Origin of the sequence: Maribacter sp. ACAM166, assembly GCF_005771495.1 — a bacterium.
Classification (GTDB): Bacteria; Bacteroidota; Bacteroidia; order Flavobacteriales; family Flavobacteriaceae; genus Maribacter.
Genome location: NZ_VAUW01000037.1, coordinates 1 through 44027, shown reverse-complemented (window position 1 = coordinate 44027; position 44027 = coordinate 1). Strand labels below are relative to the sequence as shown.

Below are 44027 nucleotides of genomic sequence, written 5' to 3'. Positions count from 1 at the left end.
GATACTTGTACCCAGATTTCTCACATCCTTTTGTGTGACCACATTTCATATATTTAAAACCATCGTGCCATTTTATTTTCGCTAAATATGCCTTACAGGCATCATCATTTGGCAATTCTTTTACAAAGCTCAATATATTCTGTCCTTCAAATACTTTCATAAACGTTGTTTCTATTGACAACAAGATACAGAACTTAAATGACTAACTCAAAAAATTGATATTGAATGATCTGAAAATCAGGTACTTGAAGACCATATTGCTGAAGAAAAAATTGACCAAATTAATCGATTTCTAATTGAATATCATCATCGAGTTAATGGTGTAAAATCATGTTTTTTTGACTTTATCAAATACTTTGAGGATAATAACTATGAATATAACATTAAAACTGATTTTACACGAATAGGAGACTTTCAAGATGTTGTTCTTGATATCTACAAAGATAAAAATATAGCTAACAATATCTTTAGCGAATAGCTATTCTGCACGATGCTATGACCCCATACATTGAAACTTAGCCTTTATTTAAAAAAACATAACTAATCAAAAAACAATTGGAATTATTGGTAGTTTAGGCTTCATAGGTAGTCATTCTACAAATAAATTTTAGTAAGGCGGTCAAAGCACTTTCTAAAGTTAAAAAAAGTAACAGTAGGTATGCTACCGATGCTGTGGCAGATGAATAGTATCAAATAGGCGCACAAGCTATAGGGTGCCTCATATGAAAAGTATCATTGTAGGGTAAATTGCTTTATCTTACCATTACCAAAACAAACGTATGAACATCACCTCTTTTACAAAACACTTAGATTTTAATGAAGGTAAAATCATCACTAAAGTGCTATTGGAAACCTCATTTTCAAAAGAAATACGCATTCTATTAAAACAGGGGCAAGTCATGAAAGAACATAAAGCGCCTTTTCCTATTATTGTGCATTTAATACAGGGGGAAATCGATTTTGGTGTTCAAGGTGGCGTTCATGGGCTAAAGCAAGGAGATATCCTTACCTTAGACAGCAATATACCTCATGATTTAACCGCAAAAGAAGACAGTATTGTACGATTGACCCTTTCAAAACTGGACACCGCTGAGCGCGTAGAAAACGTTGTTACCAATTCATAAACAAACACGATAGCCCAAATAGCTACAGTCATTAATGCGTAGTCTATGTGGTACGTTACCCAAGATTCAAACGAACCGAAAAAATAAGCAAACACACTAAATGCACGAAGTATGAAGAAGGAAAAGGAAGAATACCTCCTGTTAAAAAGAGAGTTGGAATTCCAAAAAGTAGAAATTGAAACCCTACGGGCAGAACTTTTACTTTCAAAAGAAGAAAATACAGTTGAAAATAATAAAAAGAAACAACGGGTAGATGAATTGATTGTAACAAAAAAAGAACTTGCCCTTCAAAATGCGGAAAAACGAAAACGTGCCGAAGCGCTAATCGTTGCAAACGACGAACTGGATTTTCAGAAAGATGAAAAACAAAAACGTGCCCATGAATTATTGAGTGCTAACAATGAACTGGCCGTTCAATACCATAAAAAACAAAAACGTGCCCACGAGTTATTGAGCACCAAGAAAGAACTTTTGCTTCATAAAAAAAAGAACAAAAAATGGATTGATGAGCTCCTCATTACAAACCAAGAACTTGCCCTAAAACAGCATCAGAAGCAAGACCAAGATGACGAGTTAGTGATTTTACACAAAGAACTTGCCTTGCAATATGATGAAAAAAGAATATTAGCATCTGAACTAACCATGGCCTACGCTGACCTCATAAAAACCGAGGAATCATTACGAAAGCATATCGAAGGATTGGAGTATATGATATTTATGATTTCCCATAGGGTAAGGCAACCTATCGCACAGATTTTGGGCATCTCTAACCTGCTGGACGAATCCATAGATTATTCAACGGACGAATTGAAAAAGATTGTTGGGTTTTTAAAACCTTCGGCAATTAACTTGGATAATCTCACCAAGGAATTCACCGACCTTATGAATAAAATTTCAACACAGAAAACAGGGTATGGTCCCACCCAAATAGTTGACCCTACACCTACCCAGCACATCCCTAAAAATAGGAAATGAAGAATATCACATCTAGAGAAGATATCAGCGTACTAGTACACACCTTTTACGGTAAAATACGGCAAGATTCGTTGCTAGGCCCAATTTTCAATGGTCATATCACAGACGAGCAATGGCCTGCACACCTCAGTAAGCTTACTGATTTTTGGGAATCTAACCTTTTTGGTCTTCGCACCTTTAGAGGGAGTCCTTCTGCCAAACACGTCAATGTTGATAAGAACCTTAATCACACCATAGAACAGACCCATTTTGCGAAATGGCTACAACTTTGGTTTGAAACAATTGACGAACTATACGAAGGTGAATTGGCAACCAAAGCAAAGGATATGGCCCGCAGAATGTCTACAGGACAATATATTCACATCTGGCAGAACCGCCCAGAGGAATATAAGAAAGGATAGCCGCTACCTAAGCACGAACGAAAAGAGGCTATTAAACAATGCAAAATACAATACCTAATCACCAAAGTCGCACTGCTACTCACGGTAGTACTTATCAGTTTGTGTTCCAAGAACATAAGAATTTCATCCCTTTTTCTGCAGACAGCATGATAATATGAATTGCAGAATTAGAAATCGACACCGCCACCTTGATACATACTTGGCTCTCTTAAAAGAAGCGTCAGAAGCTTCGGTACGGTTAGAACTTGGCTTGGGTAATTTGCATTTACCCAATGTTTGAAAAAGAACAGCCTACTTAGATAAAATTAGTAGAAATATATGCGGATAAAGAGGCGTATGAATCGCACCTTCAACCCCACATTTTATAAAATATAAACAAATAGGACTACCATGGTCAACTCATTAAATAAGATAGAAATGAAGGTTATTCATTCATTAAACATGCCCGAACTATTTCAAAAATTGAGTTTTAATTAAAAGAAATCCCCTAAAAAAGTACTGTGAATAATCTCGCCCTATCTATTTTTTTGATTATGAAAGTAAAGAGATTCAAAACCTAATTGCAGAGATTAAGAAGCCCTCTCTTTCTAAAAAACAAATAAAAAAACAGCTTTATTTAAATGTTCGTGATTCATCGAGGTATAGTTTCTAAAAAGAGACGTACAGGGCTAGTTAAATTACAAATAGAATATAAGGCTATTGTATTTATTTCCTGCCTACGAGCTATTGGCATCTCTGCAATAATTCACTTGGCTAAAGTCAAAAATCAGATCGGTGCAGAACTCCTGATTGAATAATTCGAGACCAACGAACTTACCAATCATGGAATGGTAGATGCCTACATCAACACTACATGGTTAAAACTTTCTCCTGCCTTCAATACTTCAATGTGTACCATGTTCACCATTGCGCCTTTAGATTTTTACGGAGAAAATGATTCCGTTTTTCAGGAATACAACAAAAAAGGGAACCTGTTCATGGAATATCTTGAAGATTATGGCTGTTTTGAAGATGTGCCTATTGAATTTATGGTAAAAATGAACGAGAACATTACACTCCTATTTTTGATGCCGTTCCAAACCAAACGGAGTTCGAATTATAGGTTTTAGTAACTATCAATTGCTAAATACTATATAAACCTTGCTTGGCACTGCCCAAATTCCGTACCTTGAGTATCGGCAATTTAAAATCAAATTAGTATGGAACGCATCACCAATCCAGATTCTGGCAGTCAACGCAGAATGGGTAATAATTATGTCATTTCTCAAAAAGAAATTGAGCAGTTTCATGAACTCGGTTACATTGTACTTAATGATGTGTTGACAGAAAAAGAGATGCAGTTTCTAGACCCTTGGTTCGACCATTTTGTAACAGGCGAGGAAGCTGAGGCCATGAAAAAAGACTTTTGTGATATGTCACAACCCTATGGCACCCCTATGGAAGAGTTTCAATTGGTAAACGCAATGTTGCCCGGCACCTACCGTAAAGAATTAGCGAATAATATCTACCATGAAATCACCCAACATATTGCCAACCAGTTATACCAAGTGGGTACATCGGCCATGGATTATGAGCAGTTTTTAGCTAAAAAACCAAGTAAAAAAGGAGCTGAATTCGCCATGCACCAAGATTTAGGCTATTGGCCTAAAACTAAAAACACCTGGACCGCCACATTCTCTCTCGCCCTCACAGATTCTGACCTTATCAACGGCTGTTTACAGGTACTACCGGGAACCAACACAGAGCCCGAACTACGTAAACATTTTCCAAAATCATATGGCAGCACTAAAAAGGATGCCGGAGTATCTAGAGATGAAAGTCACACATTGGTCATTGAAGAACGCCCAGATGATAAGATTGTGTACCTGCCCGTTAAAAGAGGCAGTATCACGATACATGACGAACGTATTGTACATGGCTCTGCAGGGAACGAATCTAAAGAATGGCGTAAAACTTATGTTGCCGCTTATAGAGATGTCGAAACCATTGCAAAAGAACGTGCTATTGGCTTTACCCATTCCCATAATGATATAGTGGATTGGGATCGTATTATTAAGTAAATGATTTGTTTATTCAATACGTTCAATACACACACATTTAAATTCTATATTCCTTGAAAAAATACCTCTTGTTTTTATGCTGTCTACTCTGTACTATCTTCCTTTTCAGTCAAGAACCCATGGAATGGAATCCATATTACAAATTACAACTAAGTGACTACCAATCGCCAGAATCAGAAATTAGACAAGAGCTTACCTCCTATTCCATTTATTCGGGCTCTAAAATTGATTTTAGTTTTAACATGAGCGCGGTGTCTTTTATGTTCACTAAGAATTTCAACAGTAAAATTAAGGCAGTTTTTCAGAAAAACTTGGCGGTATTGATTGCGCCAGACACGCTTACCGCAAACCAATTGGTTCGATTTGGACGCTATGATTTTGATTTGGTCGAACTATACTCCAGAAAAATACGAAAGAAGATTTATAATGAAAAAGGTGCCTTTACCGATGCTAAATTTTTTCAACCTATTTTCAATGCGCTTCAGGAAGAGATGAATACAGTGAGTGCCCAAGTTTTTAAGGCCACAGATATTGGCAAAAACTCGGTACTATTGCAACAGGAACATGATAAGGTGTTGCAACAAATAAATGCCTTGTCCGATTTTTGTGCGAACTGTAAACCTTCTAAGTCAAGAGAGTAGGCACTACTAATACTTGCTGTCAGAGCTGTGTTTTTTACATTTTGATTCGCAACTTCCAGTAACTTTACGAGGTGGTCGCTGAGCCTACCAAGAAGGAAAGTATCAAGAACCTTACATGTTCCAATCCTGTTCTCGATACATTTTCTTGTAGAAAACACTCGAACTGACAATCCTTACCTACCAGACAAAACACCTATTCTTCAATTATTTCATTGAAAAATATAGTGTACTTCGGCAAAGCTCAGCAGAACAATCGAGAACCTTGCATGTTCCAATCCTGTTCTCAATACATTTTCTTGCAGAAAACACTCGAACTAATAATTCGTTCATCATCTAATCTGGTTCGCAATTTCTAAGTACCAATTCAGTTACCAAAATATACAATTGGGTCATTTTGATTTCTAAGACCTACAGCAAATTAACATCTTTGGGGCAACACAAAACCAACCGACCATGGAAAATACGATTAAAATATTCATCTACATACATGCCTTTTTTGGCGGTGTTGGGCTTATCACCGGCATCGGCAGTATCGTAGTAAAAAAAGGCAATTTAAACCATAAACGATTAGGTAAATGGTTTTCATGGTCGATGATCATAAGCTCGGCCATATCTTTAGTGGTAGCGAGAATGCCCAACCATATCAACACCTTTTTATTTTTAATTGGTATTTTCACTATTTATATGGTGTTGGCAGGCAATAGGGCATTGACCTTTAAATCGGTCAAAAAAACAGAAGCGAACCTTATTGATAAGCTAGTTTCGGGTACAATGGCGATAAGCGCCTTGCTCATGATCGGGTTTGGAGTCAACGGACTATTACATTCCCAATCCCAAAGTATCCTGTTCTTATTTTTTGGGCTTTTCGGCATATTCTTGCCGTACGGCGACTATAAATTGTTTACCAAAACTTTGAAAAACAGAAAACTATGGCTCATTAACCACTTGAGTAGAATGCTAGGAGCCTTAATCGCCTCGATAACTGCGTTCTTAGTCGCGGGTATGAAATACGACAATCTATTAGCATGGATGATTCCAACTGTATTAGGAACAGTCTATATCATCTACTGGATTAAAAAAGTAAAAGGAAAAATCAAGCCGAGAACAGCTCAATAAAAAACGAACTTATTTCTTCAAATCCATTTTCTCTGCAAAATAATCACAGAAATCTTTCATTGTAGCGGTCATTTTATCATCTTGTGTGGCCTTTAAAAAAGATTCAGATAAAGAAACCAATGTTTGATGAAAAAAGGTTTTCATTTCATCAACAGGCATATCCTTGGTCCAAAGGTCAATTTTTAATGATTCTTGGTTCTTACTGTCCCACACGGATAACAACATCGCTTTTGCCTCCTCATTGTCGATACCTCCATCTTGAGCAGACCAGTTCAACGTTTCAGGAATTCTATTTTCATCCAATCCTACGCGCAATGTAATTTCTGATGTATGTAAATCTGCCATTTAATTTCTAGGTTTGTAATTTGATTTCTTAAATATTTCTTCCGCAGGCATGGTCAATACCTGTTTTAGGGTCACGGTATTATTTTTCATAAACGACCGAACAATTTGCCAACCCACATATCTGCCCAATCTACCTGGTGATTCATTGTCAAGCTCCAATCCGAATTTTGAAAAAGGTGCGGGCTCCAAGAATCTTTGATTCAATTTATTATCCGTGCTATATAAATATTCGTTTTCAATGAAATTACGCCATATCGGTTCTTCATTCGCAATAGCCCAATCCATATCCACTTTGGAAAATCCGATTCTTTTACGGGCCTCTACATTCGGCATCAATTTGTCTTTTACATACAATTCTTTGCCAAAATAAATCATTCGTGCTAAAAACGTTCTGTCTCTTGGGCGTGGCACCACTTGCTTGGCAAAGGCACTTGCCACATCACTAACCAAATAATTACGATCTAGAGTTTGTGCTATATAGCGTTGAAAACCGCCGTAATATTTATGTTCAGAACCCAAGTAATTGTCAAGACTTACAAATAGCAAGCTATCGGTTAGAATAATTCTGTTGTTATAATCCACATCATTGGTTACGGTAATGATATTTGGTGCCGTATATTCTGGGAAATAATAGGCAACATGTTTGAACAGTTGTATTAACCCTTCTTCCTCAACTTCAAAACTACGGAAGGCATTCCCCACTTCTTGAAATAATTCAATTTGAAGTGAATCTTCCATTTTAGCAATCCAAACACTATCGGGCGCCGGAAAAAGATAAGGATACACCTTACGCAGAGCCGGTAAGCCTTCTTCCCCTGCCGATGCAAATTCACGATCAAAACGCGAAATTCTTAGGTCAATCGGTATAGCGGCTATTTCCTCTTCTACCTTTTCACTAGTATTACAGCTAAAAAATATCAAGAAAACTGATAATAGTATAAAAATAGGTTTGACCCTGCTAAGTATTTTACAATACATTTTATTATTCACGGTGTTCAACTTATTTTTAAGGCAAAGTTAATTTATTTAAATAAATAATCGGAGCGGTATGCAAACTGAAAAGGTAATTGACCACATTGTTGATTGGTTAAAGGATTATGCCACGAATGCCAAACAAAAAGGTTTTGTCATTGGTATATCGGGTGGTATTGACTCTGCGGTCACTTCTACCCTATGTGCAAAAGCAGGATTAGACCTATTATGCTTAGAAATGCCAATTCACCAGGCACCCAATCAATCTGATCGTGCATCAAGACATATTGAATGGTTACAGAATAATTTCAAGAACGTTACTAGACGTCAAATAAACCTAACTCCTGTATTTGATAACCTTGTAGCTGCATTCCCAACGGTAGAAAAGGAAGAAGAGCGTTTTATGTCTTTGGCGAATACCAGAGCTAGACTTCGCATGACCAGCCTGTATTATTTTGCAGCGCTAGAACGTTACCTCGTTGCTGGCACCGGTAATAAAGTAGAGGATTTTGGTGTTGGTTTTTATACTAAATATGGTGATGGAGGTGTAGACCTAAGTCCCATAGCAGATTTGATGAAAACCGAAGTATATGAAATCGCAATACAATTAGGCATCAATGATGAAGTTATAAAGGCAGCGCCTACCGACGGACTTTGGGGTGATGACAGAACCGATGAAGACCAAATTGGCGCATCATACCCTGAGTTGGAATGGGCCATGAATTTGAAAGATGAAGGTTGTGTTATAGGGGATTTCGAGGGAAGACAAAAAGAGGTGTTTTCCATCTTCGTAAAGCTAAACACAATGAACCAACATAAGATGTTACCGATACCTGTTTGTGAAATTCCCAAAGACCTTAAATAACAACTCAACTAATAATCAGGCAATTAAGTCGAAAACAAATTGAAAAATAATTCAATAGCTTAAAAAAGTGCATTTTTGATTTCTAATTTAAAATTTTAAGTCTTACATTGCATGTGGTCTTTTTAGACAATGGTAGGTTTTTAAAATCTATAAAAATCCAACGTTCTATGATTAAAGTTTTAATAGCTGATAACCACCCTATAATAAGATTGGGAGTTAGAAAGGTTCTAGAATCTGTAGAGGGTTTTGAACTGATAGATGAGGTGGCTACCACCGAAGAACTTTTCGAAAAACTTAAAGACACAACGCCCGATGTTGTGATGCTAGAAATGGATATTCCAGAAATAAACGGAATAGCAGCATTACGAAAAATAAAAAAAGAATACGCAGACGTTAAAGTACTCATGTACAGTGGTCAATCTGAAGATGTATATGCTTTAAGTGCCATTAGAGCTGGTGCATTCGGTTATTTATCCAAATCATCAGGACTAGAATATGTTACAGCGGCCGTAACTAAAGTAAGTGAAGGGAGCATGTTCATTACCAATGAATTGGCACAACGTCTTGCTTTTGATGAAGGAACGAAGAAACCAAGAAGATTCTTTAGAAAATTGTCTACTAGAGAAATAGAAGTATTAAAGCTTTTAGCTAGTGGCAAACGAAATAAGGAAGTTGCTATAGGGTTAAATCTTAACGAAAAAACGGTAAGTACTTATAAAGCACGTTTAATGAAAAAATTGAATGTTGATAATATGGTAGATTTATTACAACAAGCTAAAGCGCTTGAATTATACTAAATTGTTACAACTGTCAAAAAATAAAAAATACCCGCCAATGGTGGGTATTTTTTATTTAAATCTTTTTTTATAGTCTAAGACAATACTCTATTCAGTTTTTGATTCAAAAGCTTGTTCAATTGAATATAGTTCATAATTTCTTCTATAGCTTCATGATTATCTGTAGATAAATCTTCCGTAGTTTGCTGTAAAGCACCCATCCTTTTTTTAATTAGAAAACAACGCAACGTCAAAATGGTCTCACTTACCAACTGTGATATACCTATTTCCTTTTTCTTCGGATAGATTTCCTTACTTTCCCAATTATGTAGCATGTACCGTTCCTCTTCCATCAATATAGAAGAAATCTGATTTGCCATTTCTTGGTCAAGACCATTCACAAATGTAGTTATAGAAAATTCTTTTTCTTCGTTCAGTGCCTCTATCAACTTATAATACATTTTTCGAAAATCGTCATTGGCCAGTTCAATCTCATCTTCTTGAAGGTCTAAATAAATTTTCTCATACACTTTAATTTCAGATGACTCAGGTTCCAATATCAAATCGCCCGCTTCATTTTCTTTCAGTACAAGATCTTCAAATTGTTCCTTTTGATCTCCGTAGAGCATTAATGATTCAATGATCTTTCGTTCCAACATATATTGCACATCAACTTTTTCAGGCTCGCTTTCAGTACGCACCACCTCAAAAGCCTTCTGCTCCTCTTGTTGTACTTTTCTTACATCTGATGCGCCCTTTTTATCTATCTGCGCTAAGGTGTTGAACAAAACAGCCTCAGATACATTCATAATCTTAGCACACTCTTGTATATAAATTTCCTTTTGTATTCGATCCGGAATCTTAGCGATACTGTTTACAATATCCCGTACCGTATCTGCCCTTTTAATAGGATCGTTAGATGCTTCTTCTACTAATAAGGATGCTTTAAACTGAATAAAATCTTTAGCGTTTTCCGCTAAATAGGAAACTATATCTTCTAATTCATTGTTCTTGGCAAAACTGTCTGGATCCTCACCTTGGGGGAACGTACAGACGCGAACGTTCATACCTTGTTCCAAGATTAAATCTATACCTCGTAACGAAGCCCTTAATCCGGCAGCATCCCCATCGAACAAAACAGTAATGTTTTTCGTCAATCGGTTAACTAGTCGAATCTGTTCTGGGGTCAAGGCCGTACCACTCGACGAAACTACATTATGAATACCTCTTTGATACAACTGAATAACATCGGTATAACCTTCAACCAAATAACAATTATCCTCTTTGGCTATAGCCTGTTTGGCATGGTAGATTCCGTAAAGCACTTTACTCTTATGGTAAATATCGCTTTCTGGCGAGTTGAGGTATTTGGCCGCTTTTTTATCATTGGTTAAAATACGCCCTCCGAAACCTAACACCCTTCCGCTCAAAGAATGGATTGGGAACATCACCCGACCTTTAAAACGATCAAATTTTCTTGGACTATTCGGATTATTAGCATCTTCCTTAACAATGGTAAGTCCCGTTTTTTCTAAATAATCCAATTTATACCCTTTGTCCAGCGCAGCTGTTGTAAAACCGTCCCATTGATCCAAACAATACCCTAATTCAAATTTATTAATGGTATCAGAAGTGAAACCACGTTCCTTAAAATAACTTAGACCGATAGCCTTACCCAACTCCGTATTCCAAAGCATTTCCTTAAAATGGGTTTGGGCGAATTCAGACACCAAATACATGCTTTCACGCTCATTGGCTTGTTCTTTATCTTCGTTAGACTGCTCTGTTTCCTCTACTTCAATCGTGTATTTTTTGGCCAGGTATTTTATAGCCTCAGGATAAGTAAAGTGCTCATGTTCCATTAAGAATGCCACGACATTACCGCCTTTTCCACTACTAAAATCTTTCCAAATTTGCTTTACAGGAGATACCATAAAACTAGGTGAACGCTCATCGGTAAACGGACTCAACCCCTTAAAATTGGAACCTGATTTCTTTAACTGCACGAAATCACCGATTACCTCTTCTAATCGAGTAGTTTCATAAACTTGATCAATAGTGTTTTTTGAAATCATTTAGGTATCCCTCAACCCCTCCTAAGGAGGGAAGTTTTATTTGTTGTCAATAAAAGTTAAATATATTAAAATTAATGCGGTTGATATGTTAAGAGAAGGCTAGAATCGCTATTTAATAACTTCGAACAAGGCTCATTTTATTTACTTAAATTAGGGTTTCAAATGTATCAATACTATATGATTCTTTTCTTTGGAACTCGACCCGGAAAGCAGGAAAGTAAGCAACTTATTCATAGTTCGTGTACTTATTGCCATCAACAAGGAACGTTAATGGCAGTAACTCAGCGTAACTATGTACATTTCTTTTGGATAAAGTTTTTCAAAATTTCTACCATAACAACTGTGCAATGCATGCACTGTAAACGTGCGTTTTACGAAAACGAGTTCACAAGTGAAATAAAAAGTGCTGTAAAAAATAAATAAACGTTGTGACACTTATGTTTCTGGATAAATCAGTTCCCGATTAAGATAACTGATTTTCTTCAGGTGAGACAGGTATTGGCCTATTTACCCCCTATAATGAAAAGAGGCCCAATTATGGACCTCTTTTCATTATAGGGACATTTAATTGATTTCATTCACTGCTATGGCATATTTGGTTCTTCTCCTGAAGTATTAAAATTCGATACTAAAACTGAAAAATCTTCAAGTCCAATGGAATTATCACCATTAAAATCTGACCTAGCATCGTAACCAGTTTCTCCCAAGTCCAACCCAAAGACCGAAACCAATATGGAGAAGTCCTCTAAACCTATCGTATTGTCTTCATTTGCATCGCCCATTAATAATTCTCCAATAGTGACCGCATTAGCACCTGCCTCCAAAGTCACAGTTTGTAAAACTTGTAAGGAATTTGGATACTTAACCGCTAATTGATAGGTCCCTGGGACAATAGTATTAACTGTTCCATCAATTGTCATAGTACCTGCTGCATCAGCGGTCGCCGTTACGTCATAAACCGCTGTTGTTGAACCAACATCATATAATTTAACGCTATAATCCCCGCTATGATTCGTTCTGGATTGCAAGGTTGCGGATATGTTGATATCTGCAGTTGTTCCTGCACAAGGCGGATCAACTTTTAATACCAGCACATTAGATGTTCTGCTCACTTGTTGATCAACGGCATAAGGTGTATTTGACACCACAGCAACAATATAATTCAGTCCTCCGTTAGGAGTACCTGTTGCTCCAACAGTTTCCAGTAGTGTTACCGGTATCTGCACAGTTCCTCCAGACCCAATAACACCAGTATACAGTGCTTTTGCCATGGCTTCGTTGGCATAATAGGTTTCATCAGGCACATTAAATGGTGGCTCCCCTGATTGAATATACAAACGACTGTCCATTACAAGTAATGAAACATTAGCACCAGGTGTTCCGCTCACCTCAATTGTTTGAGTGGGCGTTTCCACACATGACGGTGATACCGGAATACCTACCACCGCAATTGAAGGCGTTGCCAAGGCATTTGGGGCTACTACAGCCTGTCCGCCACCAAGACTTCCATCCTCGTATATTGTAGATACCAAGGTTGAGCCATCACTAAAGGTTATTGTAATTGTCGCCCCGATTAACTCAAAACCAGATACGGAACCTGCACCGCCCGCTCCCGGGACATCCTTAATACTATTTGGATCAATATCTACCGTAAAATCAAACTTTTCGGTAGGGTCAAAATCGGTAAAACTCATTCCCATGATATCATAGCCTCCATTTCGCGGTCCGGAAAACGGATTCACACAAGGGTTAGCCGGGCTTATAAAACCAACAGCTGCACCGCCATTATTAGCAGTAAGACAACTTGCAGTAGCATCTCCACCTGTTCCAACCGGGTCAAAAACATTATCTGGCAAAATACCCGTACTAATATCTATATTTATTCCTGTTATTTGAACATTACCGGTAGAGTTATTGGTGAGCTGAAGGCTACTCCCGCCATACGTACTCGCCCCGAGTGGGCCACCAGGGGTGATTTCAAGAAGCGCTGAAGGGTTACCGGATGCAGGCATATCTACCACATTCCAAATAAAATCAACTTGTGAGCTTAAAGAAGGTGCACACGCATCTGCAGCGGTTACGGTAACATTATAAGGGCTGTTATCTGCTGCTCCTGGAAATCCTCCAGTTTCTTGTTGAGATTCAGGAAAACCATCTAAATCTGTACCAGTGTAATTAGGCCCATCTACCTTATACATTGCAATTCTGTCAATGGCATGACCCGAAGACCTTTCCGAAATCTCCATTGTATAGGTTCCCGGATTAACGAACCAAACATAAATATTGTGAACATCATTGTCACTAGTGAATGCTTCCCATTGGTAAACTTCAGATTGCCCTCCAGCTAAATACGTTTTAAAATACCCGTTACTACCCGATCCATTAGGTGTAGTCCCGCTAGTTATTCTGGAACTCCCAATTGGAAAAACAATTTCGGATTGCGGCCCTTGTAAATTGGTGATGATTTGTGCTTCTGTTCCCAGAGCTCCTGCTGAATTATCCGTTCCAAAAAACCAAACATCGTTATTATTTGCAAAACGTAACCAACTATCATTCTCATCAGCGGAAGTGGGACCGCTATAAAAACTATTCCAAATCAAACGATAAACACCTGTAGTAGTTATGTTAATCTCATAAGGTATTGTTCCACCCTTTTGCTGACCAAGACTATTGGTCCCGCCAAGAATTCCTGTTTCGCCGTCAAGATTAGTTATTGACCAGTTTGGTACTAAATTGCCGGATTCCGCCTCTATTATTACAATGCCATCTTCTTCAATAAAAGCACCTTCAGTTCCTGTACCTGTTCCTTGTAATATGGTACCGGTAATTAGTCCCGTAGTTGGATCTATATTTAAAGTAGGAGGCAATCCTGTTGCCGAAAACGTAATATCCCCACATTCATCCAAATCGTCATCAGAGGCAATTACTTGCAAGCCAACCACATCCCCTTCTATACTCTGTTGTATCCCGGGATTGATTACAAGAGGCGGTGAATTCGTTGTTGATATCGTACCTCCCAAAATTTCAATAGCTTTTATATTAGGGTTTTCGATACCTTGTAAAAAATCAATATCTAAATTACCATCAGCCACAGTTACATTAAATGTTTCTACTCCGGCCGTATTCCAACCATAAGTTGCTGTTTGATCAAAATCATCCAGTACAAGATTTCCTTCAATTTCTACATCAAACAAACGAATTCCGTTGGTTTGTGCTCCTGTCCAGACTTCGGCAAAAATTAAATTTACCGTATAATCGCCGTTAGGAACAGTGAAATTCCATTGCATATTGTCCGGATTTGCAACATTACTGTAACGCTCTGTTGCAAATACGTTATCAGGGTAACCCGTATTATTAGTGCCTGTAAAATTTGCAACCCCAAAAGTAATATCAGCTGCCGGCGAAACAAGATTTATATACGTTGATGGCGTACCGGTGTTGGCAGTGCCATTGGCGGTTACCACAGCTTGATCTTCAGTCCAATCAGGATTCGGCCCGTCCGTTGCGGTCACTAGAGCTCCTCCGGTATTGATACGAAATAAAACATCCGCTACACCCGCACCGGATATCAGGGAAACCACTGAGGTTGAACCATCGTCATAAGTCAATGTAAGGGATGCAGATTCTCCTTCGGCCGCCCCTGTATGATTTACTACAATATTTGTAGTTTCTCCAGGACCAATCAGTAAAAATGATGCATCGGTTACAATCGTAAAGGCTGCCGCATTGGCACCAGTCAATTGAGCATCTGTTATAATAATCCCTACATTTCCGCCCGTATTAGAAACAGGAACATTTAAGCCACCTCCGGTTGGAACCGATTCAGATGCCGAAACCACTAGCTGGCTGGCTGTAAGCACTGCTCCTGTCGGATTATCGCTTCCGTAGAATTCCATATTTTTCATTTTTCCACCGCCTCCTTTGGAATTGGAGCCAGCAACCACATGAATTCCATCTCCGGAAACAATTGCCTGTGTTCCGTGGCGTTCTGTAATTAAACTTACTTTTGTTGTCCAGTTTCCTGTTGAGGGGTTATATGCCTGGGTTGTATTTACAGCATCGTTTATTACAGTCCCATCTAACTCATTTTCAATTTCACCACCAATGAGATACAATTCATTTTGCAGAACGGCAACCGAAGCTGCAGCCCTTGGTCTAAAGTCTGTTGTCACAGGCAAAGTAGACCAGTTACCCGAAGTAAAGTTATAAACATCTACCTCAGCAATAAGTGGTTGAAATACACCTCCCGTACCACCGGAAAGCCTTCCGCCGGCGACATATAAATTATCTCCAATAACGGCAGCATGGAAATGATCTCTTGCCCTGGGAGCATCCGTTAACGTAGTCCATACCCCGGTTACAGGATCAAATTCATCAAACCATGTTCCGTAACCCCCATCGTGGCCATCATTGTTTCCAGCTATGATATAAAACTTATCATTATAAACTACTAAACCTGCAGATCCTCTTTTTCTTGCTGTAGGTATTTCAGGGCCCTTAATCCAAACATCCTCCACCGGGTTATAGGCATAAACATTATCCGCCGGAACTTCATTAGGAAAAGTATTGGTTTTAAAAGCACCAATGACCCAAATCAATCCTTTGTGTTCCAGTGCCTGGAAATGGTTAAACTCCTGAGGAGCAGAATTGGATATTGTGCTCCAAGTCTTAGCCTGGTAATTATAAACATCCAGACTGGTTGAATTTTCTCTTCCGCCAAACAAATAGAATTTATCCCCGGCCTGTACAAAAGAACATTCATGCCTTGCTGTATAAGCTTCATCATCAGTTTGATTGGTCCAAAGGTCTCCAATTGTTCCTGTAGTAACTGTCCAGATGAAATTAAATGTAATTTGATCGGTAGAATCAGCATCGGAATCATCTGCTGTTACTGTCACTTCATAAGGACTGGCCACATTAGCGTCTGGACTTATGGTACCATATATATTGCCATTGGTTGGTTCAATAAATACGCCTGGAGGCAACCCTGTTGCAGAATATTGAATATTACCATCTCCTCCCTGCACTACGGCTACTAGGGAACCATCTAACGCCTCGCCTGCGCTGTTGGTTTGATTAGATACTGTAGTATCCCATGTAATTGGATTTCCGCCTCCACCTGTCTGATTTAGAATGGCGATTGCAGACACTTTTGCATTATTGGTAACTGTGGTAAATACAATATTTAATATCCCATCAGTAACAGTTACCGGAAATAATTTGACTACAGCGTTTCCAGGCCCAACGTCAGCAAAAATGTCATAATTGGTCAATTCTTCGGCTCCGCCTTCAATATTAACATTAAATACACGACTTCCAACACCACCTGCAGAACCACCTCCCGATAAACCAAAATAGACTTCAGCAAAATGTAGTTCTATTGTATAATCGCCGTTGGCAACAGCCAAATCATAACTGAAATCTCCAAATCGTTCTGTTTGGTAAAGTAAATCATCTGTTGTATTACCAATCGCCTGAGCAGTATTTGCGTAAAGACCTCCACCAGTAAAATAATTATCGGCTTCCCAAACATCGCTATTGCCATCCGTATAATTAGACCCATTTGAATTTACCCGAAATAAAGCAACTGCCTCTTCGAGTACTTCTACATTAAAAATTTGTTCAATAAATAAATTATTACCATCGGTAGCACGAACAGTAATAGCACTTGTTTCGGCTGTTGAAGGAAAGGTAATATCGAGCGTATTTCCGGTTACACTTGCACCAATAGCGGGATTTGAGTTGTTCTCCACACTGTAAGTTAAACCAGCGTTACCTCCGTCATCACTAAAATAATTATCCAGATTAAAAGTAGTAGGTGTAGCACCAATAATTACACTTAGATCAGGTATTTGTTGTTGAATTGTGGGCTGGCTACCTTGAACATAAAGGTAATCCCAGCTACCTTCCAGTTCTACACCTGGCGTATATGAGCTACCTATGAAACCAACGGTCAATATGCTACCAGTATTCTGAATTGCGTTAAGGACAGCGCCTTGAGCTGTAATTGTGCCTAATTCTTGAAAAGGAGTAGCACCATCAAAAGAATATAATAAAGATACTTGTCCTGTAACTGAGTTAACGGCAAAGCGCATGACCACATCATTGGACGGACGGTTTCCGGTCGGAATTGTTAAACTAAGAGCTGTACCACTTTGTGGTGAATCACCAATCTCCTGAATAGCTTCCAAACCATTTTGAGTGATCACAAATTTAATAAAGTTACTTTGTGTACCGTCTCCAATAAATAGACCTAGTTCACCAAGGGCTGGGGCACTGGACCCGTAAAGTTGCAATGGGTCGTCGAAATTAAACAAACGACCCTCCACAAGAAATGCAGAAGTACTTTGATCTACATTTACCCCATACTGAAATGCTTTTTCCTGATCATTAGCACTTCCGTCTGCCGTTCCCGAAGTCATTTGTATAGTCATAGCCCCCACTGCACCCCCAAGAATATCATTAGGGTTCGGACCTGCATCTACCACGTCCAGCCAATTAAGCCAGTTCGGGTTGGCATCCCCATTATTCATAAGACCGGTAAACCCAAGACCTAGATATCCTTTAAATGAGAAATCCGATAATAGTTCATTTATTACAGGCAGGTCAAACGCATCACTACCGCTATCAGTAGGGTCACCTAATTGTAAAGGGTCTACTGAGTCAGGAATACCATCATTATCGTCATCCGTATCATTCAAATCAGAAACCAAAGTACCGCCTGCTGCTTTGTCAAAATCACTTGGTTGATCTCCACCATTACATATATCCGAACCGCTTTCAATTTCATCCTTGTTAGTATAGCCGTCACCATCATTATCTGCATTTTCATCATACCCAGTTTCCCCAGGCAGGATGCAAATCACAAAATCCTGAGGTTCCAATACCCTGATATTGTTATCATAAGAAGCAATCCAAATGGTACCTGGGAAAAAATCCGAATCACTATTACAGGTAATACCAAGTACATTGTTACCTAGGTTAGTAGCAAAATTTTGAGTCAATGTATTGAGCGTATTGTTAGCATTGAGTTGCACCCTCCAGATGCTCCCTCCTTTTCCAGCTATTAAATCCCCCTGCATAGCACCTCCAAAGTTAGAAGCCGTGTATTCATCTATACCATTAGTATTATTACCCCAGGTTGTAATATTCACATCATCAGGACCATCAGGATTAGAGCCACTAGGTGAACGCCAGTCGCCTTCAACCGCATTTGAAGATTGAACAGGTGGCCAGTCAGCGGGTAATCCTAAATTAGGATTTGTAGTGGAACCAGGGGTAGAGCCATCAGGATCGTATTTTTGTGTCCTGAAAATCGCTCCTGTTGTATTATTTATTGAAGGATTTGTGTATAAACCCGCACCGGAAGGATTGGCCCGTATAGGTGTAGGATGGCCTCCATAAAAACTACCAAAAACATAATTCTGTATATCATCGGTGACAATGGTTAAGTGATCTTTGTTATCCACTTGCTCCCCATCTGCGGTTGGCGAACTACTACCGGGCTCACCAGAAAGATAGTTATTGGTAACTAATGAATTACTACTACCATCAAGTAAGCCTTCGTTTTCAGGTAAACCTCCCCATCCACCATTGGCTCCGTTATCTGTAACAAAAACCTTACCGTCCTGTGTAACGACAAGATCGTAGCTATTCCTGTATCCTGGAGAAAAAATTTGAATAGGACCTCCTGGCACAATCTTTGCTTGATTTAAACCGTCGTTCCCACCAAAAGGATCATTAACGTCAATCCCAGTATAACCCATAGCATTAGGATCAATTGGTCCAAGATTATTTCTTGTAGGATCATCAACGGTTGGGAGATCATATATATAATTTCTAACACCATCATTGTCAATTGGCATTGTTTCCAGCATGGTCAGGTTAACCGACAAAATGGCGGCAGAAAGTGCATATTCAGTTGTCCAAGCGAAATTATCTGAAGGTGATCCAGCATTGGCATGACCGCCTTGAGAAACAATAAGATAATCAGAACCGTTTATTGTGACAAACTCAAGACCGTTAGTGGCGTGATTTTCCTCGGAACGCGGTAACCCCCTAACAATATCTACTGCGTCCCAGGTAGAACCATTCCATGTTATTCTGGTAATTACACCGGAATTTGTATCCAAATTCTGGTCTCCACTTGGGCCCCCAACACGAGCATCACTAGAGGTCGCATAAATTATTGGATTTGTAGGCGTACCTGCAACCGTAATACCGGTAGCTTCACGAGTATTCCCTCCGTTTGAAGTACCATCATCGTTGTGATTAGGAATATCTTTTACTAATGTTAGTTCCTCACTTGCAGTAACCACGTAGTTATCCACACCATTTCGCTGAATTGCAAAAATATCTATAAGCCCTCCATTCTGAATAACATAGAGTCTTCCATCAGGCCCAAACATCAAAGATGTTCCTTGGCTTACGTTACTACCGCTTAGGTTAAGATTACTAGTGCTAAAGGATTGCGCACTCATTTGCGCTGTTAACAACAGCAAGCATATAAATGTTAGTAAACTTTTCCGTTTAACTTGTGAATCACGATACCGGATTCCTGCTTTCTGGACATTAACTTCCATCCTATTATTATTTAAAAAATAGTTTTTCATTTCCTATAAATTTTCTTAAACTAGTTAATATCGATCTATTAACATTTGTTGTTGATATTGTATCCCCTTGCTATCCACGGTCTTTATAAAATAGGTTCCAATGGGAAGGTCATATACATTAAAGTCAATAGTTCTACTATCAAGACCAAAGGGTTCCTTAATTGTCTTAATAAGCCTTCCAGTAACATCAAAAATTAAAATCTCTTCTATAAGAATGTGTTCTTCAAAAGACATGGTAACCTGTTCATGGGCCGGATTCGGAGCTATACTCATCTCATTCACTAGTGTCTTAGCCACTACAGGTGACTGATTGACAGGCGGGCCGTCAATTATAGAGAAATTAATAATCTGGGGTGGTCCTAAATTTGGATCAGCAACAAGGGTATAATTTCCTACTGGAAATGGTTTTCCCAGGATATCCACACCTATATCTCCAAATAATGAATGAGGAGCCGGGCCTTCATATCTATTTTCGTTGATAGGGCCGGTCAAAGTAAACTGGACACCAGCCGGATTGAGGCTTGTATTAAAAATAATACCCAATGGCGTATTCCCAATAGTGGCCTTATTAATCTGTAAGCCATCCGTCAAAGCAAATAGTACAGTATCATCCGTGGCATCGAGCACTAGTAAGGCCGCATTACTGGTTTCCGTAGTAACGGTTATACTTCGGGTTGCCGAGTTGGAACATCCATTTGTGTCTGTATAGCTATAAGTTATTGCATACGTACCAACCCCAATAACCGGGTTAAATGCAGTACCGGTTACCCCAGTACCTGAATATGTTCCCCCTGCAGGTGACCCGCCGGTTAATGTGAATGCAGGAGCTGTATTCAACACACTTGCAAATGGTGTTAACGTTACAGCCGGCAGCGGCGGACCAGTTAAAGTAAAGGTCAACGTTTTGGAACAACCATTGACATCCCTAACAATAACACTATGCGGACCTACAAGTAAATTGTTGGCCGTAGCAGTGGTTTCTCCATTATCCCACTGATAAGTGAATGGGGAAACACCGCCCAAAGGAACAGCAGTAGCACTTCCAACGCCTAAACATGTGGATGGGTTAGTAATACCGGATAAGCTGGCATTAAAACTTGCACATACAGGGTCTTTATCTGTAAGTTCAAAGTTTACTGTTAACGCAATACCAGGCGTTCCCCCAAGACTACTGCCCGAATATGGGTTTGCGGTTAAATTATAATTACCAATTACAAAGGCCTGCGCCGCATAGTTACCAGAACTATCTCCATATAAGGCATAGGGTGCGAAATTTTCGGTTGCGGTTTTAGCTAGTGTACCTGTAAGCTGCATCCGAACACTCTTTACATCTGAAGTGCTATTTGCCCTAATATTCAGATTTAAAGTCGGTAATGTTGTAACATCAATTATCATCCCGTTGGTAATCGTCATGATATCCTGCTCATTATCTGCATTTACCAAGGTAAAACTCGTCACGGAAAGTACCGTTGGAACAGCTTCCACTATCAAAGTAATTGGAATACTGGCATTGGTATATCCGCTAACCGGACCTGCGGTTAGTGTTGCGTTGTGCGTACCGGGTGTTAATCCCGTGGCATCCAAATTCACTTCATAAGAAGTTCCCTGATCGGCAGCACTTGTGGTCGATACCCAGGTCGCCGTATTACTTGTTACATTATCGATAATAGACATTGCAGCTGGTGTTGGTATGGTACTTGCATCATCTGAATCCACCACATAATTTACCATAGCAGTTTGTCCTTGAAAAAGATTCACTGATATAGCGGAAGGTGCGATAGTCAAGGAAGCAAGTGTCGCTGGCACTATGATTACATTAAATGTACACGGGACTGAATTCAAATCGATATCTGTCGCGGTAAGTGTTACAGGAACGGTTCCGGATACATTAGTACCAGGAGCTGGTGATTGTGTAATCATAACACTAGAATCACAATTGTCACTTACCACAGCTAATCCAGTAAAATCTGGCAGTATTGCATTCCCGGCAAGGTCTCCCTGTACCGTTCCATCAACGGGACAAGTAATTTCCGGAGCTTCCAAATCATTAACCGTTACATCAAAACTACATGTTGCTGTTAGGCCTGCAGCATCTGTTGCTGTTACGCTAACCGTTGTGGTTCCTACATCAAACATAGAACCACTAGCCACAGAATAGCTAATCGTTACCCCGGGCAGATTGTCCGTAGCAATTGCATTGAAGGTGACTAACGCGCCACAAACTCCGGCATCATTAGCTACTATTATATCATCAGGACATGATGTAATTACCGGGTCTTCCGTATCCGGAGCCACACTAATAGTAACCGTCCATTCTTTTGTAGTATCATCCTCTGCAGTTACTGTATACGTTTGAGGCGTTGTGAAATCCCTCGGTGTACCTGAACTAGGGCTTATTTCCGCAGCATTGGAAATTACAATTGTTGGCGCCAGAGCGGTAACAAGAGTTCCTGTGCTTACCGTTAACGCTATAGTACCTGTGCCTGAATTAATACTCTCATTACTAACCTGTTCTGTGATATCAAAACCAAGGATCTCTTTCCCACTGGAAACAGGAGCTGTAATGATTACTTGTTGCTGGCATGTTCCTTCCAGATTATTGTTGTCCGTTACGGTCCAAAGAACCGTAGTAATCCCCAATGGGTATGGATCAGTGAGTAGAAGACCGTCACTACGCGAACCTACAACTGTTTTTACTCCACAAGCATCACTAGCCGTAGGAGGAGTCAACATAACCACCTGATAACTAGCACTTGTGATAAATATATCTGTAGCACAAGCCACTACAGGAGGTGTGCCATCAATGACTGTCACTGTTGTGGTACAAGTAGCTACGTTGCCATTCGTATCGGTAATAGTCAAGGTAACCGTATTATCCCCCACATCATTACAATCGAAGTCGCTGGTACTCAAAAACAAATCTACAATTCCAGCGGCATCATCGGAGCCGTTATCGATATCTGCCGGGGTAATGGTAGCCTGCCCGTTAGAATCCAACTCAACATTAATGTTTTGACATATTGCAGTAGGCGCCACATTATCCTCTACCGTAACCACAGCGGTACACGTTGAGGAGTTACCACTGGAATCCGTGACCGTTAGTATCACCGTATTAAGACCAACATCGCTGGTATCAAAATCACTAATATCTATATCTGTATTGACGATAGCTACATTGTCAGTAGACCCGCCATCAACATCGGCTGTCGTTAAGCTTCCAGTACCATTGGCATCTAGTTGCAGCGTAAAATCAGTACAAACAGCTGTCGGGGTCAAATTATCTTCTATAGTCACATTCGCCGTACAAGTAGCAGTGTTATTATTTATATCTGTTACCGTAAGAGTAACAAGATTGGTGCCCAAATCTGCTACTGTAAAACTATTTACATCAATAGCCAGACTTGCGATACCATCATTGTCAGAAGAACCACCATCTACATCAGCTGCGGTAATTGATGCATTTCCAGTCGCATCAAGTTCTACAGTAATATTCTGACAAAGTGCTATTGGATCTGTAGTGTCTGGCAGGGTAACTGTAAAGTTGACTATTGCCTGAGCTGGTGGATTTGTGAATTCATTATGAAATTGGTCTGCTACACGAATAATGAGCGTATTGACTCCTTCCTGAATCCCATTTCCAAGACCATTCTTGGAAAGTGCTCCACTGGTCTCATCAAACACAAAGTTAGTGTCATCTATCTTCCAAGGTGCAGATGGCGCTGTGGAAATCCGCGTTTCTGTATCTATAGCATTTATATTCGGTGGATTAATATAAACATGAAAATGCTCTGCATTACCAAATAAGACACCCAATGGATTTGCCGTAACATTTACTGTTAATGAATTTAAGACTTCACTTTCAGTAGGTGCGGCAAAAGTGACTTCAGGCGCCGATACGTTTACTGTAAAAGTATCTGATCCAGGAAGACCCTCAGAATCTGTTACGCTGGCCGTTACTATTGTGCTGCCAGGTCTAACAAAGCTCGCATCAACAACTGCCCCTATAGTACCAGAACTAAAAACAGTCTCGTTATCATCTGAAGACCAATTTATAGTGGCAGAGATGTCGCCATCCTTAGCGTCAATAGCCTCTCCTATGAAGCTAACATTTGTTCCCCTGCTTACATTTATGTTCGCAGGACCTGTAATCGCTACAGTTGGAGGGGTATTCGGTGGTGCAACCGAAACACACAGTCCATTAAGTTTCGGATTATCAGCAGTACTGGTAATTACAATATCAAGAAAGGCATCAGTAACGGTTGTAGAAAATGTTAAGGTAGCAGCTGTAAATTTGCCATAGTCTTCAAATAAATCAAGACCAGTCAATACTTCTATTCCTTCTATAGTGATATTTAAGACTCGCGCATCATTAGCATTCGCAAATAATTCCGCCATATATAGATCTACTGTAAAATCTCCATTTCCTGTTGGAATATTGTATTGTAATCCTCCGGCAGCAGCGGTCCAATGTTCAGACTGAAATAAATCTTCCTCTCCACTTCCGGAAGTTGTACCAATAATGGCCTGACCGGCAGGGGTGTTATAAAAATTTTCCTCTGCTGGGGTAACATACTGATCTGCAATAAAGGATTTTCCAAAAGCTGTAATAGGCCCCTGATCACCAGAATTGATACATAGCGGTAAACTTAACGGGGCACCTATGATCCAGTTAAATTCACTAGTACTTGTATCATCTTCATCATCAGTTGCTGTGATAACAACTGCATAAGGGCTATTTGTTTCTGCCCCTACATCGATAGTTCCGTTAATAGCCCCGGTATTCAGGTCTATACTTAAGCCCGATGGTAAAGTGCCATTGTCCGAGAAGGTAACAGAATCGCCTCCATCGGGGTCATTTGCTGCTACAGCGAGACCTATTGGCGTATCACCTTCCAGGTTATTCTGATCTGTAATTTCTGCGGTGAAAACAGGGCTGGCGTTTAGCGTAAAGTTAAAATCTCTAATATTGGCACCTCCATTAAAATCAAAACGCAAGGTTTGCACACCCGCATTGGTGAAATTTACTTGAGTCTTATAAGAAACATATGTCTGCCAGCCTGTTTTGAGGACACTTATGGATCCTATGGGTACAAAACCTCCGCCGTTTTCCTCTGAAAAAGTAATCACAGTAGTTCCATTGCTTCCTTTACCGGAAAATAATTCAAGATCGTAGACCCCTGCGTTAGGGACGTTAATAACATATTCCACAAAATCTCCATTGTCTATGTAGCCAGCGTTTTCAGATGCATTTACCTCAATTGCGACTGTAAACTGTGGCGCTGGTGGTGGAGTGGCAGCCGCATATTTATACCAAGGTAATGGGCTGCTAAAAGTTTTTCCCAAGATTTGATTAGGAATATCTTGGGCTATATTTATATCAAAGGAGGTTGTCACAGATTGGTTGACGCCATCATCTGCAGTAACTAATGCAGAATATGACCTTCCATCTGTTAGACCAGTTGGCCAATTTAAAGTATAACTACCTGATCCTACTGGATTTTCGGTAAAAGTATAACCAGAAACTGTACCTCCTGAAGTGTAAGGATCTGTATTAGCACTGTGAACAACACTTTTATCATAAATTTCAATAGATGCGAAAGTATCTGTATCGTCATTTACTTGAATATTTAAATCAAGTGTTGTGCCTTCTGCAATTTTGGCATCATCAATATCAACTATAGTAGGGGAATCATTCCCTGGCACCGGATTAATAACCAAAGTAAACTCTTCCGTAACCGGAGAATTGGTGCCATCAGAAATGATGGCATTGATGGTATATGTATTGGCATCCGTAGCTAATGGTGTTCCCTGAATTTGATTTGTGGCTGGGTCATAAGATAAAGAAGCAGGCAAACCATTGAATACGACACTTAGCACATCACTCTCAGGATCTACGATGTTTAAAGGGTCTGCAACGGCTACCAAAGCATCATAAGTTAGGTCACCTATAGCGGTTACAGGATGCAGGTTGGCGCTGGTTACTGCAGTAACACACAAACCGGATAATTTACCATTATCAACAGCTGCCGGGCCAATTCCTACTTGGAGCGAACCATCCGTAACGTTTACATAATAGGTACGTGTAATAGCAGTTTGAAATGTAGAAATTCCGTCTTTTATTGGATCAACCATCTCGTACTCATCCAAAATAACATTGCCTTCCAATAAAACATCAAAAATACGTTTGTTAGTTTCCGTATGAAATACCTCAGTAAAATAGAGGTTCACCTGATAAAAGCCATTAGTTACAGGTATATCATAGGTATATGGGGAAGTACCATTTGCACCTATTTTACCACCATAAATCTCTTTCTGAAAAAGCAAAGTTTCGTCACCGGCTATAGCATTTGTTATGGGTCCAGTATACCCGTCATATAGTAAACCATTAGTACGAGCAAATCCAAGTCCGGTTGGAGGCGTAGTTGCAGAATCCCCTACAAAATTTCTACCGAAAGCTGTAAGGTCACCCGATCCGGATGCGATACATAATTGAAAAGGATCTGTTGCGATTTCACTAAAACTAACACTAATGTCTGCGCCTTCAGTTACGTTCATAAGTGTATAAGAAGCAGTTGGAACAGGAAGAACAGGAATGCCATCAACCAAAACCTCGGCTACTTCATAACCTGTATCTGGAGTGATTGCAAAAAATTGGCTTCCTCCCTCATTTACCGTGGCGTTAAATGGATCTATGGTTCCATTAGGGCCTGCTGTTGCTGTGACAGTATAACTAGTAACAGTTGGAGTATCCACGGTCCAAGCAAAATTTTGTGAGTTGCTCAAAATGGGTATTCCGTCGTCAGTGGCAGTGACCGCAACGTCATAAACTCCTGTATTAAGAGAACCTGCTGTTGCCGCTCCGACCTCGATTGTTCCAGAAATCAATCCATTTGAATCAATAACAAGTCCAGCGGGCAGGTTAGTAGCTTGATAGATTACGGTATTTCCATCAGGATCAGTCGCGCTCGCATCAAGCGTAACAATATCCTGTTCAATATTTATTTGGTCGCTTATATTATTGTCAAAAACCGGGGGTTCGTTAACGATACCCACGTTGATTACAGCACCCGTTGCGGAATCAAGAATTACCGTACCAGGATTAACACCACTTGTAATTTTAGATGGATTAACACCATTAAAATCGACAGCACTATTGCCATTGGCAATCGCTTGGACCTCAATGATAAGAAAGTTAAATGTTCCATCGAAAGGGACAACACCAAAATTTGGAATCCCTGCCGCGAAATCGATGGTCCCATTTATATTGTCAAACGATGGAGCAATTAACAGATTATCAAAAGGAGCCGTTTTTGTAATGCTGTTGACCTGAAGGATGTTTTCATCAAAAGTCATATGAACTTCACCTCCATTTGCTGCCTCACTAGTTGTTATGACAACAGTAAGGTTAAATACCTCACTTAGAGTTGCTGTTTTCGTCGCAGGAGTAACAGTAAAAGTAGCCTGTGCCAAAATAGAACCTGTAAAGCCCATGAACATACAAAGTACCAACAAGGAAAGAGTTCTCTTACCAGGTACATATATACGCGATTCCGGCAGGATATCTGACTGTTTGCCAGGATTAACAAATGAGATTAAGTCCTTTACATTGCGAAGAACGCCTGTCAACGAACGTATTGCCTTGGTACTGTAGTTGGTTGTGAAAATCTGCATAGTGTGGGATGTTGGTGTAACTATTATTATTTTTTTGGTATTTAAAATATTCATGCTACCTAGTGGAAAAGTTTCCTTTTTTCCTAGGTGAACCAAAACTAATATGTAGAAGTGAAAATATAAGTTTAACCCACAGTTTATTGAACACGTGAGACGCATTAGAAGACAATTCTTAATGTTACTTAAAGTAATTTTCAATCATATAAACTCAGTTTGGTTACAACCATAACTAAGCAAATATTCATAGGGATTTGGGCAAAACCGCTATTGAAAAAATAAAAAACAATGGAGGGGGAAACTTATAATATTTATATTTTGAAACTAACCTGTAGGAAGATTATAACAAAAATATCATACCATTCTTACTTATTTGTATTCCGTTTTATAAAACATTTTAAATGTTCAAATTAAAACCGACAAACTACAAATAGCTGCTACTAATTTCGATAAAGTGCATATTTATTCGGTTAACTTACTAGTTTTCACTACCCAAATCCAGGTTAAGTTTTTAAGGTATTCTTATTTTTTAAGATAATTTCATACCATCTTTATGTTGAACTTTATCCTCCTTTTCTTTTATTCTGAATAGTATCCATAATAACCTTTTCGTCACCAAGTTCAATTATCGTATTAATATAAATTCCACTTAACCCCTAAAACGAACCACCCAACTATGCCCTCTCTTCTCCAAGAGTAAGGAACAATAATCATTCTGGCGGCAATACTTTTCAATGTCCTTACTATTTTCGTATAACGGTATATAGGACAACTCTAAATCAAAAAATATACAAGGTTTTTATTAGTTCCTATTTCCGAAAATTGTATTTTATTACTGTATTAGATATCCAAAATTATACAACATAATGTCTTATCTACTATTAAAATAGCACCAATTGACGATACTTGGTGGAACAAACTAAATGATAAAGAAAAAACGAAATCTTGTGGCCTTTCTAAAGGAGGCTACTTCAGCTCACGCCCAAGATTGTTATTTTTGTTATCGAACCAAGCATCGATGAATTTAGCATCTTAAAATAATAAAAGGACCTATTACGTCGGGAATTTTAATACTAATCCGAGCGGCGGCGTAATCTCTTGAGCCGAATTATCTTGTTGTTCTCGATGCCGATTTGTGAAAGTTGAGCCTACTTTTTTAAGTCTCTTTTTTTTTTGATTATTTCAGATATTATAAATCGAACCGAAGGCCCAACGAAACATTACGCTGTGCTACCAAAGCATCTTTAAATATTGGGTTTAAATCATACTTCACATACAGTAAAACCCCATCTACACCTGCATACGCACTTAAACCATAAACCAAATCATTGGTGTTATAGCCGCGTTTTAATTTATCCTTGACATGGTCACCATTACGGTCATATTTCAATTTTTGACGGGTTCCCATATTGAAACCGGCATAGCCACCCAACCCTATTCTAAATTGATTTCGCAAAGAATAACGCATGGTCTCTTCGGTAGTCTTCAAGGTCGATGACCCAAATTCAAAATGCATTGGAAACACGAGGTTATCCATTCGGAATTTTGATTTGTCGAGGTCAAACTCAAATTCCTGAAGTTCTGTTTGTCTGTCATCAAGGGCAACAAAGTATTGATTATTCTTAGGTTTTAAACCATTGAATTGGAATGAGAAACCATAATTGAACCTCAGAAAATTTGAATTTTTAAATACACGCGTTCGCCATTGCCATCCCATTTCAAAAAATCGACTACCTCCTATTTTATAAGGTGAATCATTTAAAGATTGCCCTTCGACAATAGCATTATTCAAGCCAATAGCCAGAACAAAATCTGAATACGTTCTAAGGTCATAGCGTATTTCATCTTTCCAATTTTTGGATTTGAATAAAAAAGCGGGCTTACCATTTATGTCTACTCCAAGACGAATACCCTTACTTGTAATGGTATCGAGGTCCATCAAAACAAGCGTTTTACCTTCGTTACGTTCCACTAAATTTATTTGGTTATCGACAATAGCAATTCTATTCTCTATATTAAGTGCTCTTTTTTCGGCAGCTTGCTTTTTAAACCGAGTGGCTTCTTCTTCTGTAATACTGCCGTTTTCTAGCCGCTCATTAATATTTTCAACTTCGTACTTTAAAGCTTCCTTCTCCTGTTGTGTAATATTTACTTTTTGCTCTTTTAATAGTTCTACTTTTTTTTCATATCCCTCTTGACCTGATATATTATGAATCATAAAAAGTGTAACTAAGGCTACTACATGCAATGTAATTGTTCTCATTTTGATTTTGATTTTTGGTGCTTCGACTTCGCTCAGCACCAGTTGATGAATAAAACTCCAGTCCCTGTCCCCATAGTATTGTATAGCGATTTTGGATTAAACGATTTATAAATGATTAATTATTGCGGTCGGCTACAGCTGTCCGCACTTTGATAAAACCGGCTTTTAAAGAATTGAATATTTGGTCTCGGAACGATTGATCAAGTTCATCCTCAACCGCTGTCAACAAAGCCATAGCATCGACAGATTTTTTGGTAGTAAAAACTTTATTTCGTAAGATTTCATCTTGTGCACGCTTCAACAATGAATCTACTTCGGCATCGCTCACTGAATTATATTGTTCTAGAATATCTATTTTAGCTACTATTTCAGCCACCTTATTATTAATGATATTCTCCGGTATCCCTAATTTCTTCGCAGTGCTTTTAGAGGCCAATTCGGCTACAGCTGCCACTTCTATTTGATTTTGAAATCTAATTTTCTTCTTTTTGGAAATGGTCTGATCCCTATCTCTTATAGCGCTGGTGACATCTGTATTTATATCACTTTTTGTTTCAACATACACGATAGTTGGTTCTTCACGTAGTTCAAATGGCAATGTCTTATTCACCTGCTTTACTTCCGATTGTTCGTCTTTGCTTATCTCTACAACTTCTAAATATGGATCCTCTACCTCATTTCCATCATTTAAAAAGAATAGCGAAATTCCTATCAGAACAACTACACTTGCCGCAATACCCATCCACATATAGACAGGCTTCTTAGTTGAAACTTCAGTAGTTAATTCTGCCGAAATTTTTTCCCAAGCATTGACCGACGGATTAATTTCTCGCTCCTTAAACTGAGATCTTATATGTTTTTCAAATTTATCGGTTTCCATACCCTATACTATTTTGTCGCCTTAATTGTCCTTGCAGTAATTTTCGAGCTTTTAACAACTGTGTTTTTGAAGTACTCTCTGTTATAGAAAGCATTGATGCAATTTCTTGATGTTTATACCCTTCAACCGTGTATAGCACAAAAACCATTTTATACCCTTGTGGGAGTGCATCTATTAATTGCTGAATATGCTCGGTATCTAAATCTGTATGCTGAGAAATGTTTTCAGTTTGACTACGTTCATAAATATCATCGTCGTACACAACAAACTGTTGTTTTCTTAAATAAGAAATACTTTCCCTAATCATGATTCTTCTTAACCATCCCTCAAAACTGCCTTCAAACTTGAAAGTCTCCAGCTTATTAAACATTTTAAAGAACCCCTGCACCATGACATCTTCGGCAAAATGAACATCTTTTATGTATTGTCTACAGACACCCAACATTTTTGGGGCATGCTTTCTATACAAACGCTCCTGAGCATCCCTATTACCAGAGATAGCTCTTTTAATGAGCTGCTTTTCGTTTTTATAAAAAGGTATAATTTTCAAAATAATGGTTTGGTCTTCTATTCTCCTAGACGAAGATAAAACAAGAATAGTTGCCTAAGAAAATCTATTATCTTATTTTGTTTTTTAAACTACTGTTATTCAGTTATTTAAAAACAAAAATTTTGTAAAAAATATTGGATTATTTAGTACGGTCTACCACATAATTCACCATTAACTCCAAAGCACTTCTGTAAGTAGATTCAGGATACGTGCTTAAAAGTTTTAAAGCTTCATCTCTATAATGAAGCATTTTACCAACTGCATAATCAAGACCTCCCGTTTTCTTGACAAAGGAAATTACTTCCTTGACTCGTTTCTTATCCTTATTATGATTTTTTATGGAATTGATAACCCAATTTTTATCCTTTTTGGAACAATGGTTCAATGTATAAATTAAGGGTAGGGTCATTTTTTGTTCCTTAATATCGATTCCGGTAGGTTTCCCAATCTTCTGAGTACCATAATCAAAAAGATCATCTTTAATCTGAAATGCCATTCCGCAAAGCTCACCGAATTTTCTAAATGTTTCTACGTCAACACTTTCTGGCTTAACTGAACAAGCCCCTAATGAACAACATGCCGCAATAAGCGTTGCTGTTTTTTGGCGGATAATTTCGTAGTACACATCTTCAGTAATATCGAGTCTTCGTGCTTTTTCTATCTGTAATAATTCGCCTTCGCTCATTTCACGTACAGCAACAGATATAATTTTCAGCAAATCAAAATCTTCGTTATCTATAGATAACAAAAGTCCTTTTGACAGTAGATAATCGCCTACTAAAACAGCTATTTTGTTTTTCCAAAGTGCATTTATAGAAAAAAAACCTCTACGTTTATTACTTTCATCAACAACATCATCATGAACCAATGTAGCGGTATGTATCAATTCTATTACAGTAGCTCCCCGATACGTGCGTTCATTAACCTCTCCATTATTCAATAATTTTGCCGTGAGAAACACGAACATGGGCCGCATTTGCTTCCCTTTTCTATTTACGATATAATAGGTGATTCTGTTTAATAGAGCCACCTTGGATGACATCGAATCCCTAAATTTGGATTCAAACAACTCCATTTCCTGATAGACAGGCTCCTTTATTTGTGCTACTATTTTCAGGTGCTATTGCTTAGAAAGTCAAAATTAGCGAAAAGCGTGCAGTTTATAGTAGTCAGCAGGTAGATATCGGCTTTTGCCTTTGAAGAAAAAGGAAAGTTTATACGTATTACTTTGTACTAACTACTTCATGCTTATTCAGGCCGTATTTAAGATTTATTCGCCAACTGACCACAGGCGGCATCGATATCTTTACCACGAGAGCGACGAACGGTAACCACTATATTATTCTTCTCTAGAGTACTTACGTAGCGATCAATGGCCGCATTCGAAGCTTGTTTGAACTCACCATCATCGATAGGATTGTACTCAATCAGATTTACCTTAGAAGGTGCAAATCTGCAGAAAGCAACCAACGCATCAACATCTTTTTGAGTATCATTTATTCCTTCCCAAACTATATATTCATAGGTAATCCTACTTTTTGTTTTCTCATACCAATACTGCAACGATTCCCGTAAATCACTTAATGTAAATTTAGCATTGAAGGGCATAATTGATGTGCGTATTTCATCTATAGCAGAGTGAAGGGAAACAGCGAGCTTAAATCTAACTTCATCATCAGCCATTTTCTTAATTAGCTTTGGCACCCCCGAAGTGGATACCGTAATACGTTTTGGCGACATGCCTAAGCCATCTGGTGAAGTTATCTTCTCTATCGCCTTTAATACATTGTTATAGTTCATTAAAGGTTCTCCCATGCCCATAAAAACAATATTGCTCAACGGTCTATCAAAATAGAGTCGGCTTTCATTGTCGATGGCAACTACTTGATCATATATTTCATCAGGATTCAGATTACGCATTCTTTTTAACCTAGAAGTAGCACAGAATCTACAATCTAGACTACACCCCACCTGACTGGACACACATGCGGTAGTTCGCGATTTGGTAGGAATCAATACAGATTCCACAATTAAATCATCATGCAATCGTACAGCATTTTTTATGGTACCATCTGAACTACGTTGCATTTGGTCTACCTTAATATGGTTGATGACAAAATTAGTCGCTAACATCTCCCTAGTTTCCTTTGATAGACTAGTCATTACATCAAAGGAATAAGCAGCTTTCTGCCACAGCCATTCATATACCTGGTTTCCCCGAAAAGCCTCGTCGCCATTAGAAACAAAAAAATCTCTAAGCTGCTCACGCGTTAGTGCTCGGATGTCTTTTTTCTTTTTTTCTTCCATCGTACTAAAGGTAGGTATTATAAAAATCCCGCTTTCTCAGTATACAGATAAAGCGGGATTTAGTTTTATTTCCTTAACTAAAAGGAGTGACTTGTCATTAGATTATTAGCATGGCATCACCATAAGAATAAAACTTATAGTTTTCCAAAATAGCTTCTTTATATGCCCTATTCATTAAATCATGGCCCATAAATGCAGATACCATCATTAATAGGGTTGATTTAGGCAAATGGAAATTGGTAATCATGGCATTGGCAAGGCTGAATTCATAAGGGGGGAAAATAAATTTATTCGTCCAACCTTCATAGGTATTCAGCGTATGCTTTGAAGAAACTGCACTTTCCAAACCACGCATGGCAGTAGTACCTACAGCACAAATACGACGTTTTTTCAACTTCGCATTGTTTACGATATGTGTCGCTTTTTCTTCAATAAACAGTTCTTCACTGTCCATTTTATGCTTAGAAAGGTCTTCAACCTCAACCGGATTAAAGGTACCTAAACCAACATGCAAGGTTAATTCCGCAAAGTCTACCCCTTTAATTTCCAATCTCTTTAATAAGTGTTTAGAAAAGTGTAGTCCAGCGGTAGGTGCAGCGACCGCGCCTTCATGCTTTGCATAAATAGTTTGGTAACGAGATTCATCCTCTACCTCAACTTCTCTTTTTATATACTTTGGCAATGGTGTTTCACCTAATTCCCTAAGTTTTCTTCTAAAGTCTACGTAAGCACCATCATATAAGAAACGTAATGTTCTTCCTCTCGAGGTTGTATTATCGATAACCTCAGCTACCAGGGTTTCATCATCCCCAAAATATAATTTATTACCGATACGTATTTTACGCGCCGGATCTACAAGAACGTCCCACAAACGTTGCTCTTCGTTTAATTCACGCAAAAGAAATACTTCGATACGTGCACCAGTTTTTTCCTTATTTCCGTATAGACGGGCAGGGAATACTTTTGTATTATTCAGAACCATGACATCGCCTTCATCAAAATAATCGATCATGTCCTTGAACATTTTATGCTCAATCTTTCCAGTCTCCCGATGGATTACCATTAATTTGGATTCATCTCTATTTTCAGAAGGATGCTCTGCTAATAATTCCTTTGGAAGCTCAAAACTAAAATTTGATAATTTCATGTAGCTGATTTTTTAGTGTAGCAAATTGCGGCTGCAAAGATACAATCTGCAGATAGGCCTTGTCAAGTAAAACCCTAATTATAATTCTCTTATGGTAAAATGAAGGTGCTTAAGGTCATTCCAAAAATCTGGGTAAGACTTGGAAACCACCTCGGCATCATTCACAAAAAGAGTTGTTCGCATTGCCAGCGGAGCGAACGACATAGCCATTCTATGATCATTATAAGTGTTAATGGCAACATCAGCAATAAGAGTCTTGGATGGTGTTAGGGTAAGTGTTGTATCGGTCACCGATATGATTGCCCCTAACTTAGAAAGCTCTGTATCTAGTGCTTCTAAACGGTCGGTTTCCTTAATTTTCAAGGTATGTAACCCTATTAAATGACAACCAATACCTAAACCAAAACATGTAACGGCAATGGTCTGGGCAATATCTGGTGCATTGGCCAAATCAAAGTCATTTTCATTTGTTATGGTTTTATCTGTTTTTCTCAGTATCACTTTATGTTCTCCGAAAGAAGTTTCTACTCCAAAAGATTTATATATTTCAGATAATACGCTATCTCCTTGCAAACTTTCCTTTTTATAAGCAGATAGGGTAATCTCGGTTCCTGGCTCAGAAAGTGCACATATACTATAAAAATAGGAGGCCGAGCTCCAATCAGATTCTACAACAAGTTTCGTAGGTGCTACTTTAGTTTTTGGTGACACCTTAATGACATTCCCTTCAAAGGAAGTTTGCACACCTATTTCTTCAAGTAACCCCAACGTCATTTTAATATACGGTACTGAAGTAATTTTACCTACAAGTTCTAATTGTAATCCGTTTTCCAAACTTGGAGCAATCAATAACAAAGAAGAAATATATTGACTACTTACATTTGCCGGAAGACTTACCTTATCCTTTATAATTCTTTTCCCTTTGATTCTTATGGGCGGATATCCTTTTTCTTGTTCATAAGAAATCTCCGCTCCCAATGATTTTAAGGCATTTACTAAAATTTCAATAGGCCTTTCGGTCATTCTTTTAGATCCCGTAAGCACTACATCTTTTCCTTCTTGAGACGCAAAATATCCTGTTAAGAACCGCATAGCAGTACCTGCATGATGTATATCGACAACACCCGTAGTGATTTTTAACCCTTTCTCCATTACCTGCGCATCGTCAGAATTTGATAGATTTTCTATACTAACATCTGAATACAAGGCAGCCAATAGTAAACTACGATTAGATTCACTTTTAGAACCTGTAATTGTAATGGTTGCGTTTAGGTGATTATTTGATGGACCGGTGAGGTGAAGTTTCAATACGTATAAGATTAAAAATAGAACGCCAAATATAAGGCTATTTCAACTTTTTATTACTGTGGTGACGGTCATGATCACGCTTTGTTTTCAAATCTAACTTTTTGTCAAAAGCTTGTTGCAAATCAATACCTGTTTGGTTGGCCAAGCATAACACTACAAATACGACATCTGCCAATTCTTCTCCCAAATCTTTACCCCTATCAGATTCTTTTTCACTCTGCTCCCCATAACGTCTCGCTATGATTCGGGCAACCTCCCCTACTTCTTCCGTCAATTGGGCCATGTTCGTTAATTCGTTGAAATAACGAACCCCATGCTCCTTGATCCAATCATCTACGGCTACTTGTGCATTTTCAATGTTCATTATTCCTTGGTTTTTGTATCTATAAGTATCGTTACCGGTCCATCATTGAGTAAATCAACTTTCATATCTGCACCGAATATACCTGTACCTACATTTTTACCTAGTTTAGATTCTATAGATGCTACGAAAGCTTCATAAAGCGGACTTGCAACTTCTGGTCGTGCAGCTTGCATATAAGAAGGTCTATTCCCCTTTTTTGTAGCAGCGTGCAGCGTAAATTGACTAACTACAATAGCATCTCCTTTATTTTCTAAAAGTGAATCGTTCATCACACCTTGGTCATCATTAAAAATACGTAGGTTGACTATTTTATTCGATAACCAATCGATATCTTCTTGTGTATCTGAACCCTCAATACCTACGAGGATTAATAAACCTTCGTTTATAGTACTTATTTGCTTATCTTCTACCGTAACACTTGCCCTTGATACACGTTGTAGTACTACCCTCATTTTTTCTCATCGTGTATATCAACCCGATAATTATCATCCTCGCCTTTTATCATTTGTTGATAGCTTTGGTATCTACTCCAAGCTATTTCACCAGCTTCTAATGCATCCTTTATAGCGCACTTGGGCTCATCGATGTGAATGCAATTATTAAACTTACAGTGTTGTTTCAATTTAAAAAATTCAGGAAAATAATTTCCTATTTCTTCCTTTTCCATATCCACAATACCAAACCCTTTTATACCCGGTGTATCGATAATACGGGCATCAAAGCTTAAATCGAACATTTCGGCAAAAGTGGTAGTGTGCTGACCTTGTAAATGTTGTTCAGACAACTTTTTTGTCTTAATATCTAAGTTTGGCTCAATAGCATTTACCAAAGTAGATTTACCCACACCAGAGTGACCAGAAAACATTGACGTTTTACCAACCATCATTTCTTTTACCGTATCTATATTCTTTCCGGTTAAAGCAGAAATTCCAATACAGGTATACCCAATGTTCCGATAAAGGGCCGCCAAAAATTTTATTTCGTCGATTTCCTCTGGATTGTATGTATCAACTTTATTAAAAAGAAGTACTACGGGAATTTTATACGCTTCTGCAGTAATTAAAAATCGATCAATAAAAACTGGATAAGTGGTGGGGTTATTCAACGTAACCAATAAAAAAACCTGATTTAGATTAGAAGCTATAATATGCGTCTGTTTTGATAGGTTCACAGACTTACGTATAATATAATTTTTTCGATCTTCGATTTTATGAATTATTCCGATAGTGTCATCCCCAATGGTTTCCACTTCAAAATGAACTCGATCACCAACCGCTACCGGATTGGTGCTTTTAATTCCTTTAATTCTAAATTTCCCTTTTATCTTACAGTTATAGAAATCACCATTTTCTGATTTAACAGTGTACCAACTCCCTGTAGATTTGTAAACAATTCCTACCATTTATCCATAATACCTTCCATTAATACAAAGTAACTGCTTTAAAAACGAAAAATAATAGAAATCTTAATTTCTAACGATAACAATTCATAACAACCTATACCTTAAAAATGAATTTCAGTAGAAAATGAATCCTTTTTTATAACTCCTTTGACCTCAACCTTAGGAATCGCTCAAGAAACAATTACGAATGAATCTGTAGTACTCATGCAAAAGTTGGATTTCGACGATTATATGATAATTTGTAAAATAAACACTTCAGATGTGAAATTCCACGCATCGATGTCAGCATTATATCAACTTAAAAAATACTGGGGTGTCTTCTAAAATTCTATCCTTAAATATGGATTACTCAAAGCAGAATACAAAATCAAAAAATAACGTCTGCTATACTTAGAGAGAAGATACATAAATTCAACCAAGTTTTTTTAGGTTGAAATTCCAATACTGTTGCACAGCAATTGGCTTCTGGTTTAATCAACTCAAAGAAAAAGGTACAATTTCCTCAAACCCGTTAAATAATGTGATTCGTCAACGTCAATCTGTGTTCACCTTTATTTTTGACCAAAGTGCGACCGAAGTTGACAATATGTAGAACAACCAAGGTAGTGATGCAGGCATCATTAACTGGTGGTTTAGAATGGCAAGTAATCCAAATGAATTTGTTATGGTATAACTGACTGTAAAAGAGAAAAAAAAAATTAGAAAAGAAATCACAGGAAAAAGTAGTTGGATTACTAGTAGTGGTAGTGGTGTCAATCCGAAATATGCACTAAATTTCGCGATTAAAGAAATAGAAAGTCATAAATTTATGGTTACCTCAGGTATTTTGGAGCAAGGTGAATAGTACTTTATTTACTAAATTTCTATACCCCAAGGAAGATATAATCAATCTGTTTTTGACTTTTAAATTCAATAAAAAGAGGGACTTTAAATAGTGAAAAATCGATGTATATACATCAGGTCTATTACTACCCTATTTTTCAACTCTGCTCTACCAAAACACATATAACCCCATAATTCTAGCCTATTTTATACAATTAATTATGTTTTACACTGTTAACAATTGATAATCATCAAAAGATGGTTAATTTTTTAAAAAAACCAAAATCATGAAAAAAAGTATTTTTAGTGTATTACTGATGTTTTGTGGTGCTTTAAGTTTAAGCGCACAAGAGTTTAAAGTCATTACCAGTGTAGAATCTATCGTATCAAGTGGGATGGGGCGTTCTAGAATTATCGATGGTAATGAAGAAAAGGATTATGCAGAATTTACTACAACCCAAACTGAAGACGACAATAGCCGTAACAAATCGAAAAGAGGCGAAATCAGAGTTAAAGATTTTGACGAAACCAAACTATTGAATTTTTTCAATATTGGCGGTATCCGTTTTCAGAATATCGCAGCCAATGATGCTGTTATAACCTCTAAAATAAATGCTATGGTAGCCGAAGGCTGGGAGCTAGCGTTTGTCACCAGTGCTGTTGAAAGTGACGGTGGCAAGGGGGATTCATCAGGTATATTTATTACCAGATATATTTTCAAAAGATAAAATTAAAAATGCCCGGTCTACTTGACCGGGCATTTTTATATATAAAGTCAACTTTTAACCGTTAACTATTTTCTCTTGATGACGAATCGATTCTTGGTGAATCGCTTTGAACATGCGAAGTACAAATTCTTCACTAAGTCCCTTGGTTTCTCCTTCTAAAATCATTGCCCCTAAAATCTCGTTCCATCGAGTACTTTGTAAAACAGCTACATTCTTCTCTTTTTTAAGAGCGCCAATTGCATCTGAAGTCTTCATACGTTTGCCTAGAGTCTCAAGTAACTGATTATCGAAAATATCAATATTCGCTCTTAAATTGTTCAGTTTCGCTTTATATTCCGTTTCAGAGTTATCCTCTTTACGTATCTTCAAATCTTTCATAATCTGAACCAATGTTGCTGGCGTCACTTGCTGTGCAGCATCACTCCATGCCTTATCAGGGTCATGATGTGTTTCAATCATTAATCCGTCAAAATTAAGATCTAACGCAGTTTGCGATACATCGAAAATCATATCTCTATTTCCAGTGATATGTGATGGGTCATTTATGATTGGCAAATCTGGAAATTTAGTCTGCAAATCAATTGGCATTTGCCATTCTGGAATATTTCTATATTTAGTTTTCTCATACGTAGAGAACCCTCTATGAATAACTCCTAAATTCTTGATATCAGCAGTTGCTAAACGTTCTACGGCACCTAACCACAATGCTAAATCTGGATTCACAGGATTCTTTACCAATACAATTTTATCAGTTCCCTTTAAGGCATCTGCAATTTCTTGTACGATAAACGGACTCACTGTTGATCTTGCACCGATCCATAATAAATCGATATCATGCTCTAAAGCTAATTCAACGTGTGCACGATTAGCTACTTCAGTAGCCGTTTTCATACCTGTTTCAGCTTTAACTTGTTGAAGCCATTTAAGGCCCAATGCGCCTACACCTTCAAAATTTCCTGGACGTGTACGTGGTTTCCAAATACCTGCCCTGTAATAATTGACATCGGTATCCTTTAAGGAGTGTGCTATTCCTAACACTTGTTCCTCTGTTTCCGCACTACATGGCCCTGCTATTACTAGTGGATGATCTAGTCCTAAATCGTCCAACCATGTTCTCATTTGTTTTGAATTTTTCATTTTAATTTATTCTATTTCTTGTTTAATGGTATTCCTTTTAATATTCCTTTTATTTTATTGGTATTGTTCATTTCATTATAAATGCCTTCATAATCATCTTCTAATAACAATTGTTTAAATGCCGTAAGATTTTGAATATATCCTTCTAAAGTCTCGACCACATTCTCTTTATTCTGTTTAAAAATAGGAGTCCACATGGCTGGTGAACTTTTTGCTAAACGAACCGTGCTTTCAAAACCACTGCCCGCCATATCAAAAATATCACGTTCATTTTTCTCTTTTTCAATGACCGTTTTACCTAACATAAAAGCACTGATGTGTGATAAATGAGACACATAGGCGATATGCTTATCGTGCGCTTCTGGATTCATGTATCGGATACGCATACCTATTGATTGAAAAATTTGTAATGCTCTTTCTTGTAGCTTAAATGCAGTCAACTCCACTTCACAAATAATGTTCGTCTTTTCGTTGAACAAACCGACAATAGCTGCTGATGGACCGGAAAACTCTGTTCCCGAAATTGGGTGACATGCCAAGAAGTTTCTCCTTTTCGGGTGATTCTCTAACGTTTTACAGATTAACGATTTTGTCGACCCTACATCAAAAACAACACAATCTTCATGTACGGCATCCAATATTTTCGGAAGCTCTGTAACCATAACATCTACCGGAATACTTACAATCACCATGTCTGCCAATTGCAAATCTTGATAGGCTGCTTTCTTATCGACAATCCCTAGCGTTAGGGCCTCTGCTAAATGTGCTACATTAGAATCTATACCGTATACGGTAACATCTTCAAGCGTAGACTTTATATCTTTCGCCAAAGAACCACCAATTAAACCAATACCGATTACAAATACGTTCATTTTACTCTCCTAACCCCTCCAAAAGAGGGAGATTTTATTCCTTATTCCTTAAAATTCAGATTTCGATCTCTGAATACGTCATCAAATCAAAACCTTTTAATTGCCTCTTTTATTTTATCCTCAGTGATACAAAGTGAAAAGCGTATATATCCTTCTCCATTACTGCCGAAAATCGTTCCAGGGGTAATGAATAAATCCTTTTTATATAAAATGTCATCTATAAATTCTTCGGATGTAATACTCCCTTCAGGTAATTTTGCCCATACAAACATGCCCACCGCATTCCTATCATACGTGCACTTCAATTTATCGGCTAATTGAAAAACCAATTCCCGTCTAGAATCATACACTTCATTTAAACTAGAAAACCAATCATCACTACTTTCTAGAGCAGCGATAGCTCCTTTTTGAATTCCATAGAACATTCCAGAATCCATATTACTCTTCACCTTTAAAATAGCTTCAATATGCTCCGTACTTCCCAGTACATAACCTACGCGCCAACCTGCCATATTAAAGGTTTTACTAAGCGAATTCAATTCTAAACAAACTTCCTTAGCCTTTGGCAAACTTAAAATGCTTGCAGGCTCTGCATTTAGAACAAAACTATACGGGTTATCGTTTACTAATAGAATATCATTTTTCTTAGCAAAATTTACCATTGCCCCTAACTGCTCAAGTGAGGCTATTGCCCCTGTTGGCATATGTGGATAGCTGAGCCACATAATTTTAACGTTAGACAAATCTTGCTTCTCCAAAATCTCCAAATCTGGAAACCAACCATTGGCTTCCGTCAAATCATAATACTTAGGTACCGCTCCAACTAAATGCGTTACCGATGTATACGTAGGATATCCAGGGTTTGGAATCAACACCTCATCGCCTTCATTTAAAAATGCAAGGCTTATGTGCATAATTCCTTCCTTAGAACCCATTAACGGAAGTATCTCCGTAGCCGGGTCTGCTGTTACATTGAATTTATCTTGATAAAATCGAGCTATTGCCTCACGCAACTCAGGCAACCCTTGGTAACTTTGATATTGATGCGCCCCTGCATCAAGTACAGCTTCTTGAAGCGTTTTTAAAACATGTTGTGACGGAGCCAAATCTGGACTACCAATACCCATGTTTATAATTGGCCTACCCTTTGCCATTAGCCCCCTCACCTCTCTTAATTTCTTAGAGAAGTAGTATTCCTGAACGGTTTTAAGTCGATCTGCAGTCTGTATCATGCTCTCACATTTTTATATTCACCCAGTACTTTAAAATCTTCGGACATGATGTTCAACAGGCTCTTCGCCTTTTTGAAATCGACATAATCAGTAAAAGTGACATCAACAAAAAAGGCATATTTCCATGGCGTTTCTATCACTGGTAAGGACTGTATTTTCGTCAAGTTTAATCTGCAATCACTCATAACATTAAGTACTGCGGCCAAACTTCCCCTTTTATGGTTAGCTATAAACCGTACAGAAGCTTTGGTTATATCAGCCTCTGGCAACACACTATTTTTTGTTTGTACAATAATAAAACGAGTAGCATTATTTTTAATGGTCTGTATCTCTTTCGATACGATGTCCAACCCGTACATTTCTGCCGCTACAGAAGGGGCAATGGCTGCAACATGCTTCAATTTTTTTTCTTGAATACGCTTTGCTGTTTCGGCCGTATCCACATCCTCAACCATCTTAATCTGCGGATATTGCTTGAAAAAATCCTTGCATTGCAACAATGCCATAGGGTGTGAGCTTACCTCAGTAATATCGTTTATTTGTTGCCCTTTTAGGACCATCAAATTATGATGGATATTCAAATAGTATTCGCCAATAATATGCAAGTTATTATGGTTGACCAATGCATAATTCGGGATTATTGATCCAGCAATTGAATTTTCAATGGCCATAATACCTTGACCCGCTTCGTTGGATAGCAATTTTTCAACAAGCAAATCAAAAGACATGCACTCTACCAACTCGATATCTTGACCAAAACAGTCTTTTGCGACCTGATGGTGATTGGAACCTTTAATTCCCTGTATGGCTATTTTTAAACTCACTTTTTGTTCAATTATATTCAAAAAAAAAGTTCCGATGTACATCGGAACTTAATTCTATTTTATCTTTAAAATATGCTAGAACAGTCCCGTACCTCTTTTAAAAAAGAAGTAAAAATAAAAACCGTTCCAGAAATATTGTTTTGTCATTGGTATTCTAATCTTTGGCTAAAGTAGTAATTATATTTAAAAACCAATGTTTGATGTATTTTTTTTTTGAAATAATTGATTCCTTTCTCAAAACCTTAGGTTTTTGTGTTAAAATCAATGTCAACTTATTTTTTTAGAATCATCTACACACAACAATATTTCGCAGCTTGTTATGCTCCCTTTAAAACAAGAGTAATCTTTCTGTCTCTTCCATTACATATTAATATTTTATGTTTTAATGGAATCTAGAAAACAGTCCACTGTAGGCTTCCCCGTCTTAGGACACGTCTAAATTCGATAAATAATTATTATTTAGGTCAGGTTTGATGAAGAATTTAAATTCTTCATCAAACCTGGGCATACACTCTTTAGGTGATTTATTACCTAAAGATTTATGTGGGTGGTTGAAGTTAT

Annotated in this window: 29 protein-coding genes and 1 pseudogene; 10 read left to right on the top strand and 20 right to left on the bottom strand. The window is 38.1% G+C overall.

Going from position 1 to position 44027, the window contains the following annotated elements:
- Positions 1 to 160, bottom strand: a pseudogene (locus tag ES765_RS17840) (IS1595 family transposase); the annotation flags it as partial.
- A gap of 619 nt (positions 161 to 779) precedes the next feature.
- On the opposite strand from ES765_RS17840, the gene ES765_RS17835 reads away from it, so the two are divergent.
- The 7 genes from ES765_RS17835 to ES765_RS17800 all read left to right on the top strand — a co-directional run bounded on the left by ES765_RS17835 (position 780) and on the right by ES765_RS17800 (position 6317).
- Positions 780 to 1124 (top strand): cupin domain-containing protein, encoded by a 345-nt coding sequence (locus ES765_RS17835; RefSeq protein WP_138115706.1) that lies wholly within the window; start codon positions 780 to 782, stop codon positions 1122 to 1124.
- Between the two features lie 111 nt (positions 1125 to 1235).
- Complete coding sequence (locus ES765_RS17830) at positions 1236 to 2099, top strand: diguanylate cyclase (protein ID WP_138115705.1); 864 nt, start codon at positions 1236 to 1238, stop codon at positions 2097 to 2099.
- Entirely contained in the window at positions 2096 to 2500 is a 405-nt protein-coding gene (locus ES765_RS17825; RefSeq protein ID WP_138115704.1) for a group III truncated hemoglobin, read from the top strand. Before ES765_RS17830 ends, ES765_RS17825 begins: the two co-directional genes overlap by 4 nt.
- A gap of 827 nt (positions 2501 to 3327) precedes the next feature.
- On the top strand, positions 3328 to 3609 hold the full coding sequence (locus ES765_RS22435; protein WP_249356564.1) for a hypothetical protein: 282 nt from the start codon (positions 3328 to 3330) through the stop codon (positions 3607 to 3609).
- A gap of 90 nt (positions 3610 to 3699) precedes the next feature.
- Entirely contained in the window at positions 3700 to 4560 is an 861-nt protein-coding gene (locus ES765_RS17810; protein ID WP_138115703.1) for a phytanoyl-CoA dioxygenase family protein, read from the top strand.
- 53 nt (positions 4561 to 4613) lie between these two features.
- Positions 4614 to 5201, top strand: a complete 588-nt coding sequence (locus ES765_RS17805; RefSeq protein ID WP_138115702.1) for a hypothetical protein — start codon at positions 4614 to 4616, stop codon at positions 5199 to 5201.
- Positions 5202 to 5654: 453 nt separating this feature from the next.
- On the top strand, positions 5655 to 6317 hold the full coding sequence (locus ES765_RS17800) for a hypothetical protein (RefSeq protein WP_138115701.1): 663 nt from the start codon (positions 5655 to 5657) through the stop codon (positions 6315 to 6317).
- 9 nt (positions 6318 to 6326) lie between these two features.
- Here ES765_RS17800 and gldC read toward each other — a convergent pair whose 3' ends face one another.
- Together gldC and gldB are read right to left on the bottom strand one after the other, a co-directional pair.
- Positions 6327 to 6662: a gliding motility protein GldC gene (gldC, locus tag ES765_RS17795; RefSeq protein ID WP_138115700.1), complete on the bottom strand. Its 336-nt coding sequence runs from the start codon at positions 6660 to 6662 to the stop codon at positions 6327 to 6329.
- Positions 6663 to 7640 carry a gliding motility lipoprotein GldB gene (gldB, locus tag ES765_RS17790; protein ID WP_138115699.1) on the bottom strand — a complete coding sequence of 326 codons (978 nt, stop codon included), beginning with the start codon at positions 7638 to 7640 and terminating at the stop codon, positions 6663 to 6665.
- Positions 7641 to 7710: 70 nt separating this feature from the next.
- Here gldB and nadE point away from each other — a divergent pair, with 70 nt between their 5' ends.
- Together nadE and ES765_RS17780 are read left to right on the top strand one after the other, a co-directional pair.
- The gene (gene nadE / locus ES765_RS17785) at positions 7711 to 8499 is read left to right on the top strand and encodes an NAD(+) synthase (protein ID WP_138115698.1); all 789 of its coding nucleotides are present in this window, start codon (positions 7711 to 7713) and stop codon (positions 8497 to 8499) included.
- Positions 8500 to 8666: 167 nt separating this feature from the next.
- Positions 8667 to 9296 carry a response regulator transcription factor gene (locus tag ES765_RS17780; RefSeq protein ID WP_138115697.1) on the top strand — a complete coding sequence of 210 codons (630 nt, stop codon included), beginning with the start codon at positions 8667 to 8669 and terminating at the stop codon, positions 9294 to 9296.
- Positions 9297 to 9370: 74 nt separating this feature from the next.
- Here ES765_RS17780 and dnaG read toward each other — a convergent pair whose 3' ends face one another.
- The 13 genes from dnaG to rsgA all read right to left on the bottom strand — a co-directional run bounded on the left by dnaG (position 9371) and on the right by rsgA (position 37851).
- Positions 9371 to 11350, bottom strand: coding sequence for a DNA primase (dnaG, locus tag ES765_RS17775; RefSeq protein ID WP_138115696.1), 1980 nt, complete (start codon positions 11348 to 11350; stop codon positions 9371 to 9373).
- 584 nt (positions 11351 to 11934) lie between these two features.
- Entirely contained in the window at positions 11935 to 19962 is an 8028-nt protein-coding gene (locus tag ES765_RS17765) for a malectin domain-containing carbohydrate-binding protein (RefSeq protein WP_249356562.1), read from the bottom strand.
- 24 nt (positions 19963 to 19986) lie between these two features.
- Positions 19987 to 27633: a malectin domain-containing carbohydrate-binding protein gene (locus ES765_RS17760; RefSeq protein ID WP_171017355.1), complete on the bottom strand. Its 7647-nt coding sequence runs from the start codon at positions 27631 to 27633 to the stop codon at positions 19987 to 19989.
- A gap of 1186 nt (positions 27634 to 28819) precedes the next feature.
- Positions 28820 to 29893 carry a hypothetical protein gene (locus ES765_RS17755; protein WP_138115694.1) on the bottom strand — a complete coding sequence of 358 codons (1074 nt, stop codon included), beginning with the start codon at positions 29891 to 29893 and terminating at the stop codon, positions 28820 to 28822.
- Positions 29894 to 30008: 115 nt separating this feature from the next.
- A complete protein-coding gene (locus ES765_RS17750; protein WP_138115693.1) occupies positions 30009 to 30773 on the bottom strand; it encodes a hypothetical protein in 765 nt (254 codons plus the stop codon).
- Positions 30760 to 31323, bottom strand: coding sequence for an RNA polymerase sigma factor (locus ES765_RS17745; RefSeq protein ID WP_138115692.1), 564 nt, complete (start codon positions 31321 to 31323; stop codon positions 30760 to 30762). Before ES765_RS17745 ends, ES765_RS17750 begins: the two co-directional genes overlap by 14 nt.
- Before the next feature lie 139 nt (positions 31324 to 31462).
- On the bottom strand, positions 31463 to 32440 hold the full coding sequence (locus ES765_RS17740; protein ID WP_138115691.1) for a polyprenyl synthetase family protein: 978 nt from the start codon (positions 32438 to 32440) through the stop codon (positions 31463 to 31465).
- Positions 32441 to 32586: 146 nt separating this feature from the next.
- Entirely contained in the window at positions 32587 to 33630 is a 1044-nt protein-coding gene (rlmN, locus tag ES765_RS17735; RefSeq protein ID WP_138115690.1) for a 23S rRNA (adenine(2503)-C(2))-methyltransferase RlmN, read from the bottom strand.
- 97 nt (positions 33631 to 33727) lie between these two features.
- Positions 33728 to 34777, bottom strand: a complete 1050-nt coding sequence (gene queA, locus ES765_RS17730; RefSeq protein ID WP_138115689.1) for a tRNA preQ1(34) S-adenosylmethionine ribosyltransferase-isomerase QueA — start codon at positions 34775 to 34777, stop codon at positions 33728 to 33730.
- 78 nt (positions 34778 to 34855) lie between these two features.
- Positions 34856 to 36085, bottom strand: coding sequence for a 3-phosphoshikimate 1-carboxyvinyltransferase (locus tag ES765_RS17725; RefSeq protein ID WP_138115688.1), 1230 nt, complete (start codon positions 36083 to 36085; stop codon positions 34856 to 34858).
- Between the two features lie 37 nt (positions 36086 to 36122).
- Positions 36123 to 36449: a nucleotide pyrophosphohydrolase gene (locus ES765_RS17720; RefSeq protein WP_138115687.1), complete on the bottom strand. Its 327-nt coding sequence runs from the start codon at positions 36447 to 36449 to the stop codon at positions 36123 to 36125.
- Positions 36449 to 36901 (bottom strand): D-aminoacyl-tRNA deacylase, encoded by a 453-nt coding sequence (gene dtd, locus ES765_RS17715; protein WP_138115686.1) that lies wholly within the window; start codon positions 36899 to 36901, stop codon positions 36449 to 36451. Before dtd ends, ES765_RS17720 begins: the two co-directional genes overlap by 1 nt.
- Positions 36898 to 37851 carry a ribosome small subunit-dependent GTPase A gene (rsgA, locus tag ES765_RS17710; RefSeq protein ID WP_138115685.1) on the bottom strand — a complete coding sequence of 318 codons (954 nt, stop codon included), beginning with the start codon at positions 37849 to 37851 and terminating at the stop codon, positions 36898 to 36900. The genes dtd and rsgA overlap by 4 nt, the downstream gene beginning before the upstream one ends.
- Before the next feature lie 1109 nt (positions 37852 to 38960).
- On the opposite strand from rsgA, the gene ES765_RS17705 reads away from it, so the two are divergent.
- Entirely contained in the window at positions 38961 to 39401 is a 441-nt protein-coding gene (locus tag ES765_RS17705) for a hypothetical protein (RefSeq protein WP_138115684.1), read from the top strand.
- A gap of 54 nt (positions 39402 to 39455) precedes the next feature.
- Here the strand turns inward: ES765_RS17705 and ES765_RS17700 are convergent, their stop codons facing one another.
- The 4 genes from ES765_RS17700 to ES765_RS17685 all read right to left on the bottom strand — a co-directional run bounded on the left by ES765_RS17700 (position 39456) and on the right by ES765_RS17685 (position 43466).
- Entirely contained in the window at positions 39456 to 40538 is a 1083-nt protein-coding gene (locus tag ES765_RS17700; RefSeq protein WP_138115683.1) for a bifunctional 3-deoxy-7-phosphoheptulonate synthase/chorismate mutase type II, read from the bottom strand.
- An 11-nt stretch (positions 40539 to 40549) separates the two neighbouring features.
- Positions 40550 to 41410, bottom strand: a complete 861-nt coding sequence (locus ES765_RS17695; protein WP_138115682.1) for a prephenate dehydrogenase — start codon at positions 41408 to 41410, stop codon at positions 40550 to 40552.
- A gap of 86 nt (positions 41411 to 41496) precedes the next feature.
- Positions 41497 to 42642, bottom strand: coding sequence for a pyridoxal phosphate-dependent aminotransferase (locus ES765_RS17690; RefSeq protein WP_138115681.1), 1146 nt, complete (start codon positions 42640 to 42642; stop codon positions 41497 to 41499).
- Entirely contained in the window at positions 42639 to 43466 is an 828-nt protein-coding gene (locus ES765_RS17685) for a prephenate dehydratase (RefSeq protein ID WP_138115680.1), read from the bottom strand. The genes ES765_RS17690 and ES765_RS17685 overlap by 4 nt, the downstream gene beginning before the upstream one ends.
- Positions 43467 to 44027 lie beyond the last annotated feature (561 nt).

Excerpts from the sequence above, each read along its gene's own strand:
- ES765_RS22435 (WP_249356564.1), top strand. The coding sequence starts at position 3,328 with ATGGTAGATGCCTACATCAACACTACATGGTTAAAACTTTCTCCTGCC.
- queA (WP_138115689.1), bottom strand. The coding sequence starts at position 34,777 with ATGAAATTATCAAATTTTAGTTTTGAGCTTCCAAAGGAATTATTAGCA.
- ES765_RS17765 (WP_249356562.1), bottom strand. The coding sequence starts at position 19,962 with ATGAAAAACTATTTTTTAAATAATAATAGGATGGAAGTTAATGTCCAG.
- ES765_RS17830 (WP_138115705.1), top strand. The coding sequence starts at position 1,236 with ATGAAGAAGGAAAAGGAAGAATACCTCCTGTTAAAAAGAGAGTTGGAA.
- gldC (WP_138115700.1), bottom strand. The coding sequence starts at position 6,662 with ATGGCAGATTTACATACATCAGAAATTACATTGCGCGTAGGATTGGAT.
- ES765_RS17700 (WP_138115683.1), bottom strand. The coding sequence starts at position 40,538 with ATGAAAAATTCAAAACAAATGAGAACATGGTTGGACGATTTAGGACTA.
- rsgA (WP_138115685.1), bottom strand. The coding sequence starts at position 37,851 with ATGGTAGGAATTGTTTACAAATCTACAGGGAGTTGGTACACTGTTAAA.
- ES765_RS17825 (WP_138115704.1), top strand. The coding sequence starts at position 2,096 with ATGAAGAATATCACATCTAGAGAAGATATCAGCGTACTAGTACACACC.
- ES765_RS17810 (WP_138115703.1), top strand. The coding sequence starts at position 3,700 with ATGGAACGCATCACCAATCCAGATTCTGGCAGTCAACGCAGAATGGGT.
- ES765_RS17755 (WP_138115694.1), bottom strand. The coding sequence starts at position 29,893 with ATGAGAACAATTACATTGCATGTAGTAGCCTTAGTTACACTTTTTATG.
- ES765_RS17690 (WP_138115681.1), bottom strand. The coding sequence starts at position 42,642 with ATGATACAGACTGCAGATCGACTTAAAACCGTTCAGGAATACTACTTC.
- ES765_RS17835 (WP_138115706.1), top strand. The coding sequence starts at position 780 with ATGAACATCACCTCTTTTACAAAACACTTAGATTTTAATGAAGGTAAA.
- ES765_RS17720 (WP_138115687.1), bottom strand. The coding sequence starts at position 36,449 with ATGAACATTGAAAATGCACAAGTAGCCGTAGATGATTGGATCAAGGAG.
- ES765_RS17705 (WP_138115684.1), top strand. The coding sequence starts at position 38,961 with ATGAAAAAAAGTATTTTTAGTGTATTACTGATGTTTTGTGGTGCTTTA.
- dnaG (WP_138115696.1), bottom strand. The coding sequence starts at position 11,350 with ATGATTTCAAAAAACACTATTGATCAAGTTTATGAAACTACTCGATTA.
- nadE (WP_138115698.1), top strand. The coding sequence starts at position 7,711 with ATGCAAACTGAAAAGGTAATTGACCACATTGTTGATTGGTTAAAGGAT.
- ES765_RS17800 (WP_138115701.1), top strand. The coding sequence starts at position 5,655 with ATGGAAAATACGATTAAAATATTCATCTACATACATGCCTTTTTTGGC.
- gldB (WP_138115699.1), bottom strand. The coding sequence starts at position 7,640 with ATGTATTGTAAAATACTTAGCAGGGTCAAACCTATTTTTATACTATTA.
- dtd (WP_138115686.1), bottom strand. The coding sequence starts at position 36,901 with ATGAGGGTAGTACTACAACGTGTATCAAGGGCAAGTGTTACGGTAGAA.
- rlmN (WP_138115690.1), bottom strand. The coding sequence starts at position 33,630 with ATGGAAGAAAAAAAGAAAAAAGACATCCGAGCACTAACGCGTGAGCAG.
- ES765_RS17760 (WP_171017355.1), bottom strand. The coding sequence starts at position 27,633 with ATGCAGATTTTCACAACCAACTACAGTACCAAGGCAATACGTTCGTTG.
- ES765_RS17695 (WP_138115682.1), bottom strand. The coding sequence starts at position 41,410 with ATGAACGTATTTGTAATCGGTATTGGTTTAATTGGTGGTTCTTTGGCG.
- ES765_RS17780 (WP_138115697.1), top strand. The coding sequence starts at position 8,667 with ATGATTAAAGTTTTAATAGCTGATAACCACCCTATAATAAGATTGGGA.
- ES765_RS17750 (WP_138115693.1), bottom strand. The coding sequence starts at position 30,773 with ATGGAAACCGATAAATTTGAAAAACATATAAGATCTCAGTTTAAGGAG.